Annotated in this window: 48 protein-coding genes (1 of these 48 running past the window's edge); 21 read left to right on the top strand and 27 right to left on the bottom strand. The window is 46.9% G+C overall.

The genetic code is table 11. The annotated features are described in order from the left end of the window. The 8 genes from AC4IE7_RS18875 to AC4IE7_RS18840 all read left to right on the top strand — a co-directional run. Nucleotides 1-901: the 3' portion of an NAD(P)/FAD-dependent oxidoreductase gene (locus AC4IE7_RS18875; protein WP_490778422.1), read on the top strand. It extends 449 nt beyond the left edge of the window; only the last 901 of its 1350 coding nucleotides appear in the window; its start codon lies beyond the left edge, outside the window; it ends in the stop codon at nt 899-901. 3 nt (nt 902-904) lie between these two features. Further along, a complete protein-coding gene (locus AC4IE7_RS18870; protein ID WP_490778421.1) occupies nt 905-1675 on the top strand; it encodes a DUF1365 domain-containing protein in 771 nt (256 codons plus the stop codon). Then, the gene (locus AC4IE7_RS18865; RefSeq protein ID WP_490778420.1) at nt 1672-2886 is read left to right on the top strand and encodes a class I SAM-dependent methyltransferase; all 1215 of its coding nucleotides are present in this window, start codon (nt 1672-1674) and stop codon (nt 2884-2886) included. The genes AC4IE7_RS18870 and AC4IE7_RS18865 overlap by 4 nt, the downstream gene beginning before the upstream one ends. Before the next feature lie 4 nt (nt 2887-2890). Continuing rightward, on the top strand, nt 2891-4255 hold the full coding sequence (locus AC4IE7_RS18860) for an MFS transporter (protein WP_490778419.1): 1365 nt from the start codon (nt 2891-2893) through the stop codon (nt 4253-4255). After that, nucleotides 4242-4721 (top strand): DUF3833 domain-containing protein, encoded by a 480-nt coding sequence (locus AC4IE7_RS18855; RefSeq protein WP_490778418.1) that lies wholly within the window; start codon nt 4242-4244, stop codon nt 4719-4721. Before AC4IE7_RS18860 ends, AC4IE7_RS18855 begins: the two co-directional genes overlap by 14 nt. Next, complete coding sequence (locus AC4IE7_RS18850) at nt 4714-5280, top strand: chalcone isomerase family protein (RefSeq protein WP_490778417.1); 567 nt, start codon at nt 4714-4716, stop codon at nt 5278-5280. Before AC4IE7_RS18855 ends, AC4IE7_RS18850 begins: the two co-directional genes overlap by 8 nt. A gap of 244 nt (nt 5281-5524) precedes the next feature. Next, a complete protein-coding gene (locus AC4IE7_RS18845; RefSeq protein ID WP_490778416.1) occupies nt 5525-5980 on the top strand; it encodes a PAS domain S-box protein in 456 nt (151 codons plus the stop codon). 175 nt (nt 5981-6155) lie between these two features. Next, nucleotides 6156-6911: a competence/damage-inducible protein A gene (locus AC4IE7_RS18840; RefSeq protein WP_490778415.1), complete on the top strand. Its 756-nt coding sequence runs from the start codon at nt 6156-6158 to the stop codon at nt 6909-6911. Between the two features lie 8 nt (nt 6912-6919). Here the strand turns inward: AC4IE7_RS18840 and AC4IE7_RS18835 are convergent, their stop codons facing one another. Beyond that, nucleotides 6920-7375 carry a peroxiredoxin gene (locus AC4IE7_RS18835; protein ID WP_490778414.1) on the bottom strand — a complete coding sequence of 152 codons (456 nt, stop codon included), beginning with the start codon at nt 7373-7375 and terminating at the stop codon, nt 6920-6922. 160 nt (nt 7376-7535) lie between these two features. Between AC4IE7_RS18835 and AC4IE7_RS18830 the strand changes: the two genes are divergently transcribed. Together AC4IE7_RS18830 and AC4IE7_RS18825 are read left to right on the top strand one after the other, a co-directional pair. Further along, nucleotides 7536-8498, top strand: a complete 963-nt coding sequence (locus AC4IE7_RS18830; RefSeq protein WP_490778413.1) for a complex I NDUFA9 subunit family protein — start codon at nt 7536-7538, stop codon at nt 8496-8498. Between the two features lie 56 nt (nt 8499-8554). Then, entirely contained in the window at nt 8555-9883 is a 1329-nt protein-coding gene (locus AC4IE7_RS18825) for an ABC1 kinase family protein (protein WP_490778412.1), read from the top strand. 114 nt (nt 9884-9997) lie between these two features. Here the strand turns inward: AC4IE7_RS18825 and nhaA are convergent, their stop codons facing one another. The 6 genes from nhaA to phaE form a co-directional block, all read right to left on the bottom strand. Beyond that, nucleotides 9998-11212 carry a Na+/H+ antiporter NhaA gene (gene nhaA / locus AC4IE7_RS18820; RefSeq protein WP_490778411.1) on the bottom strand — a complete coding sequence of 405 codons (1215 nt, stop codon included), beginning with the start codon at nt 11210-11212 and terminating at the stop codon, nt 9998-10000. Between the two features lie 393 nt (nt 11213-11605). After that, on the bottom strand, nt 11606-12142 hold the full coding sequence (locus AC4IE7_RS18815; protein ID WP_490778410.1) for a glutathione peroxidase: 537 nt from the start codon (nt 12140-12142) through the stop codon (nt 11606-11608). Continuing rightward, nucleotides 12139-12897: an electron transport complex subunit RsxG gene (rsxG, locus tag AC4IE7_RS18810; protein WP_490778409.1), complete on the bottom strand. Its 759-nt coding sequence runs from the start codon at nt 12895-12897 to the stop codon at nt 12139-12141. The genes AC4IE7_RS18815 and rsxG overlap by 4 nt, the downstream gene beginning before the upstream one ends. Nucleotides 12898-12955: 58 nt before the next feature. Further along, nucleotides 12956-13120, bottom strand: a complete 165-nt coding sequence (locus AC4IE7_RS18805; protein ID WP_490778408.1) for a hypothetical protein — start codon at nt 13118-13120, stop codon at nt 12956-12958. Nucleotides 13121-13469: 349 nt separating this feature from the next. Further along, nucleotides 13470-14540 (bottom strand): class III poly(R)-hydroxyalkanoic acid synthase subunit PhaC, encoded by a 1071-nt coding sequence (locus AC4IE7_RS18800; RefSeq protein ID WP_490778407.1) that lies wholly within the window; start codon nt 14538-14540, stop codon nt 13470-13472. A 56-nt stretch (nt 14541-14596) separates the two neighbouring features. Further along, the gene (gene phaE / locus AC4IE7_RS18795; RefSeq protein ID WP_490778406.1) at nt 14597-15688 is read right to left on the bottom strand and encodes a class III poly(R)-hydroxyalkanoic acid synthase subunit PhaE; all 1092 of its coding nucleotides are present in this window, start codon (nt 15686-15688) and stop codon (nt 14597-14599) included. A gap of 291 nt (nt 15689-15979) precedes the next feature. On the opposite strand from phaE, the gene AC4IE7_RS18790 reads away from it, so the two are divergent. The 4 genes from AC4IE7_RS18790 (at nt 15980) to phbB (ending at nt 19343) form a co-directional block, all read left to right on the top strand. Next, complete coding sequence (locus AC4IE7_RS18790) at nt 15980-17164, top strand: acetyl-CoA C-acetyltransferase (protein ID WP_490778405.1); 1185 nt, start codon at nt 15980-15982, stop codon at nt 17162-17164. A 156-nt stretch (nt 17165-17320) separates the two neighbouring features. After that, nucleotides 17321-17776: a polyhydroxyalkanoate synthesis repressor PhaR gene (phaR, locus tag AC4IE7_RS18785; RefSeq protein ID WP_490778404.1), complete on the top strand. Its 456-nt coding sequence runs from the start codon at nt 17321-17323 to the stop codon at nt 17774-17776. A gap of 211 nt (nt 17777-17987) precedes the next feature. After that, nucleotides 17988-18359: a phasin family protein gene (locus tag AC4IE7_RS18780; RefSeq protein WP_490778403.1), complete on the top strand. Its 372-nt coding sequence runs from the start codon at nt 17988-17990 to the stop codon at nt 18357-18359. A 234-nt stretch (nt 18360-18593) separates the two neighbouring features. Next, nucleotides 18594-19343 (top strand): acetoacetyl-CoA reductase, encoded by a 750-nt coding sequence (gene phbB / locus AC4IE7_RS18775; RefSeq protein ID WP_490778402.1) that lies wholly within the window; start codon nt 18594-18596, stop codon nt 19341-19343. A 689-nt stretch (nt 19344-20032) separates the two neighbouring features. Here phbB and AC4IE7_RS18770 read toward each other — a convergent pair. From AC4IE7_RS18770 to ppdK, 7 genes are all read right to left on the bottom strand, one after another. Beyond that, entirely contained in the window at nt 20033-20734 is a 702-nt protein-coding gene (locus tag AC4IE7_RS18770) for a hypothetical protein (RefSeq protein ID WP_490778401.1), read from the bottom strand. 86 nt (nt 20735-20820) lie between these two features. Further along, nucleotides 20821-22956 carry a dihydrolipoyl dehydrogenase family protein gene (locus AC4IE7_RS18765; protein WP_490778400.1) on the bottom strand — a complete coding sequence of 712 codons (2136 nt, stop codon included), beginning with the start codon at nt 22954-22956 and terminating at the stop codon, nt 20821-20823. Nucleotides 22957-24033: 1077 nt separating this feature from the next. Continuing rightward, nucleotides 24034-25143, bottom strand: coding sequence for a hypothetical protein (locus AC4IE7_RS18760; protein ID WP_490778399.1), 1110 nt, complete (start codon nt 25141-25143; stop codon nt 24034-24036). A 114-nt stretch (nt 25144-25257) separates the two neighbouring features. Then, nucleotides 25258-25728, bottom strand: a complete 471-nt coding sequence (locus tag AC4IE7_RS18755) for a hypothetical protein (RefSeq protein ID WP_490778398.1) — start codon at nt 25726-25728, stop codon at nt 25258-25260. 319 nt (nt 25729-26047) lie between these two features. Beyond that, a complete protein-coding gene (locus AC4IE7_RS18750) occupies nt 26048-29233 on the bottom strand; it encodes an MMPL family transporter (RefSeq protein ID WP_490778397.1) in 3186 nt (1061 codons plus the stop codon). A gap of 799 nt (nt 29234-30032) precedes the next feature. Further along, on the bottom strand, nt 30033-30836 hold the full coding sequence (locus AC4IE7_RS18745) for a hypothetical protein (RefSeq protein WP_490778396.1): 804 nt from the start codon (nt 30834-30836) through the stop codon (nt 30033-30035). A 102-nt stretch (nt 30837-30938) separates the two neighbouring features. Next, complete coding sequence (gene ppdK / locus AC4IE7_RS18740) at nt 30939-33704, bottom strand: pyruvate, phosphate dikinase (protein ID WP_490778395.1); 2766 nt, start codon at nt 33702-33704, stop codon at nt 30939-30941. Between the two features lie 415 nt (nt 33705-34119). Here ppdK and AC4IE7_RS18735 point away from each other — a divergent pair, with 415 nt between their 5' ends. Continuing rightward, complete coding sequence (locus AC4IE7_RS18735) at nt 34120-37005, top strand: valine--tRNA ligase (protein WP_490778394.1); 2886 nt, start codon at nt 34120-34122, stop codon at nt 37003-37005. Between the two features lie 266 nt (nt 37006-37271). Here the strand turns inward: AC4IE7_RS18735 and AC4IE7_RS18730 are convergent, their stop codons facing one another. The 5 genes from AC4IE7_RS18730 to AC4IE7_RS18710 form a co-directional block, all read right to left on the bottom strand. After that, nucleotides 37272-38450, bottom strand: a complete 1179-nt coding sequence (locus AC4IE7_RS18730) for a DesA family fatty acid desaturase (protein WP_490778608.1) — start codon at nt 38448-38450, stop codon at nt 37272-37274. 290 nt (nt 38451-38740) lie between these two features. After that, a complete protein-coding gene (locus tag AC4IE7_RS18725; protein ID WP_490778393.1) occupies nt 38741-39943 on the bottom strand; it encodes a GAK system CofD-like protein in 1203 nt (400 codons plus the stop codon). 53 nt (nt 39944-39996) lie between these two features. Further along, nucleotides 39997-40659: a Crp/Fnr family transcriptional regulator gene (locus AC4IE7_RS18720; RefSeq protein WP_490778392.1), complete on the bottom strand. Its 663-nt coding sequence runs from the start codon at nt 40657-40659 to the stop codon at nt 39997-39999. Between the two features lie 121 nt (nt 40660-40780). Further along, complete coding sequence (locus tag AC4IE7_RS18715; protein ID WP_490778391.1) at nt 40781-42178, bottom strand: cytochrome-c peroxidase; 1398 nt, start codon at nt 42176-42178, stop codon at nt 40781-40783. A 56-nt stretch (nt 42179-42234) separates the two neighbouring features. Beyond that, nucleotides 42235-42540, bottom strand: a complete 306-nt coding sequence (locus AC4IE7_RS18710; RefSeq protein ID WP_490778390.1) for a nickel-binding protein — start codon at nt 42538-42540, stop codon at nt 42235-42237. Nucleotides 42541-43096: 556 nt separating this feature from the next. Here AC4IE7_RS18710 and AC4IE7_RS18705 point away from each other — a divergent pair. Continuing rightward, nucleotides 43097-43456: a DUF4870 family protein gene (locus AC4IE7_RS18705; protein ID WP_490778389.1), complete on the top strand. Its 360-nt coding sequence runs from the start codon at nt 43097-43099 to the stop codon at nt 43454-43456. 231 nt (nt 43457-43687) lie between these two features. Further along, nucleotides 43688-44446, top strand: a complete 759-nt coding sequence (locus AC4IE7_RS18700; protein ID WP_490778388.1) for a hypothetical protein — start codon at nt 43688-43690, stop codon at nt 44444-44446. 227 nt (nt 44447-44673) lie between these two features. Here AC4IE7_RS18700 and AC4IE7_RS18695 read toward each other — a convergent pair whose 3' ends face one another. From AC4IE7_RS18695 to zwf, 4 genes are read right to left on the bottom strand one after another with little or no spacing between them, the layout of a single operon-like run. Further along, on the bottom strand, nt 44674-44874 hold the full coding sequence (locus AC4IE7_RS18695; protein ID WP_490778387.1) for a 2-hydroxymuconate tautomerase family protein: 201 nt from the start codon (nt 44872-44874) through the stop codon (nt 44674-44676). Nucleotides 44875-44881: 7 nt separating this feature from the next. After that, nucleotides 44882-46306, bottom strand: a complete 1425-nt coding sequence (gene gnd, locus AC4IE7_RS18690) for an NADP-dependent phosphogluconate dehydrogenase (protein ID WP_490778386.1) — start codon at nt 46304-46306, stop codon at nt 44882-44884. Nucleotides 46307-46332: 26 nt separating this feature from the next. After that, nucleotides 46333-47004: a 6-phosphogluconolactonase gene (gene pgl, locus AC4IE7_RS18685; RefSeq protein WP_490778385.1), complete on the bottom strand. Its 672-nt coding sequence runs from the start codon at nt 47002-47004 to the stop codon at nt 46333-46335. After that, on the bottom strand, nt 47001-48539 hold the full coding sequence (gene zwf, locus AC4IE7_RS18680; protein ID WP_490778384.1) for a glucose-6-phosphate dehydrogenase: 1539 nt from the start codon (nt 48537-48539) through the stop codon (nt 47001-47003). Before zwf ends, pgl begins: the two co-directional genes overlap by 4 nt. Before the next feature lie 993 nt (nt 48540-49532). Here zwf and AC4IE7_RS18675 point away from each other — a divergent pair. After that, the gene (locus AC4IE7_RS18675) at nt 49533-50372 is read left to right on the top strand and encodes an NYN domain-containing protein (protein WP_490778383.1); all 840 of its coding nucleotides are present in this window, start codon (nt 49533-49535) and stop codon (nt 50370-50372) included. Between the two features lie 91 nt (nt 50373-50463). On the opposite strand, the gene AC4IE7_RS18670 is transcribed toward AC4IE7_RS18675, so the two are convergent. Further along, nucleotides 50464-51054, bottom strand: a complete 591-nt coding sequence (locus tag AC4IE7_RS18670; protein WP_490778382.1) for an NUDIX hydrolase — start codon at nt 51052-51054, stop codon at nt 50464-50466. A 197-nt stretch (nt 51055-51251) separates the two neighbouring features. Here AC4IE7_RS18670 and ppx point away from each other — a divergent pair, with 197 nt between their 5' ends. Then, nucleotides 51252-52763, top strand: coding sequence for an exopolyphosphatase (gene ppx / locus AC4IE7_RS18665; protein ID WP_490778381.1), 1512 nt, complete (start codon nt 51252-51254; stop codon nt 52761-52763). Here ppx and AC4IE7_RS18660 read toward each other — a convergent pair. The 3 genes from AC4IE7_RS18660 to parE all read right to left on the bottom strand — a co-directional run bounded on the left by AC4IE7_RS18660 (nt 52758) and on the right by parE (nt 55922). Then, the gene (locus AC4IE7_RS18660) at nt 52758-53351 is read right to left on the bottom strand and encodes an SCO family protein (protein ID WP_490778380.1); all 594 of its coding nucleotides are present in this window, start codon (nt 53349-53351) and stop codon (nt 52758-52760) included. The two genes, ppx and AC4IE7_RS18660, sit on opposite strands and share 6 nt — an antisense overlap. A gap of 98 nt (nt 53352-53449) precedes the next feature. Further along, entirely contained in the window at nt 53450-54019 is a 570-nt protein-coding gene (locus AC4IE7_RS18655) for a hypothetical protein (RefSeq protein WP_490778379.1), read from the bottom strand. Nucleotides 54020-54035: 16 nt separating this feature from the next. Then, on the bottom strand, nt 54036-55922 hold the full coding sequence (parE, locus tag AC4IE7_RS18650) for a DNA topoisomerase IV subunit B (protein ID WP_490778378.1): 1887 nt from the start codon (nt 55920-55922) through the stop codon (nt 54036-54038). Between the two features lie 402 nt (nt 55923-56324). Here parE and AC4IE7_RS18645 point away from each other — a divergent pair, with 402 nt between their 5' ends. Beyond that, the gene (locus AC4IE7_RS18645; protein ID WP_490778377.1) at nt 56325-56579 is read left to right on the top strand and encodes an exodeoxyribonuclease VII small subunit; all 255 of its coding nucleotides are present in this window, start codon (nt 56325-56327) and stop codon (nt 56577-56579) included. Then, complete coding sequence (gene ispA, locus AC4IE7_RS18640; RefSeq protein ID WP_490778376.1) at nt 56566-57468, top strand: (2E,6E)-farnesyl diphosphate synthase; 903 nt, start codon at nt 56566-56568, stop codon at nt 57466-57468. The genes AC4IE7_RS18645 and ispA overlap by 14 nt, the downstream gene beginning before the upstream one ends. The last annotated feature ends 203 nt before the right edge of the window (nt 57469-57671 follow it).

The following is a 57671-nucleotide window of genomic DNA, read 5'->3' as shown; positions in this document are numbered from 1 at the left end:
AGATTTTCTCGACCAGAACGGTTACAACCAGCAATTTCGTTATGATTATCTTCTACCCATGGCAGCAGCAATATGGTCGTGTCCCACAAGAACCATGCTCTCATTTCCATTTAGCAGCTTCGCACGCTTTTTTAATAACCATGGACTGATAAGTTTAAAAAATCGACCCCAATGGAAAACCGTGGTCAATGGTAGCTGGCAATATGTAAAAAAGATGTCTGCCGCTTTGGGTAGTCGTATAAAAGTAAAGCAGCAGGTTGTCAGCATAAAGCGTCTACCTGATGGGGTTGAGGTTATCACGCAAGATGGCCAAAAAACGAAATACGACAACCTGATCTTAGCCTGCCACGCAGACCAAGCTGTCTCATTGCTGGATAACCCCAAACCACTCGAAGCTAAATTACTCAATAAGTTCCGATACCAGGAAAACATAGCCTACTTACATTCAGATTCAGCTTTGATGCCAAAGTCGCGAAAAGTCTGGTCGTCATGGAACTACCTATCGGATGATAAGCATATAGAAGAGAGAGATGTATCCGTCAGCTACTGGATGAATCGTCTGCAACGGTTGGATAGCAAACGTGACTATTTTGTCTCTCTTAATCCTCTACAGTCTCCTCGCGATGAATGCACAGTTGCAACAATCACATATGACCACCCTGTATTCGACAGTGCTGCACTCTATGCCCAGGAAATGCTGGATCAGATACAGGGCAAGGAGAGAATCTGGTATTGCGGAAGCTATTTCGGATACGGTTTCCATGAAGACGCTTTGCGCTCATCGGTAGAACTGGCATCAAGACTTGGCGTGAGTGAGCCTTGGATGACGGAAAATAGATATATTCCGTATCAGAACAATATTGACAAGTTGGCATCACTTGCAAGAAGTGCAGGAGTTTAACCGATGCCTGTTAATTCGAGCAGAATTTATTTGACAGATGTTATGCATCAACGAAACTTCCCGGTTAAGTATCGTTTTTCATATCCAGTGTTCAGCCTGCTACTCAATCTCGATCAACTTGAGCAGGATATCAAATCATTGCGACTGCTCTCAATCGATCGCTTTAACCTACTCTCTTTCATGCGTAAAGATCATGGTCCCAGAGATGGCTCCAGCCTCAAATCATGGGCCAATGACTTTTTGAGAAAGCAAAATATAGATCTTGAAGGTGGCGATATTCAACTACTTTGCTTTCCAAGAATACTCGGCTATGGATTCAATCCAATCAGCATCTGGTATTGCTTTCACCTTGATAACAGTTTGAGAGCACTGATCTGTGAAGTGAATAACACATTCAATGAACATCATTTCTATCTGATCCATAACCATGGTGAGACATTGTCATGGCCAGTCAAAGCAGTAAAGGAAAAAAGAATACACGTCTCACCACTCATCGGCATGCAGGCTAAGTACCATTTTAGTTTCAAAAAACCTGGCGACCGGATCGGCGTGGTCATCAATGAGTATCAGGACAACAGACTGATGCTTACAGCAAGTCAATCAGGTGTATCTCATGCTCTGGATGATAGGAACCTCTTGGCCGCATTAGTTAGAACTCCTCTGATGACATTCAAAGTCATGGCAGCGATTCATTGGCAGGCATTGAAAATATGGTTGCGTGGCGCGCCATTCTTCCCGAAACCTCGACCTCCAAAGGAGCAGATTTCCTCATGAGCAGTCTACAAACACAATCACTACAACGACTCACCTCTCGTATAGATCTTATTGATGACTTTCTGAGCCGCTTAGATTGTCTGGCTTATGGCAGCTTGGAAATCACGGCTAACGGGAGACGTTTTATCCTCAATGGCAAATCCTCAGGAGCTACCGCGAGGATTGAGATAGTTAATTTTTCAGATTTCATAAAGAAGCTGTATATTAAGGGTGATATAGGTTTCTCAGAAGCCTATATGGCAGGTGACTGGAGAACCCATGACCTTACAGGTTTACTCTATTTGCTTGCAAAAAACAGGCACAGATTCACGCGACTTCGTAGAGCCTCACGCCTGTCAAACATGGTAAATCGCCTACATCACTGGACTCGACGGAATACCAAACAAGGCAGTGCTAAAAACATTGAGGCTCACTACGACCTTGGGAATAGTTTCTACAAATTATGGTTGGACTCCAGCATGACCTACTCCTGCGCCTTATTCCAAAGTGAGGATGAGTCTCTAGCAAACGCCCAGAACAACAAATATCAAAGAATCCTTGATTTACTCGATCCTCAACCAGGATCAAAATTGTTGGAAATAGGTTGCGGCTGGGGTGGGTTGGCAATAACTGCCGCCAGACAGGGGTTTAAAGTAGATGGAATTACACTTTCACCATCCCAACTTTCATGGGCAAATGAGAAGGTCATAGATGAGGGGCTCAGCAGTGAAATAAATTTAAGTTTAACTGACTATCGAGATATCAGTGGCGAGTATGATCATATCGTTTCCATAGAGATGTTTGAGGCTGTTGGAGAAGCCTATTGGGGAGACTATATGGCACAGATTTCCAATCACCTTAAACCAGGTGGCAGTGCAGCACTGCAGGTAATAACCCTTGATAAAAAAGTTTTCAACGATTACAGGGAGAAACCTGACTTTATACAAAGGTACATTTTCCCTGGAGGAATGCTTCCTCCAATTTCGACTCTAATCGAAACAGCTGAAAAATTCGGTCTAAAGCTTGAGAGAAATGATAAATTTGGTCTCGATTATGCGGAAACCCTAAAGCAGTGGCAAATTAATTTCAATCAGGCTAGTGATAAAGTTATAGCTCAGGGATTCGACCAACGCTTTATCCGTATGTGGCGTTATTATCTCAGCTATTGTGAAGCCGGCTTTCGCGATGGCCGCCTGGATCTACATCAGATTCTGTTACGTAAAAGCAGATGAAAAAATGAGTCAGTGGTGGAAACAACTGATGTGGTATGGCCTACCTGGTCTACCGTTGGCATTTTTGGGATTGCCACTGGTTATTTTTTTGCCTCCAATTTACGCTGATGAATTTGGCTTGGGAATGGCAAGTGTTGGTTTCCTGCTCATGTTCTCACGTTTGTGGGATCTCTGCTCTGATCCTGTCGCAGGTTACCTGGGTGACCGATTCAATATTAAAAACGGACGTAGAAGATTGATGATCTATAGTGGCGCCCCGCTATTGATCATATCCTGCTATATGCTCTTCATTCCATCTGGCATACCTGACGCAGCTTATCTGCTGATTTGGTCAGCACTGTTATATACAGGCTGGACATGGGTAGTTATTCCATATTCAGCCTGGGGCGCTGAACTCTCTACGGACTACACCAGGCGATCGCAAATCACATCAGTTAGAGAGATTTATGTGCTGATTGGCACGTTAACTGTAGTAACCATTCCTCTACTGATTGCAGACCATCAAAACAGTCAGTTATTAGAAATAGTCGGCATTATATTTATAGTAACTTTCCTGCTTTCCATGCCTGGATTGCTGCTAGTTCCGAATCAGGTAAAAGAGGGCAAACAAACAGGATTAAAGGAAGGGATGAAGCTTCTCAAGAAGAATGCTCCTTTAAAAAAGCTTTTACTTGCCTATTTGTTAAACGGTATCGCAAATGCCATACCTGCCAGTCTTTTTTTGCTCTATGTTGAGTTTGCTTTGGGACTCAGTGACAAAACATGGCTATTTCTCACCGTATACTTCGCATCAGGGCTATTGGGTCTACTGATCTGGTTACCCCTGTCCCACCGTATACAGAAACACTCCGCGTGGGCTGTGGCATTGGTATTCTCAGCATCTGTTTTTGTCTGGGTACCTCTGCTACCTAGCGGTGAAATATATCCTTTTCTTATTATCTGCCTGTTGACAGGTCTCAGCCTTGGAATTGACATCTCACTACCAGCTGCCATCCAGGCAGATGTAATCGATATCGACAGAGCTGATGGCGGTGGTGAACGGGCAGGAATTTTCTTCGGTCTGTGGGGTATGGCTACGAAACTGTCACTGGCACTAGCCATTGGACTTGTCTACCCCCTGGTTCAATCAAATGGGTTCAACCCTACCCTGCCAACCGAGCAGGGCATACAGGCGCTTATCCTCGCCTATGGCTTACTTCCAATTCCATTCAAGCTGGCAGCAGCCTGGATGATATGGCATTTCCCACTGAATAGCCGGCAACTCAAAATTTTACAAAGGAGTACTAATAGTGAAATTTCTTACCAACAAATGGCTACTCAGCCTGGTTCTACTGATGACACTAGGGTGCTCCAACATGAAACCCATTGACTATCTGGAAACTCAACCGGAGTTCGATCTATTTGAGTATTTCGATGGAGAGCAACAAGCCTGGGGCGTCTTTGTTGATAGATTCGGAACATTACGCAAAAGATTCACGGTTAAGATTGTTGGCAACGTCACTGACAACCTCTTAAAGCTAGAAGAATCGTTCGTTTATGATGATGGGTCTACTCAACAGCGGGTGTGGCTGATAAACCGGGTGGATAAACACAACTATACAGGTACAGCTTTGGATATTGTCGGTGAAGCAAAGGGGCAAGCATACGGTAGCAGCCTGCAATGGCAATATAAGATGGACCTTTCGATCAATAACAAGGATTGGCGAGTTCATTTTAACGACTGGATGTTTCTCATAGATGAAGAGACACTGGTTAATAGAGCTGAAGTCACCAAGTTTGGTATCAAAATCGGAGAAGTCCTACTATTTTTTAGAAAGAGTGTAAATCATGACTAAGCATACTTATTTCAGATCACGCATATTGACTGTTATTTTACTGGCACTGCTTTACAGTTCTCAGGTATCTGCAAACCAGGGGATGAAGATCAAAGATATTCACTTCGATCAATACCTTTTGACGGATAGTGGTGAACTGGAACTTAAAGGTGCAGGAATGTTGACATGGGGTATCTTGATCGACCTATACGCAGCTGCTCTTTATACCTCTCAAGACAGTGCCAAACAGGAGAGACGACTGGTAATACACTACCTGGTACCTGTCAAGGTATCGCAAATTCGCAAAACTGCTGAAAAATTCATATTGGAGCAGCAAGGAGAAAACAGGCTGGAGATGATACGTCCCTCTTTGGATCGGTTACATGCTGCAATGCATGATGTTCAACCCGGTGATCGCTATGCCTTGACTTCCACAGACCAGGGAGAGATAAAACTTGAGCTCAATCATCAGGAAGTAATATCCCTCTCAGACAGAATTCTTGCTGAGTCATACATGGATATATGGTTAGGACAGAATCCTATTGATGATAAATTGAGATTGAGTCTGATTGGGCAATAGCAGGTTCTTTCGAGATATCCTCGCTATATGCCAGCATATTTTGCCTCTAAGATCATCCACCCCCGCCAGGTAAAGAGCTTCCTCAACAGAATTCTGGCAGCAAAAGTACTTTTTCTACACCTTTATTGAACCACCCACTTCAATCAATTGTCTGGTTATCGTAGAATTAAACCAGAGCGACAACCATGCCGATCCTGACATGCGCTTAACATCCATATGGCATTTGTTTGTTAAGGTATAAGAAATGAAGCAATTACCGATCAGTTTACAGCTGCTCAAGCAGGCTTTGGATACTGCCAATGACGGATTAGTGATCGCTGAACGGGAAGGTGATGACACTATCCTACTATATGTAAATAGTGCTTTTGAACGGCTTACCGGCTATACAGAGGAAGATATCCTCTATCAGGACTGTCGATTCCTTCAAGGGGAAGACCGAGACCAGGAGGCTCGCCAGGTCATTCGCCAAGCGATTGAATCTAATCAACCCTGCCGAACCAGGCTTCGTAACTACCGCAAGGATGGCTCCCTCTTTTGGAACGAATTGAGCATTACCCCAATTATCAGCGCTGAAGATGGTCTAACTTACTATATCGGCATTCAAAAAGATGTCACTAAAGAAGTTGAAATCGAACAAGAATTAGAACAGGCAAAACAGCGCATTAAACAGCTGGAAAAGAAACTTACAAGCAAGGATTGACCACTATTCAAACCTCTTTTCATCCTCCTTATGAAACTGGGCGCTTGTAGAACAGTGGTAATTTCAGATGTTTAAAGCGCTATATATTATTACTGATTTACAAACTTCATTCTCATAATGCTTTTCCGGATAAGAGCCAGCACGCTCACTTAAGTTTATTGCCAACCATCAGCCCATGAATTTCACACAATCAGCCACCTCTAGATTCGGCCTCATCATAATTGGTGATGAACTGCTATTTGGTAGCAGAAATGACCAACACCTAGCCCATTTCCGTAGCCTACTCAGAGCGCATGGTAAGCAACTCATCAGATCCTGGATACTACCTGATGAGGAACTGAGCCTTACCCGTCATCTCTCATTCTCTATGGCAGCACAACACCCGGTATTCGTCTGCGGCGGCATTGGCGCAACACCTGATGATTTAACTCGAAGCTGTGCAGCTCAGGCATCAGGAGTCACGCTGGAACGCCATTCCGAGGCTAAACATCTTATCGAAGATCAATTTGGGGAAGCAGCCTATCCGACTCGCATAAAAATGGCCGATCTCCCTATGGGGTGTGATCTGATTCCAAATCCACACAACCAGATACCTGGTTTCAGCATCAATCGACACTACTTTTTACCAGGTTTCCCAGAAATGGCCTGGCCGATGGCTGAGTGGGTGCTGAAACACTACTATTCAGGTGCCAAGTGTAAGTTCCAGGAAAAATCGCTACTTGTGCTTAACACACCAGAAAGCTCACTCGTGCCGCTTATGGATGATATGAATCTCCACTTGAGTGATCTCAAACTTTTCAGTCTTCCAAAATTTGGCAGTCAAGGGACTATCGAACTGGGCTTACGCGGTAGCGGTGATATCGATAGCGCGTTTAAATTACTACAGAAATCACTTGCAGAGTATGAGATACCTTTTCAAATGATTGAATAGTTTACTTGTTACTTCTGCATAACTCTTTGCAGCTCTTCCACAATATGCAAACTGTGGTTTTTTGCATCCACTTTTCTGTATATAGCGGCAATCTTACCTGCCGGATCAATGATAAAAGTCTGCCTTTTAGCGAAAATGAAGGGCCATAACCTAAACAATGAACCATAGGATTGAGCGACTCCGCCCTCTACATCAGATAGAATTGGAAATCCAAGCTCGAATTTCTCAGCAAATCTCTGATGGCTTCTCTGATCATCTGTGCTCACCCCAAGAACCACTACTTCCAACCCCTCAAAAACCGAGCGCTGATCTCGAAAAGCACAAGCTTCAGTTCTACAGCCTGGTGTATCATCTTTGGGGTAAAAATAGAGTACTACCCAACGACCACGGTAATCCTTCAAGCTATGCGCTTTACCGGTCTGATCATGGAGGATGAATTCTGCCGCCATATCACCAAGTTTCATAACAGATATTACCTATTACAAGTCATGCTCTATTGCCTTGATAGAAACCACAAGATCAGCATGCTCATTATGTACAATATTATCCAACTAAGATGTGACTTTTTGTACAACTCAGAGTCACAATGTTATACCTATTCGTTCACCTTTGCAGGAGCAAAACATGAAAGTAGCAATTTTAGGTGGCACTGGATTTGTTGGCCAATATCTAGTGGATGCACTGGTGCGACAGGGAGATACGCCAAGAGTACTGATCAGACATATTCCGAAGCAGATGCCTATGGCTGGAGATCAAGTGGAATGGTTTGCAGGTAACATAGAAGATAACAATAGTATAAGAATGCTATTGAAAGATGTTGATGCAGTGATTTATAACATCGGTATTCTAAGGGCCTTTCCTGAACAAGGTATCACCTTTGAAAAGTTGCAATACAGAGGAGTAGTGAAAACTGCAGCTCTGGCCCGGGAGATGGGTATAAAGCGCTTCATTCTTATGAGTGCTAACGGGATAGACCACAAACTGACACCATACCAAAAGACTAAAGTTGCTGCGGAGGAGAATCTGAAACATAGCCAGCTTGACTGGACCATATTCAGACCATCAGTCATCTTTGGTAACCCACGTGGGCGTCAGGAGTTTGCATCGATGTTGAAAAAGGAGATCATCGATCCACCTCTACCCGCGCCACTCTTCTATGAAGGATTAATTCCTCACGAACCAGGCGGATTTAAACTCTCACCTGTTCATGTTGAAGATGTTGCCCAGGCTTTTGCAAAGTCACTGACAAAACAAGAAACCATTGGCAAAACCTATACTCTGGGTGGCCCTGAAGATTTAAGCTGGCGAACCATCCTCAGATTAATTGCCCAGGCAAATAGTAAAGAAAAACTGATGCTACCCGTACCGACTTTCGCCCCCAGCATGGTAGCCATGTTACTCGATAGATACTCCTGGTTCCCCATCAGCAGAGATCAGATTCGAATGTTGACCAAAGGCAATATATGTAGAGGTGACGAAATATATAAGCTTTGCAGTATTGATCCAAAATCATTCTGTCCAGAGACTATTCAGTATCTTAACAGTGAATATAAAGCTACTGAAGATGACACTGCACCTGCCTGCTAGTGGGTCTTGCGGGTAATTCGGTATTAAACAACTGGAAAAAATCGGAATCGATCATCATGCAAGAAAACGTACTCCCAAAACTGCCACAAAGTCAGATCCCGGAGAGTCGGGGAAAGAGGATATTGAAACTTGGCCAGTTGGCAGGTGGAATGGCTGGAGGTGCTTTTACTGAAGGCGTGAAACGATTGTTCACTGGGGAATCCCTGAACCCTTCCACTCTACTTCTTACACCGGCTAATGCCAACCGTTTATCCAAACAACTTGCTGAGTTGCGTGGAGCGGCAATGAAGCTTGGTCAGATGATCTCTATGGAAGCGGGTGACCTGTTACCTGAAGAATTCAGTCAACTCCTGACACGGTTACGCGAAGACGCTGATCAGATGCCATTAGGTCAAGTAGCCCAGGTACTTGAGCAGAACTGGGGAAAAGATTGGGATCGTCAGTTCAAACGGTTTAACTTTACCCCAATTGCTGCAGCCTCGATCGGGCAAGTGCATGAAGCGATAACGAAACAGGGGCGACACCTGGCAATTAAAATCCAGTACCCTGGCATTCGTAAAAGCATAGATAGCGATGTAGATAATGTCGCATCCCTACTAAAGTTGCTTCGAATGATTCCAGAAGAACTGAATGTCAATGGCTTACTTGTCGAAACAAAACAACAACTACACCAGGAAGCAGACTATTTTCAGGAAGCAGTAAACCAAAAGTCATATGCAGTGCAATTGGGATCTGTAACTGGATTCAAACTACCTACTCCGGTTGATGATATGACAACAAGAGAAGTACTGTGTATGGATTTCATACCAGGAGTACCCTTGGATCAGCTTACTCAACACTCATCGGAGATTAAAAATGCAGTTGCCCATCGACTAACATGGCTTTCACTTCAAGAAACCTTTCGCTGGGGCATGGTTCAAACCGACCCGAATTTTGCGAACTATCGATATGACGATAAAACTGAACAATTAGGACTGCTTGATTTTGGCGCTGTTCGATATTATGAAAAAACTCGCATTATGGCCTTCCACAACTTACTGAGCAGTTTATTGGAAGATGATATAAAACAAGTGGAACAGGCTGCAATCGAAGTGGGTTATCTAGATCCTCAAGCACCGGAACTCTACCGTTCTGCGATCTGCAATCTATTGAAGCATGTCGCCGAACCTATGAGACAGAATGGAAGCTACGATTTTGCAAACTCGGATTTGATGACGCGAATGAGCGAACAGGTGATTTATCTTCGTCTAAATCAACACTATTGGCACCTGCCACCACATGATGTTCTGATGCTACATCGTAAACTGGCAGGACTCTACCTGGCATGTGTACGATTGAAGGCCAAGGTTGATGTGCGTGCCCTGATTCTTGATATTTTATCCTAGGGCCAGTTCTATTAACCCGGCGACTAAGTATGTCGTCTTCAGGGTTAATAGTCACGGAAACAGTACATTTTCGCGACAAGAGGCCGGTTTGTGACTTGCTCAGAGATTCCCTGGTTATTTATTCCCTGCAGTTGATGGGTTGAACCACTTAAGCAACACTAATCCAACCACGGCAGAAAGCCCTGACCCCAGTAAAATACCAATCCGGTCACCCATAATCACCGCACCCTCCCCACTCTGCTCAAATGCCAGTGAAGCAATGAACAGACTCATAGTGAATCCAATCCCACACAACACCGAAGTCGCAAAAAATCCAGACCAACTTGCTCTAGTGGGTAGCTGAGCAAAGCCCAACAAAACTGCCACTCCACAAAACAGAAGAATGCCTAAGGGTTTACCCAGAAACAGCCCAGCAGCTATTCCTAAAGGTATGGGTTCAAGTAAATCACTAACACTTAAGCCTGAAAGTGAAACCCCTGCATTGGCAAAGGCAAATACCGGCAAGATAAGAAACGCTACCCATTGATGCAGGCCATGTTCAACCTCCCTTAAGGGGGAGCGACTTTCATCCTTAGGATCTTTAATTGGAATCATTAAACCCAGTACCACACCAGCTAGTGTGGCATGAACACCCGACTTCAATACGGCTATCCAGAGTATAACCCCAACAACCAAATAGGCGGATAAGCGCGTTACATTCTTAATATTCAATAGAAAAAGAGTCGAAATCGCGGTAATAGCCACAATCAAACTGGAGAGGGAGAGGTCAGCAGTATAAAAAATAGCAATAATAATGATCGCTCCCAAATCATCAAAAATTGCCAGGGCCATTAAAAACACACGCAATGAGACAGGCACCCGATTTCCAGCCAATGACAGAATGCCCAGTGCAAAGGCGATATCAGTCGCGGCAGGGATAGCCCAGCCACTCAGTGCGATGGGGTCTCCCACATTAAAGGCAAAATAGATGGCGGCAGGAACCAGCATCCCACCAATTGCCCCCAAACCAGGTAGAACAATCTGATCAATACGTGACAACTCCCCCTCTAGAAACTCCCTTTTCACCTCCAAGCCAATTAGCATAAAAAATACAGCCATTAAGCCATCATTGATCCATAAAAGCAGTGGCTTGGCCAGGTGCAGAGCACCGACTCGAATCTCAACAGGGGTATTCAGCAGAGAATCATAGATCCAGTTCAGGGGTGAGTTCTCCAACAACATGGCAAACACAGCTGCAAAAATCAGGATAATGCCACTTGCAGAGTCCCTTCGCATAAAGTCCTGAATCCATTCAGAAAACTCTTTTGCATATACTTGATTATTATTCATGATTATTCAGTACCCCAGCCATCTCTATAGATGAGTAACTTCAGTTTTTTTATTTATACACCCAATCAAAACAGGTCAAACTAAACAGGTGTAGTGTTCTGTTGCTGATCACTATTGTCCAACAAAATGGGTTTGGCTTACAGAGTAATTTTACTTAGCTGGCATGCTTTGAAGGATACTTTATTATAGCTTGTCAGTTCCTTCATGAGCCGATGATAAATTATTGCTTAAGAAGAAACTTCTGGGAGAGCAGAAAAATAGACAAAGTGGCCTCTAAAACCATGCATGTAAACAGTTAAGATAGAGTAAACCAATAGAATATTATTCGTCGCAATGTCAGAATGACAAAGCAGAAGACGATCTCTGATTAACTAACAAGTTACCTTATATTCTTTAAAGCAGCTCTTTTATCGCACTAACCAACTGCTGACTTTCAGGTTTAATCTGACTGGGAAAACTCCCAATTAATTCACCTTCGCGGTTCAGTAGATATTTATGAAAATTCCAAGCTGGATACTCTCCCGCCTGGCGCGCAAGTTCTTGATATAGAGGATCAGCATTTCCTTTGCGAACAACTATCTTTTCGAACATCGGAAACTCTATGCTGTAGGTATTTCGGCAGAAAGACTGAATCTCTTTTTCGCTCCCAGGTTCCTGGGAACCAAAATCATTACTGGGAAAACCCAATACAACCAGTCCTCTCTCTTTGTAAGTATGGTAAAGCTGTTCCAAACCATCATACTGGGGAGTAAACCCACATTTACTTGCTGTATTTACAATCAGTACAACCTTTCCAGAATAGGCATCACAAAGGTTAATTTGAGAATCATCAGCAAGTTTACGTTTGTCAAAATTGAGCGTATCAGGGCATTTTTCAGCACTGACCTGGTGGGTTACCAGCAACATCATGATTAATATTATTCTCATCATATCATCAGATTTCCGCTTGAGTGCATCGAATCTTTATCTAGAGATTCCCACCGAGAGCGATTTCCAGTCCAGCTAATTATATCACTGATATGTTTGTTATTTAGTGTTTTCCCTGATTTATCAGGTAATTCATTTAACAGGCTGGGTATTTCTTGCTGTATGTAGGTCAGTGCTTTTTTAAGGGATTTAATCACAGCCCTTGAGGTCACTGTTGCTCCAGTGATCTGATCAAACTCTCCACCATCACGTTTAACACCCCAATCATCTTGTTTTGGCGAAGTTAGAGAATGACCATGAAACTGCTTCAACCAATCAGATCGACTCGACTCAATCTTGTCACCCAGGCCAGGTGTCTCATGGTGCGCCACTACCTCAACACCAGAAAGGGTTCCATCAGCCAATATGCCCATTAGCAGGGTTATCTTACCGTTATACCCATGTTGGGCTTCCACACTCAGCAATGTAGCGATAAGATGACCTTTCAATGTTGCAGTATAAACTGTGACAGGCTCTCCACCATTGATCCATTCAGCTGATTCTAGTTTTATCGGATGATCAAATGGGTGATTATCATATCGCTCCGACTCAAGCACCTGATTAAACGCCTGACGGGTGGCTTCCCGTTGATTTTCAAATATCTGTTCGGCTGTAACCTGATGGACCAAACTCACCATCGTTACCCCAATTGCAGTGAAAATTCCAACAGTCAGACCTGTCGAAATCAGTTTGTAGAAGTGACTTGGTAGTCTGTTCATTACATTTGCACTACATACTGATAATTGATTTCAAAACCCATCAGGCGAATATTGACAATCAGCCTTCATCAATACCTTCATCAATCGGATTATGGATTATTTCATGGAGTCGGCTGCCGGGCACAACTGAACTCAGTATTTCAGCCCCACTCTCTTCTATGATATGCATCTGTTGATCATAGAATCGTTCTGTCTCTTGAATCTGCCTCTCGTATCCACTCATGTTACACCTCGGAATTTGCATAATATTTAAAGTATATTCTTGTACACAACATGTACAAATATTACTTTAGTAGTTATCTGACCAATGTCCAGTAGTGAATGCCTTGTAAAAAACAGGGTACTTTCAGGCAGACTGGATATCTCTTAACAAATCACCACTCTTTCTTCAATCTTCACTTAAAAGTTGTACAGCATTCAGGATAAACACAAATATTGGTAACTTAACCACTGGATTATTAACGAAAGGGAGGCATATAGAGAGCAGACCAAATCTGGTGCCAAAAAAAAGGGGTGCTTGGCAGCACCCCGAAAAACCGGTAGAGACTACCGGCGGAGGATCATAAGTAAAACTATTTTATCCGTTCATCCAGCCACTGGCCGATTGCAGGAGGGACTTGCTTCTGAGCTTTTCCACTGACGTAAATACCGATGTGGCCACCAGGAAAAGAGAGTTCGGTATAGTCTTTGCTGCTGGTTCTGTCACGCAGTGCACGGGATGCATCGGGTGGAACCAGATGATCTTGCTCAGCATAGATATTGAGTACCGGACAGGTGATATTTTTCAGGTCAATCTGACGATCACCAATAGTTACGCCCCCCTCCAGGAAACCGTTTTTCTGGTAGAAGTCTTTAGTGAATTGACGGAAAGTCTCACCAGCTTGATCAGGACTGTCAAAGATCCACTTTTCCATGCGCAGGAAGTTTTTCAGTTTGTCCTCATCTTCCAGCACATCCACCATGCTCAGATATTTCTGGCCGGTAAGACTGAAAGGCTTGAGCGAGAGAAATGTCCAGTTGAGTAACTCTCCCGGTACATTACCCAAAGTGTCGATGAGTAGGTCGACATCCATATGTTGTACCCATGCAGAGAGCATGTTGTCCGGTGTCTTGAAGTCTACCGGGGTTACCATGGTAACCAGATTTTTTACCTTGTCCGGATGCATAGAAGAGTAGCAGAGGCTGAATGCACCTCCCTGGCAAATCCCCAGAAGGTTGATTTTATCCAATTTATGGCGCTTGCGAATGACATCGACGCAGCGATCCAGATAACCATTGATGTAGTCATCCATTGTGAGCGCACGATCTGCCTCATCGGGATAACCCCAATCCACCAGATAGACATCCTGGCCTGCTGCCAGCAGATTTCTTACGGTAGATCGATTTTCCTGAAGGTCGGTCATATAGGGGCGATTCACCAGCGCATAGACGATTAGTGTAGGCACCGAACTCTGAACCACATCGGCAGGCGACTCGTATCTATAGAGGCGTAATTTATCCTCGGAATAGACCTCGACTTTGGGAGTAACCCCAGCATCAATCTTCTCCGCATTCAGCAAATTTTCGACACCTTTGCCAAGTTTACGGCTGTAGTCGAGCATCTCTTCGGCCATCTGGTCTGGCCGGATATTAAATGGTTGCACGTCTCTTCTCCTCAATTCCTATCATGTGATCTTCACAGTGATAAAGTTCGGGTGCTTCAGCTTTTAGGCTGAGCCTTTTTGGTTGTGGCTTTCTTTTTCACGCTGGCTTTTTTCTTGGCAGCAGGCGCAGGTTTCACCGCTGCTTCCGCAGAAGCCTGTTTAGGCTTACTGGTTGCCATCGAGCGTAATTCAATCATCTGCTCTTTGAGCAATTCGATCTCAGCCTTCATCGACTTGGATTCACGACGGGACTCCTGCAAACGATCCTGAAGGGTGCGAAGTTCTCGACGGGTTGGCATATTCAATCCACCCAGAGTTTCATCAACCACATGTCCCATGCGCTGCTTCAGTTTCATAAGACTGTTGACCAGAGAGCCATGAATCTTCGCGTATTCCGGGGTCATGACCTGCTCGCCATAAACCTCTTCACTACTGCTGACCCATAGATCGTATAGTCCGCGGGCACTATCGATCTGTTTGCCGCTTTCTGCCACTTCCTGGATCTTATCCTTCATGCGATTGGCGGAGAGCAATCCCAGGTTGGAAAAGAACTGCATGTACTCACCCAGATTGCGTTGATACTGCATCATAGAATTGGTGAGTTTTTTATACTGCCCCTCTTCTTCGCGCATATAGCCAAGTCCGGGTGCGCTCAGAAAGCGTTCCAGGCCATCCTGACTCGGCATATTTCTCAACAAATCCCCCGGCATCAAAGAGAGAGAGGAGACCATCCGCTGCCAGTTATCCATCGGCATTTCCCAAAATGCCATCATTTTGTGCATGGCGTCGTCGCCAGCACTCTCTGTGCCGTTAAAGACACCCTCCAGACTGTTCGAGAACATCTTTTGCAGGTCACTGACAGTACGATTCGCAGCATCCATCCAGTTAGTACTGTTCTGGGCATTGCCGTAGTAACCCTCAGCCAGGCGGAAGTAGCTTTTAGTCTGCTCCATCATCTTGCCCATAAAGTTACCGGTCATATCGCTGGTAGAGGGGGATACCGCCTGCCACCAGTGATCCATGGCACTTTCAATGGGAGATTTAGGTGCTTCCATACCCATCGCCTTACGGCTCATATCAGTCCAGTTCTCCCAATACTGCTGCTGGACTTTCATCCAATCATCATTCCAAAACGCTGATTCACTCATGGTATTGTCTCGTCGTTATGTCACTTTGGTCTTTGTGTCTCATTTGGGTTGAACTGCTATTTGTCACATAAGCTTGTCTGATTAAAGACAAAGGACTATAAAAACCCAGCAGTGAACACTCATACCCACTAAGCTAGCAATAAAATTTGTGCGCTGCAACATTTTTTGTTAAAACATGTTCTACGGTTGGCCTAATCATGGTGCAGTGCGATTATCCAAAGCCGCCAAGCGTCTGTCTTTGAGTGAGACTGACAGAGATCAATAAACTAAAAATTATGAGGATTACCCAACGTGAGCGAAAACATAGTCATCGTAGGAGCAGCCCGTAGCGCCATCGGTACATTCAGTGGCAGCCTGGCCAAGATCCCAGGACATGAACTTGGTGCTACCGTCATTAAAGGCTTGCTGGAACGGAGTGGCGTTAAGCCTGATCAGGTCGATGAAGTAATTCTTGGACAGGTGCTAACCGCAGGAACAGGCCAGAATCCTGCGCGCCAGGCAAGTATCGCAGCCGGCCTTCCGGTAGAGACCCCTGCCCTCACCATCAACAAAGTTTGCGGTAGCGGCCTGAAGGCTGTCCACTTGGCAATGCAGGCAGTTGCCTGTGGAGATGCCGAGATTGTTGTGGCTGGTGGTCAGGAAAATATGAGCATGTCGCCACATGTCCTGCCCAACTCTCGTAACGGAAGCAAAATGGGTGACTGGAAACTGGTCGACACCATGATCAAGGATGGCCTGTGGGATGCCTTCAATAACTACCACATGGGTACTACTGCTCAAAACATTGCCGACAAGTTCGGTTTCAGCCGGGAAGCTCAAGATGAGTTTGCCGCTGCATCCCAACAGAAAGCAGAGAGCGCCCTCAACGACCAGGTTTTCAATGACGAAATCGTCCCTGTCGAGATTCCTCAACGCAAAGGTGAGCCACTGGTTTTCGATCGTGACGAATTCCCTCGTGCCGGAACCACTGCTGAATCCCTCGGCAAATTGCGCCCTGCTTTCTCCAAAGAGGGCACTGTAACTGCCGGTAACGCTTCAGGACTGAATGATGGTGCTGCAGCGGTACTGGTTATGTCTGAGAGTAAAGCCCAGGAATTAGGTCTCACCCCCTTGGCCCGGATTGTTGCATTCTCCTCAGCAGGTGTTGATCCTGCAATTATGGGTACAGGACCTATCCCTGCCTCGACAAAATGTCTCGAGAAAGCTGGCTGGACTACCAATGATCTGGACAGGATTGAAGCCAATGAAGCCTTCGCAGCCCAAGCCATGTGCGTCAATCAAGAGATGGGCTGGGATAAGGCGAAGGTAAATGTTCACGGTGGCGCTATCGCTCTGGGTCACCCAATCGGCGCCTCCGGATGTCGAGTACTGGTCACCCTGCTGCATGAAATGAAGCGGAGTAACAGCCAAAAAGGACTGGCAACCCTCTGTATCGGTGGCGGTCAGGGTGTCGCACTGGCAGTCGAAAAAGTCTAACTGACGACTCCCCCGGAGCGCTTATCAGCCTCCTGGGGGAGGCGCTTACTCACACACAAGTCATTATTTCCTCACTCAATCCAAAGAATCATTCTGTTCAATGCTTAGAATGTTGTAAACTGGTCGGATCGAATTATCAGCCATAGCAGCAGAAATATGACAGATCGCATTATTAAAAAATATCCCAATCGTCGTTTATACGATACAGAGCAGAGTAAATACATCACTCTGACCCAACTCCGTCAGCTGATTGTCGGCGGTGAGTTGATCAAAGTTATCGACTCCACCACTGAAGATGACATCACCCGTTCCATACTGCTACAGATCATTCTGGAGAGTGAATCTGGTGGCAAACCACTCTTCACCGCCGATATGCTCTCTCAAATCATCCGCTTCTATGGCGGCACGCTGCAGGGTATTTTCGGTAACTACCTCGAGCAGAGTCTGGGGCTGTTCACAGCACAGCAGGAACAGATCAAGAAGAATATGGGTGAAGATCCATTTAGCGCAATGACCAACCTGGCTCAAAACAACATGAAAATGTGGTCGGATATGCAGAAAGATTTTTTTGCTGCAGCTGGTTTTTCAGCTTCAAAAAAGGAAGATAAGTAGCCTATGAGCTAATTCAGCTCAATTCACATTGAAATATAACCCATTGTTTTTATTATTAATAATAATATAACTGATTAGCCAACCAGATCCACCTCAGTTACAGACAAAAAAATCTTTGTGCGGCGCACAATTTTTCTTGACAAGCTCCCGAATCTGCCATATGCTGCACTGCAACAATGCTGCAACGCACAACCAACTAGGAGCGCACAACATGGCAAACGCAAAAGAGAGCATCGAGATGATCAACGAGTTCAACACTACCGGTTACGATAGTATTCGTCAGTTGACCGACATCAGCCTGAAAACCTGGAACCAGGTTATGGAAGCACAGATGAACACCTTCAACAGCCTGATGACAACCAGCATGGACCAGCTGAAGCTTGTTTCTGAAGCAAAAGATTACCACGAAGTCGTTCGCGGCCAGATGGACATGACCCGTAAACTGGGTGAAGAGATGATGAACAAGACCCGTGAAGCAGTAGAGATGAGCCAGAAAACCGGTGAAGAAGTACGTAGCTGGTACGAGAGCAACCTGGCTACCGCCAACGAGCAGATCAGCAAAGCAGCAGAAAAGGCTGCCTAATCCAGCCCTGGATTTCGTGCTGTTAAAACCGGCGCCTGGTGCGCCGGTTTTATTTCTTTAAAGTCCGTAGATTGTAGACGGATGAATCATTCCACCAATCCAGTCTTTATCGAAAGACTGTTCATTCACCACATTGAACACATAGGCATCTATGCTGGGTGAAAAGGTGGCATTTTAAATTTCAATTTTTCGAACTGTTGAATTCCTGTTATTCCAAATTGAGGAAATAGAATAATGAGCTGTAAAGACAAAATCGCTGTTATCACTGGTGGTCTTGGTGGTATCGGTACCGCAATCTGCCTGCGTCTAGCCCAGGAAGGTGCCAAAGTTGTAGCTACTTGCCATCCTGCAGAAACCGATCAAGTTGATGCCTGGAAACAGAGCCAACAGGATCAAGGTGCTCAGATTGATGTCGTTGCAGGTGATGTTTCCACTCCTGAAGGTGGCGAAGCTCTGATGAGTGAGATTGTCGAAAAATTTGGTCAGGTTGATATTCTCGTAAACTGCGCCGGTATTACCCGGGACACCACCATGAAGAAGATGACTTCCGACCAGTGGGATGCAGTCATCGACACCAATCTCAACAGCGTATTCTACGTCACCCGCCCAATTTGGAACGGCATGGTGGATCAGGGTTTTGGACGTGTTATCAATATCTCTTCTGTCAACGGTCAGCGTGGACAGTTTGGACAGACCAACTATTCAGCAGCTAAGGCAGGCATGCACGGTTTCACCATGGCTCTGGCCTATGAAGGTGCAGCAAAAGGCGTGACTGTGAATACTGTATCTCCTGGTTATATTGAAACCGCAATGACTGCAGCAATGCGAGATGACGTCCGCGAAGCTATTGTTGGCGGCATTCCAATGCGCAGGATGGGTCAACCAGAAGAGATTGCACAAGCAGTGGCATTTCTCGCTGATGACGCAAGTACCTATGTCACAGGTGCAAACCTACCTGTCAATGGTGGTCTTTTTATTCACTAGTTTATCACTTCTCCCTCGAGTGATTCTTTAACCCGGCATCCACTGCCGGGTTTTTTTTGCCCATACAGAAGATGTTTCATGGTTTGTATGACTGGTTCAGGGAGAGGAGAGCAGGCTGGCTATATAACTCAGGACTGATTCACTGGGTGGTCAGTCGAGAAATATTTTCGAAGACAATTACAGGATTGCTTGGCAATCACCGCTGCTAGTTGTTGAAAATCAGATATTTAGAGCTTTTACTAACCAGAACATAGAATCAACGCTTGATGTCGTAAGGATCGTCACCAAATGGATCAGGCCATGCAGGATCTTCAGGCCAGGCTTGTAAGCTTTTATTGAGTAACATCTTAATTCTCCAACAGTTATCTCTACTTCTATATACGCAATATCGGTGCCACAAGAAAAAACTCGATGATTTACATCAATATATGTAACGAGTAGAAGTAGATTCCTGGTGTATTGTAAAGCTTTTCGACGCTCTAACTGTCAGATTTATAGTGTTTTTCGGTAATATTCAACAAATGTTCGCTAGCTATTTGATAACACTAGCCCCCACTTATAGAGCAATGTGTTAAGAAATTCGACACTTCATTGCGCTACCCCACGTATCCATTTTTTATTCTCAAACCGACAGTTATGGTAGATAGTTGATGTAGATATCCACCTTAGGAGTGCTCGCCCTTAAAAAACTATTCACAACCCTTAAAAAAGCTGTCATCTGATACTAAGACATCACGACATTGTGCTGTTGCATAGGTGAACCCACCAGGAACACTGAATTTGTCTTGCTTCTCCATTGAGACCAACTGCTTTGCAGCACTACATGACTCTCGCTCAGCGCACTGTTGCCCTTTACCACAAACCTTGGTTTGTAGTTTTTCACAGGGCGTCTTCTCCCCTGAGTTGTTCTGCGTACAGGGCTTGAAAAAATCCTCATTACCCAACCCTTCCAGACAGTGGGTGGAAGTTTCAAGTACCATACCAGCCCAACTTTCGTTCAGTTCTTCACGCTCCATTGCCAATAATTGACGGGCAGGATCACAGGATGGGTAGGAGCTGCACTCATTGTGCTCTCCACAAACTTTTCTCACCAGTTGCATACAGGCCGCATTGAGCCTGTCACGCTCCTGCTCGTGTTGAGCTTCGATTATTGCAACATCTTTGATTACCACCCCGTTCCTCACAATAATAACCGCACCATTGTCCAAACTATGGACACCATCCCATAGGGGAGAACTCACCCCCTCAGCAGTACGTGTTACCTTATTGGTGTTAGGGTCGATGTTTATATGACTCCCATCTTGCAATGCTCCCTGCCAAGCATAACTATCAGCGAGACTAACGGTTGAGAGCATTAACAGAAGTGTCGTGATCATGCGACGCAACAGCATGGTTTTTCACCCCATCAAAAAATCGATCAACGAATTAAAATCAGAAGAATATCACAGATCACCGGTTGTCGGAGAATGCCCTCTATTTACCCACGCCGCCAACTGTGAAAACGCTCAACCCAGGAGAGTAGTTTTTCCGGAGTGTGTGCCCTTTTCCATGCGCCAGCTGCATATTTATTGGCTTCGAACAGTGTTGGATAGATATGAATGGTTCCAAGTATTTTGTTCAGACCGAAACCATGCTTCATCGCAGAAGTAAATTCACCGATCAATTCACCTGCATTCTCACCCACAATTGTGGCACCCAGCACTCTATCCTTCCCCGGTGGGGTCAATACTTTGACCATACCGGAGGTCTCCCCTTCGGCTATCGCCCGATCCAGCTCTGAAAGGTCAAATTTAGTTACCTCATATTCGATGCCCTGCTGATCAGCTTCCAGCTCATTGAGTCCTACACGGGCTACCTCCGGATCGGTGAAGGTTGCAAAGGGAATCACCGAGTAGTCCACCTTGAATCGTCGAAACAGACCAAACAGGCTATTTACCGCGGCATACCAGGCCTGGTGTGCCGCAGTGTGAGTAAACTGATAGGGACCCGCCACATCACCACAGGCATAGATCGATGGTATGGAGGTTTGCAGGTACTCATCTGTCTGCAAAGTGCCATTGGGGTTAAGCGCCAGATTCAACGCCTCCAGGCCGAACCCGTTGGTATTTGGTTTACGCCCTACAGCAACCAGGACCTGATCAAAGGTTACATTAACCGACTCCCCCTGATAGTCACAGATAAGCACGTTCTCTCCCTGCTCCTGAATGAATTCAACCGCCTTGTGTCCGACCAGAAGCTGAATGCCCTCCTCCTGGAAGCGCTGTGCAACGAGATCTGCCACATCCTCATCCTCTCTGATCATCAATCTTGGCATCATCTCTACAATGGTGACCTGACTACCGAAGCGAGCGAATGCCTGGGAGAGTTCACAGCCAATGGGACCACCACCGAGCACCAGTAACCGCTCGGGTCGCTCTCGCAGCTGCCAAAGATTATCTGACGTCAAATAGTCGATTGCATCGATACCTTTGATTGGTGGTACAAAGGGTCTGGCGCCAGTAGCGACAATAATATTTGGCGTACGAAATTCAATGCCATTCACTTCAACACTGTAGGGTGAGGTAATTCGAGCGTCCCCCTCAACTACATCCACCCCAAGCTTGGTATAACGCTCTACTGAATCGTGGGGTTCAACCTGCTTTACCACCCGATCTACCCGTTGCATAACCTCACTGAATTCGTACTTCACATCAATAGAGTCGAATCCCCACTCTTTCGCACGTCTGGACTGATTGAGGATTCGGGAGCAACGAATCAACGCCTTCGAGGGAACACACCCTGTATTCAGGCAATCCCCGCCCATCTTGTGTTTCTCGATCAATGTTACTTTGGATTTAACCGCTGCTGCGATATAAGCAGAGACCAGACCTGCTGAACCACCACCTATAACCACTAAATTACGATCGAATACTTTAGGACGCTCCCATCCTTTGAGTGCCTGTCTCTGCTTGATGATCGCCATGATTTTTTTCGCCAGCAATGGAAACAAGCCCAGTAGCACAAACGAGCCAATCAAGCCTGGAGAGAGAATCCCAGAGGCGCTTTCAATAGTTGCCAATTGCGTGCCAGCGTTAACATAGACAATCGTTCCTGCCAACATACCGAGCTGACTGACCCAGTAAAAAGTCCAGCTGCGTAAAGGCGTTAACCCCATCAGCAAATTGATTATAAAAAATGGAAAGATGGGCACCAGACGCAAGGTAAACAGATAGAAAGCGCCATCTTTCTCAATACCCTCGTTAATTGCCTTCAGTCGCTCTCCATATCTTGCCTGGACACTGTCCCTCAGCAAAAACCGGGCAATCAAAAATGCCAATGTGGCTCCAATCGTAGACGCAAATGAGACCAACACCAAACCCCAGAGAAACCCAAACACTGCGCCCACTGCTAAAGTCATGATTGCCGCCCCAGGCAGTGACAATGCAGTGACTGCAACATAGACCACAAAGAAGCTGATACTTGCCAGCAGAGGCTGAGCCTCTCTCCAGGAGACAATGGCATCCCGCTGCGACTTTAAATACTCAAGGGTCAAATATCGATCGAGATCGAATACAAAAAAGAGGATCACTGCAACAGCAATAACCAGAAAGAGTGCAAGCTTGCGTGAGTTCATACGACCAATTCCTAATCAGCATTGATTTTTGTTATAGAACTACGCTTCAGCCTAGCAGATGGATTCACATTTAGTATCTGACAGGAATGGCACTTACCAACCTGGCCATAACTATTCCGAAACACAACGGACTGTCATGATGCCAAATTGGTTAGGGGCTACAAGAATGGCTTCAGGTCACACAGAGGGCACAAGCATTTAATAGAGGTGTCCTTAACTCAGTATTGAGCCTCCTACCAATGTATAGCCCAAGGGCTCTTCTTGCGGGGAGCGGTCCATGCGTTGATCTGAGCCATTCTTGTAACCCTGAGTGTCGGGTTATTATGGCTAGTAAGATGAACTTCGGAGGAGGCCTCGCTCTTATGGGCGGCAGGGCCACACCCTACCTCATCACAACACTAATGGCCTAGCGATTTAACCTGGATTCAATAATTCAGCAGGGTGAAGAGTGCTTGTGATAGTGCAAGGATTCTGGCAGCGTGAGGCATGCATCCCTTCGTAGCGAGCAGAAGCAAGGAATATTAGATGATTATTTAGTGAGAAAATATTACAGGAGCCACCCCACGACAGGGTAAAAACTTTTTTCTTCTTCTCTTATACTCTCTTCTTTTAAAATCTGCTTACTACCTACCATCCCAGAATTTTTCGTATGGCATGTGCTAGAGAAAGGAGAATTATAATATACCAAATTTCTTTGCCTGAACTTTTTGGCAGATCATCCGGTATATCCGAAACAGTTATTGTATCCCTGTGACGATACCCTTGAATCCAAAGAACTATTGTTGGAACCCCAGCGAACCCAATTAGATACAATAACGAAGTGAGGCTGTAAAATATGATCGGGTCACCCTGAAATGTATTGTTTAAGATAGCGAAAGTACTAACTATTGCCAGACTGAAAACAAGGATCGCCCCGAGGATAAAAAAAACTATAAACCGAATCGGATGGGGATGTCTTGCTGCATTGTAGTAGTGCCTGAGATACCCCAGGTAGTGGTATTGACGGAAACGCTCAAAGTAACCTTTTAGGGCCTGACTCATGAGGAGCGCCCCAATTCAACATCGATCAGATCATGTTCAAGGTTGTACTTTTCCATTGTTACTACCAAACCAATCACTGTAATAATCGCTTGCCGTATCTTGAATATCATTTACTACTTGTGAGCCTAATTCGACCGCAGAATCGATTGTATCCAGGCCTATCTCCACACCGGATTGTACGACAGGCGCGACAGAATTATCGATAAAATCATCAAACTGTTGATCAGTCCCTGTAGATTTGTAGGCTGATTCTGCAACCATACCAGCAGAGGTCGCTGCTACTATTGCCCCAGGTCCGGTCAACGATGTACCCAGACCGACAAAGGCACCAGTTGTCACTCCAACAATAGCATTATCAACAGTTTTAACCGCCCCAACAATACCTGCTGTTATCTGTTCTGCGGTTGTTGCATTCTCATCCAGCTTGGATATTTCTGAAACAGAGCCTATGACTGGCCCGGCCACCATACCGACCACCCCGGCTTTTTTAGCTACAGATTCTGCCAAGTCGATACTCTTGGAGACTTTACTGAGATCATTGGCTAATTTGTTACCGATTACAGATTTGTCACTTAGAACCTGGTTTCTGGCCGCAATGGTTTTATCGACATCATATTCAACCGCATCCGGGTGAATTGCCCCTTTCAAGCCACCCGGTTTATTCGCATCCCGCAGCGTTTCGGCTTTAGCCATTTGCGCCGGGTCTTTACTTGCTTCCAATCGCTCGATTGCATGTTCCACAGGCCCCTGTATTGTTTTTTGCTGCACATGAGTTGCTACTGCAGTCACGGCAGCTGTGCTTACTGTCATTACATTGCCTGCAATGTCCGAGGCTCTACTAGTTTTGCCTTGATCGCTAGCTGCCTGTTTGTCTTTGGGTGATTTCGCACTGTTATCAGCCAATGCATCTGTCGTGGTCGATGAATTGAGCGCTGAGCCCAACGGTGTTGTTGAATCTTTCAAGCCATCTTCTGTAGTTGGACTATTAGCAAGTTGTTCACCTGTTGTGAGAGAGTCCGATAGAGAGCTGCTGCCAGACAAGCCGTCACCAAGCGAGGAACCGGACTCGGATCCGCCTACATCTGATCCACCACCCATTGAGCCTGTTGAGCCACCGCCACCAACACCACCAGCTGAATCAGTCATTACCATTAACTCCCTTTAGACACAGTCACAAGACAACACCAGAACAATCAGTCAGTCATAGTTATCTTTGCTAACCATGCGCTCACCTTTTCGAGCGTTCAATATAGCAATTACTTAACACCATTCGATACTAGTGATAACCCTAGTGGGCTGCTCTGTATATTCAGCAACCCTCAGCCGCACCAATACCACTGCATCGATGAATGTGTAGTTGTCCATCGTCAATCCCTGGCTGAAACTTGATCTGTCCCAGGGTATGCCATTGTCGTAGTAGTCGTAGCTGACCAGGTCATACTTAACCAGACCGCTTGAGATTGAGACATCTGCCGGAGCGTAGGCAGCCAGTTTATCGGAAAGATTATCAACATGGATGTAGATCGATTGCAGATTTTCTGCATGATCAACAACGAAGCGGTAGTCATCATTATTGAAATTCCCCATGTGCTGAATACTACTCACTGTGCCATCAGCTGGAGAGTAGACATCAATCTCAATGGATTCATTCTCACCAAAATCCGGCGCCACATAGTATTGATGATCGATTGGCGTAACGTGATTACCATTGCCGCTTTTGCTGGAGCACAAAACAGGTCATGGCCTGATGATGCAGTTCAGTGGTTTTTATCCTCCGATTAAGATGGGTTGCCCTTCCCTCCCCAGCAGGCGTTACTTCAGTGCGGCATTTGCTGTTAGGGGCGACAAAATCGTTTGGAACGATTCCGAACAGCCGAAGGCTGGCACGTAGGGTGAGGGCAGTAAGCCCGTAATAATACGCAGTGGAATCGGGGCAGGTTAACTCGAGGCTTGGGTACCAGCGTCACCAGCTTGGACATGAAGTCCAGCTGCTCAAAGATGACATGCATCGTGCCATCGTTGTAGGCTATTTTGATATCCCTTATTGTCATCAGGCGCTTATTTCTCTACTCTCCGCTTGCGTCAATTGCCAAATAGCTTGATTGGATTTTGCGCGGTTTATCAGTGATTCCGCTGTATCACCATTCCTTAGGTGTGCACAGCGCGCTTGTATGGTCACGCCTTTTGTTACACCGTAATCCATCCTGTTTAGGCTGGACTTCAGGCGACAGGCAATCTCATCCAGTGTGTTGTGATCTGTTCTAGGTAATATAATGATAAATTCTCCCGTCCCCCAGCGGGAGAGAAGATCAACTTTTCGTAAGACTTGATTTACTGTTTGAGTGATCTCACGAAATAGCCATCGAAGCACTTGTCGTTCATGGTTTTCTATTATGAAATCCTCCCCTTCAATTCTGAGAATTATCAAGCAGAGTTGTTCCTCATATCGATGTGCTTTATCTGCGGTAAAGTCCAACAACTTTTGAATAAATGTGGCGCTATAAAGGCCAGTCACTTCATCTTGATAGGATAGATCATAAGGCATATGCAGCAGTCGACCTGCGATGGTTGTAGAGAGATTTTCATGGAAGCGGGATGCGATGCGGGGAAAGAGCCGAGCGATCCGGTGAATGCTATGCCATCTGAATGACAGGGCCTGCACCTTTCCAACAGCTACAACATCAGCCTGACGTTGACGGTTGGAAACCAGGGATGTTACGCCAAATACGCCACCGGGTTGATAAGTGGTGACATGAAAGGTGGAGCCATCACGACGTGTATGCCAAACCTCAGCCTCTCCCTTCAGTAATACCAGCATGGTATCGTAGTTCATCCCCTGCTGTAGAATCGCTTCATCTGGCTGATACTCTCTGATCCGACTAAGGGCGACCAGTTTTCTTACCTGCCAGGGTCGCATTCCTTTGAACAGCGGGCACTTATCAAGTACATCTCGCCTCAAGTGAAGCGAGAGTACACTCCATACTGATATAAGTCGTGTATTGCGGAGCATTAAAGGGATCAATATAAAAGTTCCAACCAGTGCAAGACACATGACTATGGCACTCAACAGTCCAAACATTGACACCGGTGGGAAGTTCGAAAAGGTCAGCGTGAGAAAACCTGCAGCAAGCGCCAGTGCCGTGGCCATGATCGGCGTTGACTCCTGTTGGATGACCTGGAGTAGTGCATCTGACTCAGAGCGAAAATCGATCGCCAAGCGTTGGTATCGCACCATGAAATGCATGGTGTGATCAACACAGATACCCAGGGCGATGGCGCCAACCATGGTTGTGCCGGTATCTAGTGCAATGCCAGTCATGCCCATGATGCCGAACAGCACCACAATAGGAAATGCATTGGCGACTACAGCGATGATGCCTGCCTTCAGATTCATGAACAGCAAGGCTACCAGCAAAAAGATTACCAACAGCATCAGGATCAGTGATTTCGCCTGACCCTCAGCCATGTGATCCACTGCCTGGCTGTTGAGATAACTGCCACCGGTGATGGTGATTTTCAGCGTCGGATCCATCCACTCACCCGCATAGGTTTTTATCTCATCAACCACTGCATTCAGTTGGTGGGAAGAGCCGATTGCGTGACGTACCAGTATGCGTGCCTGGCTGTAGTCTGCCGAGACAAAACTTGCAGCGTTCTCATGATCCAACAGGGACATATACTCTTTGACGACTTCGTTACGTGCTGGGAGGTAGATGGTGCCTGGCCACTCATTGTCGATACCGCTGTGAACCACTGCAATGAAATCGGCAAAGGAGAAGCTTTTGTCAAATTGCCCCGTCTCTTCCAGATAATCCTGTAATCTACGCAGTTCCTCAAGATAGGGTACCTGCAGAAAGGTGCCCTGGGTGCCACTCAAAACGATAGAAAGGGCCTGCATTCCCGATAGATTCTGATGTAACAGTTCGGTCTGTTCCGGTAGCTCTGATTGTTCGGTAAAGTAGTCCATTACGTTATTGTTGATCGTGATCTGGGTTGCCCAGATCAGACAGACCGACATCAAAAGCAGAATTGAGCTGATGATGACTTTCGGATAGCGTGATAGTTGTTGAAAAAGGTGGGAGGAAAATTGCGCATAGGGGCGCTGAGTGGCTGATAGGGTGTTTAGTCCGGAATCACTGGCCAACTGCAGACTGGCGGGAACCAGGGTGATGGTAATCAGAAAGTTGATTGCCAGTCCGAGGGCGCTGATCAAGCCAAACTGCTGTAATAGGTCAATGCGATTAAGGGAAATTGAAAGAAAACCCAGTGCTGTTGTTGCAAAAGTCAGAAGGATGGCCATGCCCATATATTTTGCCATCAGACTGAGTGCCAATTGATTGCTTTTGCCCTTTCGCAGCGCTGCCTGATACTCTGACAGCAAATGAATATCCTCAGTTGAGCCCACAATAATCAGCAGCACCGGTACAATCGAGGTCATAACATTCACCGGTATGCCAAGGGCTGCCATCAAGCCGAGGATCCAAATTATACTCATGCCTGCAGTGAGTAGAGGTATCAGGGGGGCTTTCCAGTTACCTAGGGTGATAGCCAGGGTGGTAATCAATACCACCAGGGCAAGCGGTAGAATCAGTAGCTGGTCAGAACGGATCTGTTCGGAGATGGCGGAGCGGATCGATGGATCTCCCAAGTGAAAAGCTTTGCGAAAACGTTTTTGCAGTGGCTCGATCGCCTGATCCAAGGCCAGCGCAACCTGTTCATCGAAACCGCGATGGTAGTTCTCCATATCGAAAAACAGGTTGATCGCCATGACACTACCACTGGCAGAGAGGAGGTTTCTTTCGATTAACGGATTGAGCAGTGCGGCCTCTATCAGCAGCGCTGCGTCTTGCCGGGTCTCTGGAATGGAACTTAGGTAAGGATCAGTATGAATATAGCCATCAACTGTACGCAGATAGCGTACGGAGAAGAGGCTGACTGTTCGTGTCACCTGAGGAATTTTCTCAATGCGCTTCAATACCTGGCTTATTGCGCTAAGATTTTCAGCTTCAAACAGATTCGGGTCTTCAAGGTAGATGATGGTGACATTCTCGCTGCCGAAGGTCTCCATGGTGCGTTGGTAGTCGACCAGTGCAGGAGGATTGTCGATCATCATGCCTTCAGCAGCGATCTCTACATTGAGATTCGGTAGACGGGTGAGGGCGAGAATCGTAATGCAGCAGAGTGCCGCGATTACCCAGGCAGGATGTCGTGCAGCTGATAAGATGATTTTGCTCATGAGGAGTGTTCCCGAATCCGCCGGCAGGTCTATATCCACAGACCAGCTGAGTGGATTGAATTACCTCAATCAAAATGCGCTTTTTGTTACACCCCACTGCTTTTGAGTATGTCAATCAAGCATAGCTAATTATAGTCCGTTGAGAAGAGCGCTTTGTTGTACGAATTCCATATACAATTTATGGATATATTGTTCAATTAGATAAGGGAGAGATCATCCTTGGCAATTATCGAATCTGCGCTCTTCCTCTGCCTTTCTGACCCTCCAGCTTGCTTTAGGCAACAAGCCATCAGGCAACCTATCCTTTTGTGGCTTGCTGTGTAGAGAGGCGTGAAGGTACTTGTAGATCTCCGGCGACATGGAGTCTATCTTGGTGGCGCAGGATATACACTTCTCCACCATGGGTAGACAAATGGATTCACAATTGGCATCTGATTGGAATGACACTAACTAAGGAGGGCTCACTCTTATGGTGCGGCAGGGCCGCACCCTACTTCACCACATCGCTATTTATCTAAGAAGCTCATTGTAACTGAACAAAGTTACACTTTTTTTGGCGCCAGGATCAGAGTAATGCGAGACATGCATTCCTTCGTAACAAGCGGGAAAAAAAGTAATGCTTAACTAGCGATAAAATTTAGTATTGTAGTCAATCGGTTTTTCGTCAAACAATTCGAAGAACACAGTTTTTTCTTGAAAGCCTACGGTTCTTGTGTAGAGATAGTATTTTATTCCATTCTTCTCTGCACTATCAGCAAAGCGTATTTGGTCTGCTGCAAAATCAAATCCACAGTCATTATCAGTACAAGCAGTGATAACTATTAACAATAAAGAAAATAAAAAGAGCTTCAAGGCACCATCTCCAAACCTCTGTCCATTTTGCATGATAGTTAAACGGCTCAGCTATCCTTAAACCAGAATCCATGTATTCTGACAACCCATCTGGTAGCTTTAGAATCAAACTTTCATTTAAAAACAGATCGGAAATCTTACTCCCCTTAGAATAGGGTTCAAAGTCGTATACATTATCAACACGCCAGGTTGTTTGAAAGTCACCATTACTATATTGAATCGTATCAGCCTGCAAATAAAAGCGATTGTCCGCTTTCTGTAACCTTTGATTGTCTTGTTCTGCATACATCAATCCATCACTCTTGACATGCCCCTCAGTCATTTGATTTCTGCTTCCATTGACCATCATTAGAGACTTGAAGTGTGGGCTATGTTTAAAAGTCGAGTCGTTGGTTTTTAACGTATGAAAGTTCTGATTATTTTCTGCAAAATCTTTAATATGGGATTTCATAGCATCCATAGTGTCATTTACGACCACTGACTCTTTATAAGGCTCAGAATCCATCTCAAGTGGTTCCCCACCACCACTGACATAATGATCTGCGAGCGCTGCCGCCTCCGGCATACCTTTTGCCAATCCTCCCCATCCAAATGCTTCATAGAGCTCTTTTAGAAACTCTTTTTCATCGTCATTAAACTGAATTTTGGCTTGAGCTTTTTCATTCAAATAATCAACAGCATCCTGCATTGCGCTCAGATTACTTTTGCTACCGAACGCAGAGGGAAGTCGGGGATAACCATAATAAGTCATGGGCCAACATCTCGCCGCCAAAATGCACCGTTACTAAGTTGTAGATCCTAGCTGGTCTGTTTTGTTCGACAATCTGTCTGGCCCAGTAACTTATCTAGATACTTATTTGTTGATCAGACTGGCATGAGCTGCCGCCAATCTGGCGACCGGCACTCGTGGCGCAGAGCAGGAGACATAGTTCAACCCCGCTCTATGGCAGAACTCGATGGAGCTTGGATGCCCGCCATGTTCGCCGCAGATACCTACACTGAGGTCTGTCTTTTTCTGACGTCCCCACTCCACTGCCAGCTTCATCAGTTTCCCAACACCTTTCTCATCGAGCACTTCAAAGGGGTTGTCTTTGAGTATGTCGTTCTGGTTGTACATCGGCAGAAACTTATTCTCAGCATCCTCACGAGAAAAAGAGAAGGTCGCCTGGGTCAGATCGTTTGTGCCAAATGAGAAAAACTCCGCTTCATCCGCCAGTGAGTCCGCCCGCATACAGGCCCGAACAACCTCAATCATAGTGCCAAAAAGGAAATTGAGTTTTTGTCCCGATTTCTCCTCCACATCTCTACGAATCTCATCCACCATCTGTTTAACCCGTTTCAGCTCTTCAACGGTACATACCTGGGGCACCATAATTTGCGGATGCACTTCGAGATCTTTGGCGGCACATTCCGCCGTTGCCTCAAGGATTGCCCGGATCTGCATACCGTAAATCTCTGGAAAGGTGATCCCTAACCGAACTCCACGATGACCCAACATGGGATTAGTTTCAGTCAGGGCCCGAACCTTGCGTAGCATGGTCTCCTTCTTTTCAATCGCCTTCTCGACCAGACTCTCATCTACAAGGTGACGTAGAGAGTCAGCCTCTTGTTTGGCATGCTCAGGATCCTGTAACAGCATCATGCTGCCGGCAAGGACATTCATGCCGCGAACTGAGTTGCGCAGATGATGTAACTCTTCCAGGTCAAGCAGCAACTGCTGCTCTGATGGCAGGAACTCATGGATAGGAGGATCGAGCAGACGAATAGTCACTGGCCTGGGAGACATAACTTCCAGGATCGACTTGAAATCCCCACGCTGCATTGGCAGTAGTTTATCCAAAGCTGCCTGACGCTGTTCAGGGGTTTCTGCCACGATCATTTCTATCACCACAGGCAAGCGGTCAACTGCATTGAACATGCGCTCGGTACGGCAAAGCCCAATGCCCATGGCACCATATTTTAGTGCGCGTTTGGCATCCGTCTCGGTATCCGCATTGGTCATCACCCTCAGATAGGCAACCTCATCGGCCCAACGTAGTAGTCGGTTCAGTTCCTCGGTGAAATCGGGCTCGACCATTGGGATCTTGCCCAGATAGACATTACCACTGCTGCCATCGATAGTGATCATGTCCCCTTCGCGGATCACAGTACCCTCGGCGATAGCCTCTCGTCTTTGTACATCAACAGTTATCCCCTCTGCACCTGCCACACAGGGTTTACCCATACCACGAGCCACAACGGCAGCATGGGAAGTCTTACCTCCGCGGCTGGTGAGGATACCCTCCGAGGCGAAAAATCCATGGATATCTTCCGGCTTGGTCTCCTCCCTCAGCAAAATAACTTCCCGCCCCTGATCCTTGCCCATGATTTCAGCCCGATCTGCGTCAAATACTGCAATACCACTTGCCGCACCTGGCGAGGCGGGTAGCCCCTGGGCAATGGCCTCAGCCTTTATATCATTGTTCAGACGAGGATAGAGCATCTGCTCAAGATAGACAGGATCGATACGCAACAAAGCCTGTTCACGACTGATCAACTCCTCTTCAACCATCTCTACAGAGGTGCGTACCATTGCGGTCGCATTCATCTTGCCATGGCGGGTCTGCAGACAGTAGAGTGTGCCGCGTTCGATGGTAAACTCGAAATCCTGAACTTCTTTGTAATGCTCCTCCAGCTTTTGACGCAACTCTTCCAGCTGCTTCGCCATCTCTGGCATCTCTTCATCCAGACGGGCGATTGGTTTAGGTGTTCGGATACCGGCGACCACATCCTCGCCTTGCGCATTAACCAGATATTCACCAAACAGTTTATTCTCACCAGTACCCGGATTTCGGGTAAAGGCCACACCGGTAGCAGAATCATTGCCTCGATTACCGAATACCATGGTACAGACATTGACCGCAGTGCCATTTGCCATTTCCGGGGTAATATTGAATTGACGGCGGTAATCGACCGCTCGCTTGCCCATCCAAGAGCCAAAAACGGCCTTGATTGAGATCTCCAGCTGCTCATAGGGATCTTCTGGAAAGGGGCGTCCGGTCTCTTGTTCAAAGACCTTGAGAAAACGTTCACTGATCTCTTTCAAATCATCAGCAGACAAGCCCACATCCTCATTGACACGGGCATTTTGCTTAACATCATCAAACTCTTTATCAAAGGCCTCATCGGATACACCCAAGGCAACTTTGCCAAATAGCTGAATGAATCGACGATAGGCGTCATAGCCAAATCGTGGGTCACCCGTCTGTTCAATTACCCCTTCAAGGGTTTTGCTATTCAGACCCAGGTTAAGAATCGTATCCATCATCCCCGGCATCGACATAGCGGAACCTGAGCGTACGGAGACCAACAGCGGATTGGCAGGGTCACCGAACCCTTTACCAGTGGACTTCTCGACCTGACGCATATTTGACTGCACATCGTCCATCAATGTACCGGGAAGCGTTTTTTCCTCGTTCGCCAGAAAGTCTAGACAGGCTTGCGTGCTGATTACGAAACCAGGAGGAACATTTAACCCGAACTGGGTCATCTCGCAGAGGTTTGCTCCTTTACCACCGAGCAGTTTTTTGTTTTTACCGTCGCCCTCATGAAATGCAAAGACATGTCTTGTTTGACTCATGGTGTCGTTCTCCCCTGGGTATTTTATCGAGTCCGGATTAGTATTTTTTGTAAGTCCGGTGTTTATTTAGTTTCAGGCGATTGATCAATCGCGAGCTAAAGCTTTTCTCTGCCTATGAGACTAACTGGGTGGCGTAGTTTTCATTTTTTGATCACCTCACTGTTTGAGATCAAGCAGGTTATGTACTCCACTTTACATCAAGGTCATGTTCGCTACAGCAGGTCTGAATTGAGAATCTGGAAATCAGCGGGGTGACAAACATACCCTTGCTCCTCATAAGGAGGCTTGGCGAGAAAACCACCCTCGTTTCTGGGTCTCCCATTGACCAAAACCATTATTGTAGTCTGAACACTACCTATTATGGCGTCAGGTAAATATAATACTCCCTTTTTGCTGCTTAGCCATTAAGAGATCCATGGAAAAAACTTACAACCCTCACGCCATTGAGCAACGCTGGTATCAGACTTGGGAAGCGCGCGGTTACTTCTCTCCGAAAAAGAGAGACGGTGATAGCTACTGCATCATGATCCCCCCACCCAATGTCACCGGCAGTCTGCATATGGGCCATGGATTCAACAACACCATCATGGATACCCTGATCCGCTACCACCGCATGAAGGGCGACCAGACCCTGTGGCAACCTGGTACTGACCATGCAGGTATCGCTACTCAGATGGTTGTGGAGCGCCAGCTTGAGGCGGAACAGAAAAAACGTCACGACCTGGGGCGGGAAAAATTCATTGAGCGCATCTGGGAGTGGAAAAAAGAGTCTGGCGGCAATATAACCCGCCAACTGCGCCGCCTCGGCTCCTCCCTGGATTGGGAGCATGAGCGCTTCACCATGGATGATGGGCTCTCGGATGCAGTCAAGGAGGTCTTCGTCAGACTCTATGAAGAGGGCCTGATCTATCGTGGAAAGCGCCTGGTCAACTGGGATCCAAAACTGCATACAGCAGTTTCTGATCTCGAGGTACTCTCCGAGGAAGAGAACGGCCACATGTGGCATATGCGTTACCCGCTCACCAATGGACAGGGTCATCTGATCGTCGCCACCACCCGCCCAGAGACCCTGCTCGGGGACTGCGCAGTGGCAGTCAACCCAAACGACGAACGATATAAACATATGATCGGTGAACTCCTGGAACTGCCACTGACCGGTCGCCGTATTCCAATTATTGCCGATGAAGAGCATGTCGATCCAGAGTTCGGTACCGGCTGCGTCAAGATCACTCCAGCCCATGACTTCAACGATTATGCGGTCTGGCAGCGCCACCGGGATGAGGTCAGTATCAGTAAACAGGCTCATGGTGGCCTGATCAATATCTTCACCATCGATGCTGCAATTCGGCAAAATGAGGAGGAAGAAGGCGCACTGATTCCTGAGAAATATATCGGTCTTGACCGATATGAGGCTCGTAAAGTAATGGTTGCTGATCTCGAGGCTCAGGGTCTTCTTGAAAAGATCGATGATCACAAATTAATGGTTCCCAGGGGAGATCGCTCTGGTGCTGTTATCGAGCCTTTTCTTACCGATCAGTGGTACGTCAAGATTGCTCCTCTGGCCAAGCCGGCCATTGAGGCCGTTGAGAGTGGCAAGATCCGTTTTGTACCCGACAACTGGAAGAACACCTACTACGAGTGGATGCGTAACATCCAGGATTGGTGCATCAGCCGTCAAATATGGTGGGGACACCGCATACCAGCCTGGTATGACGATGAAGGCAATGTCTATGTAGGCCGCTCAGAAACAGAAGTCAGAAGCCAGCACAATCTTGCAGATGACTATCCACTGCGACAGGATGAGGATGTGCTCGATACCTGGTTCAGTTCCGCGCTGTGGCCTTTCTCCACGCTGGGTTGGCCGGAAGAGACTGAACGCCTGAAGGATTTCTATCCTACCAATGTTCTGGTAACCGGCTTCGATATCATATTCTTCTGGGTGGCCCGGATGATTATGATGGGCTTGAAGTTTATGGATGATGTGCCATTCAAAGAGGTCTATGTACATGGCCTGGTGCGGGATGGCGAGGGCAACAAAATGTCCAAGTCCAAGGGCAATGTGCTCGACCCCATCGATGTAATTGATGGCATCGACCTGGAATCACTGGTCAGCAAGCGGACCAGCGGCATGATGCAGCCTCATCTGGCTGAAAAGATCGAAAAAATGACGCGTAAGAGTATTCCGGACGGTATTCCTGCCTACGGCACCGATGCCATGCGTTTCACCTTTGCTGCATTGGCCGCCACAGGACGTGATATCAAACTCGATATGGGCCGAATCGAAGGCTATCGCAACTTCTGCAACAAACTATGGAATGCCGCCCGCTATGTGATGATGAACGTGGAGGGTCAGGACTGCGGAATCAGTGAGATAAAAGCAGGCCATTCAATGCTTCCCACCTCGCTAGAGCGCTCTCTGGCGGATCGCTGGATTCTCTCCCGTCTGCAAAAGACCAAACAGGCAGTCGCTGATGCCATCGATGGCTATCGTTTCGACCATGCCGCTCAGGCGATCTATGAGTTCACCTGGAACGAGTACTGTGACTGGTACCTGGAACTTTGTAAGCCGGTACTCAACAATGATCAGGCATCTGAAGAGGCCAAACGGGGAACCCGTCGTACTCTGGTCAGGGTTTTGGAAAACCTGCTTCGTCTCACCCACCCGATTATGCCCTTCATTACTGAAGAGATCTGGCAGCGAATTGCGCCAATTGCTGGTGTGATTCCAGCTTCCAAGGGGAGTGACAATCCCGCCGATTCGTCAGAAACGATTATGAATCAGCCCTTCCCTACTTCCCGCAACTCATTGATTGATGAAGAGGCGGAAACTGAGATGGCTTGGGTAATGCAATTCATCCTCGGAATTCGTAAAATCAAAGGTGAAATGAATATCTCACCCGGTAAGCCGGTACCGGTATTGCTAGCCAATGCCAACGACAATGACCAGATCCTGGCTGAACGACATCGCCCATTTCTCGATTTTCTGGCGAAAACCCAATCTATTGAGGTCCTTGGCCCCGAAGATACAGAACCCGAATCCGCCACTGCGCTGGTGGGTGAGATGAAAGTTTTGATACCTCTCGCAGGCCTGATCGATAAAGGGGCGGAGATTAAGCGTCTGGAAAAAGAGATCACTCGTCTGCAAAACGATGCTGACCGGACAGAGAAGAAGCTGTCGAATCCCAATTTTGTTGATAAGGCACCCGAGGCAGTGGTTCAGAAAGAGCGGGATAAACTGGCAGATAGTCTTAAGGCGCTGGAGAGTTTGAAAGCTCAGCTTGAAAAGATTCAACAGCTCTGATGGTATTTTGCAGGACAAACACCCCCTTATAGGGGGGTGTTGAGCCTGGATTCTGCAGTTGACCGCTAAAAAATCTGACCCAGGGCCTGTTAACACTAACGCTACATGAATGTGTGGAAAATCTCAGCGCACCCTGCACTGGCAGCCTAAAACAGCCACAGACAAACAACGAATTGTAGGGTGCCGGCCCTGCCGCACCAAATCACTATGCTATTGGTAGCATACAGATCTGATTAGAATGGAGCGGTCAACTGATTTTTTTAGGTTCAACGCAGTGGCGTCATGCTATATCGCCTGAGAAAAGCAGCAAAATCCTGTAGTGCATCAACCCCACTGGCCTCCGCCTGAGCGCACCATTGTGTGAGCGCTTCCAAACGTTTCTCATGACTGGAGGTATGTTGCTCCCAGATCTTTTGAAGACGAAGTTTAAACTGGTAGACATTGTCCAGGGCACTATTGTTATCAAGAATATCTCGCAGTTGCTTGCGATCTTTATCACTCAATAACAGAGCATCCCGCCTGACCAGGCGTAAAGCACTGCGATAGAGTCGACGCAGAGGTTTATCAGCCTGGCGAATCTCGGCTCGAAAAACAGGCTTCAAGACCCGTCTACGATAATCACTGAAGAGTTGCAGACGGTTCACTGTCAGCGCCTTGATCGCCTCCATATCGAGCTGCGGCCGCTCTTCCACAAAAGCACGTTTTGGTGCCACTTTGAGGACCTTTGCCAGACGCAGATAAGAAAAGAGCTTGATATAGAACCAGCCCAAATCAAATTCGAACCATCGATTGGATAGTTTAGCCGAACTGCCGAAAGCATGGTGGTTATTATGCAGCTCCTCCCCGCCGATCAATATTCCCCAGGGTAGAATATTTGTCGATGTATTTGGGATTTCAAAATTTCTATAACCCCAGAAATGACCAATGCCATTAATCACTCCAGCAGCCCAGAATGGAATCCAGATCATCTGTATAGCCCAGACAGTTATCCCTGCAGGCCCCAACAAGATAAACTCAACGATAAGCAGCAGTGCTATACCTGAAAAGTTGTAACGCTGATAGATATTCCGCTCCAGCCAATCGTCTGGCGTTCCCTTACCATAACGTTCCAGAGTATCCTGGTTTGAAGCTTCTGTTTTATAGAGTTCTGCTCCCCGCCACAGCACTGTGCTCAACCCTCTGGTCATAGGACTGTGTGGGTCATCCTCAGTTTCACATTTAGCGTGATGTTTACGATGTATCGCTACCCATTCCCGGGTAACCATACCGGTTGTCAGCCACAGCCAGAAACGGAAAAAATGGCTTATGACCGGATGCAGGGTCAGAGCTTTATGGGCCTGATGACGATGCAGAAATACAGTAACCGCTACTATTGTAATATGTGTAAGAGAGAGTGTAAGGATAATAAATTCTATTAGAGATAAATCAAACAACCCATTGAAAATCATTAAAATGCACCTACAGGTGTATGTTGATCCCACCGATAACAGCAGGTAAAAAAAGTGCCACGTTGCGGCCCACTAGACCGATAAATCATCTCCTCCCGTACTGAGAGCACAGGCTATCCCTAGTGTACCAAGGCAAGGCGAGACGCCAAGCCATCACCCGCACCACGTGCCTGGCGGCCAATGGCTTGGTGTCACGCTGTAATCGCGCATTAGTATGGAGCACTACCCTAGTATATAGCTTAAAAATTGATACCTGTTTTTATTTCTTGCCACAAGAAAGAGAGTTTTCAGGTTAAAGAAAGCAATACTGAGACCAACAGGTTAGCGTCGTAATAGGGTTCACTCTTAGGAGTGATCAAGGGTACATCGATTAACTGAATCCCCCATTGGCTCCAGAGTCTGTGCTCTATATCTGCTTTTACAGTGCCACGTCTACTATCCAGCAATACGAAATTCAATAACTGCTCAGGAGCCCCCCCATCAGGTCGGTGAGCATTAAGAAAGTGCATCAGTTGCAGTAAACTATCATTGAGTGTCATACCAATCTGTTCAGGGTCTTTACCCTGATTTGGAATAAACACTTTAGGGCAATCGTTGGCTGCGATTGCACCACCGACCCCCTGTGGTAGCAGATTCGCAACAAGACTGGAGTAAAAACTACCCGGAGGATAGCAAATCAGTTCAGCTTGCTGAATAAGCCTTTGATTCTTCTTGCGTAATTTCACGCTAACCCGCTGATACTCATGCAACGTCTTTGAAAAAGAGAGGTCTGTCACTGGTGAAGTCAGTGGCGCCACCTCCTTTCCGGTCAGCAGATGCTGGCCGACCACCCGTCTCCCATCCTCCAACTCCGCAGCCAGGTGGTAATTGACATTGGCGACAGCACGTACCGTTCCCTGTACTCCAACCAGCTTTTCAAACAGAAAGATCACCGGATCGAGATGTTCATGATTGTTGAGATAGCCACCGGTCAGAATCAGGTTACCGATACTCGCGCCATTCAGATCGAAATCCACCGGCATTGCGTCATAAAAAAAACCGAGCAGATTGCGAATAATACGCTTCATCGGATTAGGAATCGGTTCGATCATCTTATGCCGGCCGCGTATGATCATTTCAAGTTGCTTGATTAGCTCAGACTGTTTAAGGCCAGAGTCGAAACGGTAAGTGAAAAGATTGTAGATCTCTGGATGACCCGTTACGCTCTCATCAGCCAATGCAATCAGGCGACTACGCAAATCACCGATTGAAGGCATATTGAAGGCCTGACGCAGTTTTGCTGAACTTCCTCCTGAATCGAATGGCGTAACCAGATGAATGGAGTTATGGGTGAAGTTTTTTAAAACCCGACTGACCCCATTCAGTGCTGTCCCACCACTGAAAAAGAGTATCCGGGGGCCCAATTCAGGCAACCGCTGATATCGGCTGATTTTAATAGGATCAGGAATAGTTACTGAACGAGTGATTCGAATTTTATTCTGCTTGGTCAAAGTGCCACTCGCTATTAAAGAAAGTATGTAGTGACCTGGTATGGTGTTTCATCCTAGTGTACCTCGTCATAGATGCCTGCTGGTTCGATCAGTTGAGCAAGTATCTCTGCATTTTTGACAACCACCGCACCACGCCTGGTCTCCACAGCACCCTCTGCCACAAACCCCTGAATCAACCTGGCAATCACTTCACGGGTTGTACCCAGATGTCCACCCAACTCTTGTTGCGTCATACGCAATATACCCTCTTCAGAGGCGTTACTCAGAATGAAGTTGGCCAAACGCTGATCCAGGTTGCAGGCGTGTACCTGCTCCAACTCCTCCATCAAGCGAAACACCAGGGAGGAGAGTGCCTTAACAGTAAGGTCCTGAACAGTCTGTTCAACCTCAAACAATTTACGATAGATGGATCCTGGAATGATATCCACCTCGGTGTTGTCGTCAGTTTCAACCCAGGCAGGATAGCGGAGATCATTGAACAGGCAGTTAAGCGCCAATACACAGGTCTCCCCAGGGCGTAGGAAATAGAGTGTGGCTTCACTTCCCTGTGGGGTATAGGTGAACACCCGTAGACGGCCCCGTGTGACCAGATAGGCGCCTGATACTGCCTGGCCTTTATGGATGACTGATGTGGGACTACGAAAGCGCTTTGTTACAACACCGGTATCAAACAACTTCTTACCGGCTGGGGTAAGATCAAGAAAGGTTTCCGCCACAACTACTCCTGTGTTCCTGATGACAACCGGCTACCAATCTGTAGCAACAGAGTGGCAGCGGCAAATGGTAACAGCATCCCCTGACTCCTCCAGGAGAATTCACCAATTTGCGCGATCGTCGTCAATCAAGCGTGGCGATCGTCATATCTTCCATTTCCCGAGCCAGCTTTATACGTTCGAGTATAGTATCGCTACTCAGGGACTCAAGAAAGGCAACAATATCACTGATATCCTCTTCACTCAGTACCGGATTATTAAGTTCCGTCATGATTTTATGATCATCTGACCAGACAAGATATCGCCCCGTATGGCCCAGTTGAACACTGGACATGATACGTACCACCTCCTTCAGCTCACTTACAGAACCATTGTGAAGCCAGGGACCGGTCAATGCGACATTACGTAGAGAAGGTACCCGCCAGCTTCCCCGCCCGCTTTCAGGATTTGAGGCACCCGTGTCTTCTGTCAGCCTATAGCGCTGCTCGAATGGGGTCGGATAGATCGGAAAGATACGTAGCGGAGCACGAGGATCGAACAGGCTGGCACCACTGAAATTGGGACCAAAATGGCAGTTGATACACCCTAACGACTGAAATAGCGCCATACCACTCAACTGCTCAGGAGAGAGAGCATCCAGTTCACCAGCAACAAAACGGTCGTATGGGCTATCTGGTGTGATCAGGGTTCGTTCATAACTGGCGATCGCCTGGGCAATTCGTTCTATATCCATAGCCGCATCTTGACCGAATGCTTTGGCAAACAGGCCTGCGTAGATTGGGTCACTCTTTACTCGCTCTTCTACAGACGCCCAGGAGGGCATACCCATCTCAACCGGATTGATTAATGGTCCTTTTGCTTGCTCTTCCAACGAGCTGGCGCGTCCATCCCAGAACAGAACGGACTGAAAGGCTGCATTCCAGACTGTTGGAGAGTTACGGCCACCCAGCTGATTATCAATCCCAGTTGAGGTCGGTTGACCATCATCACCACTGCCACTGATAACATCGTGACATGAACTGCAGGACAAGGTACGGTCTCTCGACAGGTTCTTGTCGAAAAACAGCCGTTTACCCAAAACAATTTTTTCCTCTGACATCGGGTTGCTCTCAGGCGCCGGTGCTTTACTGGGAAGAGCCTCCCAAACATAGGGCGATGGTGATTTCACACTCTGTTTTTCTGAGAAATCACTTGCCGGTAAGGATTGCCACAAAAAGCGTTTCGAAGCCGGAATACCCAATAGTGGATCATATACAGAAACGGTTGGCTCTATATCGGGTTGTTTGATAAAGGGATCTATCACAGCACCAGGAAAATTAGTGACAGTAAGAATAATCATCAATTTAAAAGCCAGAGCCAGAATGCCTGTTCCAAGACCTGTTGCCAGCAACCACTGCCCACCTTTCGCCAGCCGGCCCTTTGGCCCGAGATCATAGCGCACCATGGTGATCAGTACCCCGAGTCCGACTACCACAGCAATTACAACCACACTTAGAATATTGACGTTTGCGAGATTCATCATTGAAACACCTTCACTAAACACTGCCGCTCCACAACCGGATTAATACTAGAATCTGCTCAGGCATCCCGTCGTTGAAAAAAGGTATCTCCCGGAGTCACTGTGGTGACCTCTGTTATGCTGTCAAAAGGCAGGCCAACCTTTTCATGTGCTCTCTGAACCGCTGCCGCATCTGCTGCCATGGTAAAGCAGAATGCGCGCGCCTCTTCATAACTCAGATGAATTCTGAGTGGAACCACATTCTCCTCCATACAGGCCTTTTCATATGCGGTGTAAAAAACTTCGAATTGCTCTTTAGTCAGCCCTGTTGGGAAGGTTTCACTATCTTGGCTATGGGTATCAACAAAAAATCTCATAGGTTTCATATTTATCACCTCTACTGTTTTCAGGCCTTCTGAAATTTCAGACATGTTCTATCGAGATGAGAGACAATGAACTTATCGGAGAGGTTAAAACTGTACCGGTAAAAAGGATCATGCCTGCATGTGGTATCTGCGATGACAATCTGATCAGAACTCCATCGTGAATAGTCAGGGGTTATAAATTACACAGCCGGAGATCCCCCTTCAGTAGCAAATGCTACACAACGGAAGATCCAGTTAAACTGGTGTACAATGGGATTTAGAAGAGTACTGTTCAGACATTGATCAGCCAGGTTGGGAACCTAACCGCAGTTAAGGGCACCTCTATTAACTGCTTGTGCCCTCTGGCTTTACGACCCGTTCAGAATCAAGACGTGCTTTTGAAGCCATGCTTATTGCCTGTCGAAAAAGCACAACGCAGAGTCTGGACGGGTCGTAAAGCCCCGTAGGGCGCGACCTGAAGCATGGATTTGTGGCAGATCATTACCAAACAGCAGATTTTAGCGGTCAACTGCGGAATCCGGATTCAAAAGCCCCTTGATAACAACAACATTCAATCATGAAAACACTCAATCCAGATCAAGACCAGAATAGGAACCTTCAGCGGGAAGTGACCCTAACTGTGGGGGTTTACGCACTACAGGCAGTTTCGTTTCTATTTGTCATCACCCTTCTGATCGGGGTCATTATCAACTATGTCAAAAAAGATGATGTGGAAGGCACTTGGCTGGAATCACATTTCCGCTGGCAGATCCGTACCTTCTGGTACGTCCTCTTGTGGTCGGTAATTGGCTTTATAACCACTTTCATTCTCATAGGCTATGTCATCCTTTTTATTAATGCAGTCTGGTTGATCTACCGAATCGCCAAGGGTTGGCTGAGTCTGAATGATGAAAAAGGTCTTTACAGCAACAGTTGAGTGCATTATCACCCCCCCATCGAAAAAAATAACGCCTCATGAAATTGATGGTACCCTTGATGCTAATGCTCTATATTCAATCCCTACATTTGTAAAATAAAATGCTATGATTTTTTCATGCACTATATCTTTCTAATAGAGTGAATTACCCTGATTTCCAGAGGCGCACACAGGCGCACCCCACCATGAAAGTTATGTTTTCCATCGGCTACAAGAAAGACATTCCCAGCTATGATACGCATTAATGAAGCTTTGATTCGTGGTGCCATATGGGCATTCATCGGCCTGTTATATGGAATGTTGTTTGTATTCTTTTCTGCTTTTGCCGAATATTGGCAACTGCCGGTTAATCCCTACCTATTTGCCGGCGTACTCTCTGGAACTCTTGGCGCCTTGATCTACAGCAGTATGCGACTTGCAGTACTGATGACTGTAATCATCTCCCCGATCTGCATCTTCTACTTCATTCTTGTAGAGAAGCCAGCAAACCTAAACACAATTCTTCTGCTATCAGCCTTTGTCGGTGCGATTGTCGGTGCGCTTTATGGCGTTTTCTCAATGGGTTCCAGGGTTAATCGTGCCGATGCAAAAACCTTAGCTGGATTCAGCTCAGGGTGGTTGATCTCGCTGAGTTTTTTACTCGTTTCCAGTTTTGTTGAGAATCTCCCTATTTCCCTGATCGTGGGGTTAATGTGCCCGCTGACCGGTATTCTGTATGTCTTATTAGTGCCGAGTTTCATTAAACTCTACGACAATTTGCTGCCCCCTATTGGCGATGGGTTGATGGTCGGTGTTGGGGTGTCCAGTTTTGTAACGCTCAGTTTTTTCGTAATGATCAGCACCGTTGACAATGAAATTGCGGGGCCATTTTTAACCGCCCTCGAAACCATACAAGAAACCCTACCTGGCGCAGTATTCGGTGGCATTATCGGGGGGGGATTAGCTGGAATCCTGTCAGGCCTGCTATTGACGAAGTGGCAGGATCTCTGATTCTCTGTAGCCTGGATGAAGCGCAGCGGAATCCGGGATGACACAGATCTCATCGGATAGCGCTGACTTATGTCCTGGGTAGTAAGTGTATTGAGGTCTGCCTCGTGGGCCGCTCGGTAATTTCGGTAACCCTGAGCAAACGTCTCCCGGATTCCGCTGCGCTTCATCCAGGCTACGCCTTCTATCTTAAAAATTCCGACTCTGTCAGAGGTTATATGATCAGAGCACTACTGCTTCTTACGTAACTCGGTAACCTGCTCTCCAGCGATACCCCAATTATCTGTATCCACTTCATCAATAATCACAAAAGTCGTTGCGGGGTTCTTTCCCAAGACATCCTTAAGCAGCTGAGTCGCTCCATCGATGAGCTGCTGTTTCTGCTCTTTAGTGACGCCTTCTTTTGTAATTTTGATATTCACATAGGGCATATCTGCACTACTCTTCTAACCATTCACTGTGTACAAAGCCTAAATCAGGATTATCAATTCGTTCATAGGTGTGCGCGCCAAATGCATCACGCTGTGCCTGTATGAGATTTTGCGGTAATCGCTCAGAACGGTAGCTATCGAAGTAATTGAGACTGGCACTCATCACCGGCAGTGGAATACCCACTGTGTTTCCATAGTTCACAACCCTCCGCCACGCACCTTGCAGCCCATGTAGTTGATTACTCATTTCAGGATCTGTCATCAGATTGGCTGGCTCGATCTCGCCTGAAAATGCCTGCCTGATTGGATCGAGCAGACGAGCGCGAATGATACATCCCCCCTTCCAAATACGAGCAGTCTCAGCCAGATCCACAGACCATTCATAACGGTCGGATGCACTACGTATGAGTGCCATGCCTTGTGCATAAGCAGTAATTCTGGAAGCGTAAATTGCACCGTGCAAATCAGCCATCATTGCCTTATGGTCGATTCCCACATTCATTGATGGACCATGTAATAACTTTGATGCGGCAACCCTTTGCGCTTTCATTGAAGAGAGCACCCGTGCATCAACTGCCGCGGAAATGGCTGGTACGGCAACCCCCTGTTCCAGAGCTGCCTGAACAGTCCATCGACCTGTCCCCTTCTGGCCGGCTTTATCCATTACCAGACTGACCAATGGATTACCGCTCTGCTGATCCTTCGTCTTCATGACTTGAGCAGAGAGCTCAACCAGAAACGACTCCATAGGTCCCTGGTTCCACTGCTCAAAAACTTCAGCAATATCATCTTCATTCAAACCAAGACCACGGTGCATCAGATCATAAACTTCTGCTAACAGTTGCATATCGGCATATTCAATACCGTTGTGCACCATTTTCACGAAGTGTCCTGCACCATCTGCTCCCACATGGGTGACACAAGCCCCAGCTTCAGTCTGTGCGGTGATTGCCTCAAATACTGATTGAACCTCCGCATAGGAATCGACTGACCCGCCTGGCATCATCGAGGGTCCGTGACGCGCCCCCTCCTCCCCACCGGAGATACCGACCCCAACATAGTGAAAACCCTTCTCCCTGAGATAGGCCTCACGACGGCGGGTATCTTCAAACCAGGAGTTACCCCCATCCATAATGATATCCCCTGGCTCTAACAGGGGCAGTAGTTGTTCGATTACCTGATCAACCGGATCCCCTGCCTTTATCATCAATAGAATTCGTCTCGGTCGCTCCAGCATGTCGACAAATTTACTCAAATCGGGATCACCACCAAAGTTTTGTCCTTGATGTTCTTGCAGGAAGGCCTCGAGTGTTGTGCTTCGCCTGTTCCAGACGGCGACAGGGAAGCCTTTCTCTTCCATATTGAGCGCCAGATTCCGCCCCATCACACCCAATCCGATGAGGCCAATATGAAACTGTTTTATTCCAGACATTGAGAATTCCTATAGGTCGAATTTTTTTACAGCAGTGAGCGTCCAGCTAACCGATCCAGCAACCAATCACCATCCCTGGCCAGAGCGGCAGGGACGTTACCCTCTTGCAGCGCCCAACGTACAGCATCAGCCTTATCCTCCCCCTGGGCCATCAGTAGCAGGTAACGTGCTTGATGAATAACCGATGGAGTCACTGTAAGACGCTGCATCGGAGGCTTATTGCCAATCACAGGCATCACTCTGCGTCGCTCTTCATCGAGTGCAGCCGAACCGGGAAAGAGTGAAGCAGTATGACCATCAGCACCCATGCCGAGCAGAAGAATATCGATCCTTTCAGGGAGGATTGATTCATAATCCTTCGCCGCTTTATCCGGATCCTCTTCTCCACACATCCGGTAGATAGTAACGCCTTGGGGACGCTCTTCTGGAAACAGTGCACCGAGTACACTGAAGGCGTTATTTTCTGGCGTATCAACAGGTACGCAACGCTCATCTCCAAAATAGAGGGATATCCTGGACCAGGGTATATCGGATCGGTGCGACAGTGCTCGATAGACAGGAAGTGGTGTTGACCCTCCTGCCAGCATAAGATGACAGTGATCAGACGACTCAAGCACATGCTTTATCTTCTCGACAATCCACTTTTCCGCATGATCAACAAATTCACTGCTATCGACAGTTAAACGCTCTTCGCTCACGCTTTAATCTCCCGCCATTGACGGCTGTAGCGATCCATCAGATCGTCTGCTTCGACCGGGCCATCACCGCCCTCAGCATAAAATACCGGTTGTTTTTTCGTTTCAGCTTCCCAACTCTGCAGGATGGGAGTGACAAACCGCCAGGCATATTCAACCTCGTCTCGACGAGCAAAAAGGGTTGCATCACCTTTTACCGCATCGAGTAGCAGACGCTCATAAGCATCTTTGATGGGGTGGGCGTAAGTCTCGGAATAGTTAAAATCCATCTCAACAGAATTGACTTCAAGACTATCTCCCGGTTTCTTGCTGCTGATTTTCAATGCCATCCCGGCATCCGGCTGAATTCTGATCGTAAGTACATTGGGTTCCAGATCCTGGCAAACATCATCACGACCAAACAGGCAAAGCGGTACCGGTCGGAAAACCACCGAAATTTCAGTCATTCTGTGACTGAGTTGTTTACCCACCCTGAGAAAGAACGGTACCCCTTGCCAACGCCAGTTATCAACGTAACATTTGATTGCGGCATAGGTCGGTGTACGAGATTTCGGATCAACATTATCTTCATCGCGATAGCCACGATATTGACCAAACACAACATGTTTGAATACCTCTTGCCGATCAAGCGTGCGTAACCCCCGCAAAACCTCCACACGCTTATCCCTGATATCATCAGCGACAAAGGAGACCGGTGGTTCCATAGCACACAGGGAAAGTACCTGAAGCAGGTGGCTTTGAACCATGTCACGCAATACCCCGGTATTGTCGTAAAAACGACCTCGCCCTTCGACACCAATCGACTCAGCGGCTGTGATCTGAATATGGTCTATGTATTTTCGGTTCCATAGTGGCTCAAAGATGGTATTTCCCAGACGGGCAACAAGGATATTCTGTACTGTCTCTTTTCCAAGATAGTGATCGATTCTGTAGACCTGATCCTCCTGTAATACTTCACCAACGACTCGATTCAACTCAAGCGCTGATTCCAGATCGCGGCCATAGGGCTTTTCCATGATCACACGTGTCCAGGGGGTCTTGTCGCCGAAGTTTCCCAGAAGCCCTGCCTCGTTAAGTCGATGGAGTATGATGGTCGCTGCCGAAGGGGGGGTGGCGAAATAGTATAACCGGTTGCCTTCACTGCCAATCCTCTGTTCCAGGGCCTCCAGCGAATTACGCAGACTGGCATATGCTTCAGGATCTTCAAAATCCCCTTCGACATAGGAGATTCGTTGACTGAATTCGCGCCATAATTTTTCATCGACCGGCTGGGTGCGGGAGTATCTCTTCAGGGAGTCAAACAGCAGTGCCCGATAATCATCATCGCTTTTTGCTGAGCGGCTGTATCCAATGACGGCAAACCTTTCATCCAGAGCCTTTTCACGTACCAGATTGTAGAGAGCAGGAATCAATTTACGCCGAGTCAGATCTCCAGCTGCACCAAATATCACCAGCACGCATGGCTCTAATCGGTCAGCCTGTAGAAAAAGCTCACTCGTCGCAGTCAGGCCTTTATGGGAGGGAAAATCTGATAGCATCGCAACTCTTCCTGCACGTGTTATTTTTATTCTGGTGAATTTTGACCAAAACCGAGCCAGACAAACACCGCTTCCTGTACCATATTAGGTCATCTACACGACTTCAAGAGCAACCTGAATAAAAGAGCAATTAACCATTCACAACACAACCATACCAACAGCAAATATCTTTAGTAAGAACATTATCGTACAACCCTAAGTTTCTGTTTTTTATATAACTGAGCACTTTACAGTAGGGTCAATGGGTATTGTCTGCAATCCAACTGATACCTAGCCAAACGATTTCATCTGATGTCTGATGCATAAAAATACCTTACACTTCATATGCCATTTACCTTAATCTCTCCCACCTACCAACTATAATTGTCGACAACCCCCCTATTGAATTACTTTCTCAAGAGATGAAAACAGTTACTCCCTTTAACAGCAAAGTTGATCAAAAGTACTACACTTTGTATGTGATAATGTCGTGTTGATGAGTAGTAAATTAGCGAAGGGTATTCACAGATTAAGTCTGAATCGATAAGATAGTATCAATATTTACATAGATCGATATTTCTACTTTACCTCTGGCTTTAACCACGTCATTGGTATTCAATTTAATTAACAGATCGATGTATAATTATCAAAGTTGAAATAAATTCATCTACTTGGGGAACAGTGACCCCGCATGAACAGAGCTGCAACTACTATCTACGCGGCGAGTTCTTGTTGAGCAGACAAAAAATGGTGCGTTCAGGGCTTCTGGAATGTGCTTGACCAATAATAACTCTTGCCAATAGCGATAACTTTAGCAAGAGTCACAGCATAATCAGGGTTTTTTAACACCTCCCTGTTTTGATTGAATTAATAATGGCAGTCAGATATTCGATGACCTACAGACCAGGGCACCAAGCCTGTTGTAGGCGCATCTATTTAAACAATTTCCTATATTTTTTTCGCAATTTAAAATTCCGTTTTCAGTTCATAATTATTCTTAATGGGTAAAGCACATTGCAGCAAGTAATTAAAGTTGGCGTTTTTGTTGATGCAGAAAATGTACGTTACAACGGTGGCTACCAGCTCCGTTACGACATACTGCGAATGTTTGCTGGACGATATGGAGGTTCTCTGGTCAGACTCAATACCTATATCGCTTTTGACCAGGAGCGTGCAAAAGAAGACCCGGAGTATCGAAGGCGGGCCTTGACCTACCAGCAGATGGTGAGGGAATTCGGCTGGAAAATAGTCGTTAAAAATGTGCGTAGATATACGGATGATGAGGGCAATGTAACCACTAAGGCCAATGCCGATCTCGATATGGCTGTTGATGCCATGCTACAAGCAGAAAAACTCGACCTGTTACTCATGGTGACTGGCGATGGCGATTTTTTACAAGTCGTGACTGCATTGCAGGATCGGGGATGCCGGGTTGAATTGCTTGGATTCCGCAATGTTTCTCAAGATTTAAGAAGACTAGTGGATGACTACTACTCTGGTTTCCTGATCCCGGATCTGTTGCCGATCTCCTACGAACCTCGAAACGAATGGGGTGCCCCTGGCTCTTGTGTCCGTGGTGTCTGTTCCAAGTGGTTTCCTGAGAAAGGCTATGGATTTCTTCGCTTTATCAAGCGTATCGATCCCAATCTGTGGATTATCGATCCGCGTCACCCCGACTCTCCTTATGAAAGTGTCTTCTGCCATGCCAATGAGTTGGCCGATGAAGTCACCGACGAGATCATGCTGAATCGCGACTCAATACTCGAGTTTTACATTGAAAAGAGTGATAAGGATGATGGGCTGGTTGCTAACAATGTGCGCCTGGTACCCAGTTTTGGCGGAAGTGGCTTATGAAGGATAACTCAGAATCCTGACAAGGGTTCTGAGTTGTTACAAACCACAGCTACTAACCAGGCCATAGATATTAATACACTCAGGTTAGTAACTATTCCGGGGCTGCAGCAGGATCCATAATCATCTGGTAGCCTTTGCGGTCGTTTTGACTGCGAATAATTGTGCCTCCACGCAGGGGAAATGATCCGGTTAGTCTATCTTTGAAAAAGATTTGTAAGGACTCTCTGATCACCGGAAAGGCCATCTCATGCCATGGAATCTCCGACTCTTCAAACAGTGCAACTTCAAGACTCTCCGAACCTGCGGCAAAATCAAGATCAAGTAAACGGCTTCGAAAGATTAAGTAGATCTGATTGATATGGGGCAAGTTATATAGACCATATAGTCCTTCCACATCTACACGAGCTGTCGCCTCTTCCAAGGTCTCTCTGGCTGCACCCTCTTGACTGGTCTCGCCATTCTCCATAAAACCTGCAGGTAAGGTCCAGAACCCATACCTTGGTTCTATTGCTCGGCGGCAAAGCAGTATTTTCTCCTCCCAAACCGGAATGCAGCCAACAACGATTTTGGGATTATGGTAGTGAATGGTGTCACAGGCATCGCAGACATGTCTGGGGCGGTTATCCCCTTCTGGTATCTTGACCTCGACCTTCGCCCCACATTGACTGCAAAAAATCATCATCCACTCCACTGAGACTGATATGTTCCCATTGTCGCCTATTGGTTTACTAAAACAACACTCTTATCTCCTAATATTTCGCCGATAAAACCATATAATTTCAATATTTTCAGGCCAGAGAGCACTCACCTACATAGAAGTTATTGATAACAGCCCTTTCTTGATATGATGACTGTTTTTAAAAAGAGTAGTTAAATAATATGTCGCAACAGCTTCCAGAGGCTGACCTAGAGGAAGCCATAGCCGCCATAGATCTGGGGTCAAACAGTTTTCATCTTATTGTTGCCCGGGTAAATGATGGACACCTGCAGATCATCGACAAGATGAAAGAGATGGTGAGGCTTGGTGAAGGTCTCACACCTGACAAACGTTTGGATCCAATGGTTGCAGAGCGGGCAATCAACTGCCTCAGTCGCTACTCTCAGAGGTTACGGCCTCTGCCAGCAGAAAATATCCGCGTCGTGGGTACCAATACTATGCGCCAGATTCATCCGGCGGATAATTTTCATAGCCTGGCTGAAAAGGCCCTGCTACACCCCATAGAGATTATCGCGGGACGGGAAGAGGCCCGCCTGGTCTATCTTGGCGTCGCACATGGCCTGGCTGCCGGCGATGAAAAACGTTTGGTGGTAGATATCGGTGGTGGCAGTACTGAACTTATCATTGGGCAAGGCTATCAACCCTTAGAACGGGAAAGTCTTCACATGGGTTGCGTGAGCATGAGTCGCCGTTTCTTTCAAAACGGAAAGATCACTTCACAATCGATGAGGGAGGCAATGCTAGCTTGTGCGATCGAGATTCGACCGGTAAGAAACGAGTTTCGCGATGGAGAATGGGCGAGAGCAATCGGCAGTTCCGGTAGTATCAAGTCAATCCGTAATGTAGTCATTGAAGAAGGGTGGAGTGAGTCTGGAATCACCCGCAATTCACTTGAGCGACTCACTCGCCATCTGATCGATGCCGGCTCTGTCGAGCAACTTGCCTTAAAGGGTCTATCTGAAGAGCGAAAACCGGTCTTCGCCGGGGGGGTAGCAGTTCTTTCTGCTGTCTTCGAACATATCGGTATCGACCATATGGATGTCTCTTCAGAGGCACTTAGAGAAGGCCTGATCTATGACATGATTGGCCGAAGTCAAGATGAAGACGCCAGGGAATTGACCCTGAAAACCCTGTCAAAGCGCTACGATATTGACCAACTTCAGGCCAATCGCATAAAGGAGACAGCGCAGTCTCTGTTAGAGCAGGCAAAAAGAAGCTGGCATTTAGAAGCACCGAAATACAGCGCCATGTTGAATTGGGCAGCCAGAGTGCATGAAATAGGACTCACGGTTTCTCACAGTCAATTCCAAAAACATGGCGCCTATGTGATTGAAAATTCTGATCTGTCAGGTTTTTCCCGCCAGGAACAGAGGGTTCTGGCAGCGATGGTTCGGGGTCATCGTAGAAAATTTCCCACCTCAATTTTTGAGCAACTACCCAGTGATGTGATCACTTGTACCAAGCAGCTCTGTATCTTGCTGCGTCTTTCGGTACTGAGTCACAGAGCCAGATCCCCTGTCGCCAAACCAATCCCTCGATTGGAGGTCGAAGAGAATCGTATCTCTCTGGTCTATCCGGAAGATTGGATCAACCACCATCCTCTGACCAGGACAGAACTTGAGCAAGAGGCAGGTTATCTTGAATCGGCTGGATATCTACTCAGGTTTTCATAGCAATGGACGAACCACCGCCAGCAACTCCTCGGCAGTGGCCCCATGGGGAATGGTATTTATCAACTCCCCATCTGTGCCAACCAGGTAGGTATCTGCTGAGTGATCGACAACATAGTTGGCCTCTCCCTCTTCCTGGTGAAGCTTATAAGCCGCACCATATCGCTCCGCCACTTCCCTGATAACCGGCTCACTGGCTGTGACTCCAAGCAACTTGGGATGAAAATACTCGACATACTCCTTCAATCTATCCACACTATCCCGAGCAGGGTCCACACTAACAAAAATAGGCTGTACTTTTGCCCTTTCAGCCTCACTCATTTCATCCAGAATGGTACTGATCAATGCCAGGTTCGTCGGACATATATCCGGACACCAGGTATATCCGAAATAGAGCAGCACAACCTGGCCTCGAAAATCTTTAAGACTCACGACACCCTGATAGGATCGAAAACTAAAATCTCCACCTTTGGGAACAGCCTGTAATTCAGCACCACCCCGCTTGCTATCTTCTGGATGCCAAACCAAGAGTAACCAGGCCAAACCACTACTAAGTAGAAGTATCATTATGATCAAAAGAAGTCTTTGCATCAGATTCTGGTTCACTGAAGAGATTTACTGCTAATAGAAGAAATGGTTTTTCAGGTAGAGGACGTTAGAACAGCCTGCTAATCTATGACAACAGAGAGTCACGACATCTCTTTTTGCGAGGTAATGATATTCAGGCACTGATCAATCAGTTGATTATACTCTCCCAGTATGAGAAATAGCTGGTTGTACTGCTCAATCATGGGTAGCAGACGATCATCCTGATTTTCCTGGAGTCGTTCAATCATACCTAAAACGTAGTTTTCACCTTCGTGCATGATCTTCGCCTTACGCCGTAGGTCGTCGACCAGAAAGTGTGCTCTCAATTCACTAAACCGATCACCTCTGTGCATCATAATAAGCCGTTCCAGATCCCTTTCAGACTGACTGATACTTCGTTCAATGTTGTGTATCTGTCTTACATCAAACTCCACCTGGGAACGCACCGTTCTGAGTTGCATCCTTAATTTGGGAGCAAGCTTCTTCATCTCCCCAAGATTGTCTTGCAACAGAGCCACATCGGACGCCACCATTGGAGGGAACTCAACCGCTTTCGCAGTTGCAGAGGCGAGTAACATGGAGATGGTAGTAAAAAAAACCATTACCACTACAAGCTGCAAATCAAATCCGATCTTCTGCTGCATATTAAAGGTGCCAACGCTTTTGAACATAGAATATCTCATATGTTTATATTTCTACTAAATCGCCCTTCTCCTCCAACCACTTTTTTCGGTCTGATGAGCGCTTCTTTGCCAGCATCATATCCATAACCATATTGGTGCTGTCTCCAGCCTCTACCGTAAGCTGAATCAGCTTTCTGGTATCGGGATGTATGGTCGTCTCACGCAGCTGCATCGGGTTCATTTCACCCAATCCTTTGAAACGCTGCACATTGACTTTGCCTTTCAGCTTCTCCGCTTCAATCCGATCCAGAATACCCTCCTTTTCTGAATCATCAAGTGCGTAGAAAACCCGTTTACCAACATCGATGCGGTAGAGTGGTGGCATTGCCATATAGACATGCCCTTGCTCGACTAGTTGCTTGAAATGTCGCAAAAACAGAGCACATAGCAAGGTTGCGATATGTAATCCATCAGAATCAGCATCCGCCAGTACACAGACTTTATCGAATCTCAGTCCCGACAGATCACTACTGCCTGGTTCCACCCCGATAGCCACTGAGATGTCATGCACTTCCTGAGAAGCCAACACATCACAGGAATCCACTTCCCAGGTATTCAATATCTTGCCGCGTAACGGCATGATCGCCTGAAACTCCCGATCCCGGGCCTGCTTGGCCGACCCTCCGGCAGAATCGCCCTCCACAAGAAACAGTTCGCTGCGAGTTGGATCAACCGAGCTGCAATCTGCCAGTTTTCCAGGTAGCGCAGGACCTTGGGTCACTTTCTTACGTGCCACCTTACGACCAGCACGCATTCGAGTTTGGGCTGAAGTGATCGACAATTCTGCGATGCGTTCACCTGCATCAGTATGTTGATTCAACCACAGGCTGAATGAATCCTTGACCACGCCGGATACAAATGCAGCACACTCCCTTGAGGATAGTCGCTCTTTGGTTTGACCGGAAAACTGAGGATCTTGAAGTTTGACTGAGAGCACATATGAAACTCTGTTCCAGACATCTTCCGGAGTTAATTTGACGCCACGGGGTAAAAGGTTGCGAAATTCACAAAACTCTCTCACAGCATCGGTCAATCCAGTTCGCAAACCGTTTACGTGGGTACCACCTTGAGCAGTTGGGATCAGATTGACATAACTCTCTGTCACCAGATCTCCGGTTTCCGGCAACCAGACTACTGCCCAGGCGGCAGCCTCCCTGTTACCCGCCATCTCACCAACAAAGGCATCATTCGGTATCCGCTCAGCGCCTTCAAGGGCATCCAACAGATAATCCCGCAAGCCATCTTCATAGAACCAGGTTTCCCTATCTCCGCTCTTTTCATCAAAAAAGCTAACTTTCAGGCCTGGACAAAGCACAGCCTTGGCTCTCAGTACGTGACGTAACTGGCGGATTGAGAAGCGAGCACTATCGAAGTATTGACCGTCAGGCCAAAACCTTACCCTGGTCCCAGTGTTGTTACGCCCCACCTTTCCAACCGCTTCCAGATCAGAAATCTTATGCCCACCGGCAAAGGCAATATTGAACTCTTGCGAGTCGCGTTTCACCCAAACCTCAAGATGCTTGGATAGTGCATTCACCACAGAGACACCAACCCCGTGCAAACCACCGGAGAATTGATAGCTCTTATTGGAAAACTTCCCACCAGCATGAAGCTTGGTCAGAATGACCTCTACACCAGGCACACCTTGTTGCGGATGGATATCCACCGGCATGCCTCGGCCATCATCCACTACCTCCAGTGAACCATCTTCGAAGAGGGTTACGTCGATGGATTTTGCGAAGCCGGCAACTGCCTCGTCCACACTATTGTCGATTACCTCCTGGGCCAAGTGATTTGGACGGGAGGTATCTGTGTACATCCCCGGCCGCTTGCGCACAGGCTCAAGGCCACTGAGGACTTCGATATCAGACGCGTCGTAACTGCCACTCATATTGGGTTTAGGATCCTATTACAATCTGTTCACACCGCGGGAAGTTTACACATCTGGGCTTTGGCTTGCGAGTCCGCAGCCCTGCCACTTACATAAAGGGCACCTCTAATAACCGCTTGTGCCATTAAATTAAGCAACATCTGAACCTCTCACTGAGCTTTTATTCCAGCAATCCGTATGAAACACCGGGGAATCTCTGAATTAGCAGATTGTTGATTCAAGGTGAGGATTCCGTGTAATAACCAGCGATTGCGAAGATCGAGAAAGCTGAAAAGCACATTTTGGCAGCAAGATGTTGGTCCACGACTTGGTCAAAGGCGCCTCAAATAAGATTGACCCCCCTATCTGGGCTGGGTTAGTTTTACAGACTGTATGACTAAAAACCGATCTGAATCACCATAGTTGGCTAAAGATATCGTGCCTAGAAAAGCGAAAACACCTGCCTTCGAAGAGGCATTAAAAGAGCTGGAGAGTCTGGTTGAAACCCTGGAACAGGGAGATCAGTCACTCGAGGATTCCCTGAAATCGTTTGAGCGGGGAGTTTCATTAACTCGACTCTGCCAGGAAGCGCTGAAAGAGGCAGAGCAGAAAGTCCAGATTCTCAGTGGAGAGCAACAGACATCGGAGCTTGAATCTTTCCCAAATGACAGTGAATAACCCCCTCGAAAACTACATGAGTCAATGCAAGCAGCGCGTTGAAGATGCGTTGCAACAGCGACTGCCAAAAGAGACGACCCTGCCTACCCGCCTGCACGAAGCCATGCGCTATAGCTGCCTTGATGGAGGCAAGCGTATTCGACCATTTCTGGTATATGCCTCAGGTCAGGCTCTTGGCCAACCTATTGAGTCCCTTGACGGACCGGCTTGTGCAATAGAATTGATGCATGTCTACTCCCTGGTTCATGACGACTTACCCGCCATGGATGATGACGATTTAAGACGCAACCGCCCCACCTGTCATCGCGCCTATGATGAAGCCACTGCCATCCTTGTCGGTGATGCCTTACAAACACTCGCTTTTCAGGTTTTATGCTGTGATGCGCATATACCAGCCGATGCTGCGACCCGCATGGCAATGGTAGAGACTTTAGCTCGAGCCAGTGGCTCCCGGGGTATGGCAGGGGGACAGGCAATCGATCTACAATCTATTGGGCGGGATCTCAATCTTGCTGAACTCGAAAATCTGCATATCCACAAAACCGGTGCATTGATCAGAGCGGCTGTTCGCCTGGGTGCACAACTCAGCCCCACAGCCAGTAAGGCGCAAATCACCCATTTGGATCGCTATGCAAAGTGCATCGGACTGGCCTTCCAGATACAGGATGACATTCTTGATGTCGAGGGTGATACCAAGACATTAGGCAAAACGAAAGGCAAAGACAGTCTACAAGATAAACCGACCTACCCCTCGGTTATGGGGTTGAAAGAGGCCAAGGAGAAGGCTGAAGAGCTAATTCAGGAAGCACAGCGTAATCTCGAGTCGTTCTCTGAAGAGGCAGATCCCTTACGCTGGATCGCAACCTATATAATCTCCAGAAGCCATTGATTGTTAACAGAAATATGAGATATTCGTGTAACTCTGAATGCCACTATAGCAATCTTCCAGCTAGTGATACCCTTAATTGGACTTCCTCCAGGGTAGGACTAACCGCTGAGCATGATGCTTATTTCTGCACATACATAATGCAGTTTAAAAGCACCTCTAGCTACTGACCCGAATGGCACTTAGCTTAAGCCGTTTTGGTGGGG

It is taken from the genome of Candidatus Thiodiazotropha sp. AKAK3 (assembly GCF_058244645.1).
The sequence above is the reverse complement of the archived record's forward strand: the minus strand, read 5'-3'. Positions and strand labels throughout refer to the sequence as shown.

Coding starts and splice junctions, on each gene's coding strand:
- AC4IE7_RS18870 (WP_490778421.1), top strand. CDS start 905: ATGCCTGTTAATTCGAGCAGAATTTATTTGACAGATGTTATGCATCAA.
- AC4IE7_RS18865 (WP_490778420.1), top strand. CDS start 1,672: ATGAGCAGTCTACAAACACAATCACTACAACGACTCACCTCTCGTATA.
- AC4IE7_RS18860 (WP_490778419.1), top strand. CDS start 2,891: ATGAGTCAGTGGTGGAAACAACTGATGTGGTATGGCCTACCTGGTCTA.
- AC4IE7_RS18855 (WP_490778418.1), top strand. CDS start 4,242: ATGAAACCCATTGACTATCTGGAAACTCAACCGGAGTTCGATCTATTT.
- AC4IE7_RS18850 (WP_490778417.1), top strand. CDS start 4,714: ATGACTAAGCATACTTATTTCAGATCACGCATATTGACTGTTATTTTA.
- AC4IE7_RS18845 (WP_490778416.1), top strand. CDS start 5,525: ATGAAGCAATTACCGATCAGTTTACAGCTGCTCAAGCAGGCTTTGGAT.
- AC4IE7_RS18840 (WP_490778415.1), top strand. CDS start 6,156: ATGAATTTCACACAATCAGCCACCTCTAGATTCGGCCTCATCATAATT.
- AC4IE7_RS18835 (WP_490778414.1), bottom strand. CDS start 7,375: ATGAAACTTGGTGATATGGCGGCAGAATTCATCCTCCATGATCAGACC.
- AC4IE7_RS18830 (WP_490778413.1), top strand. CDS start 7,536: ATGAAAGTAGCAATTTTAGGTGGCACTGGATTTGTTGGCCAATATCTA.
- AC4IE7_RS18825 (WP_490778412.1), top strand. CDS start 8,555: ATGCAAGAAAACGTACTCCCAAAACTGCCACAAAGTCAGATCCCGGAG.
- nhaA (WP_490778411.1), bottom strand. CDS start 11,212: ATGAATAATAATCAAGTATATGCAAAAGAGTTTTCTGAATGGATTCAG.
- AC4IE7_RS18815 (WP_490778410.1), bottom strand. CDS start 12,142: ATGATGAGAATAATATTAATCATGATGTTGCTGGTAACCCACCAGGTC.
- rsxG (WP_490778409.1), bottom strand. CDS start 12,897: ATGAACAGACTACCAAGTCACTTCTACAAACTGATTTCGACAGGTCTG.
- AC4IE7_RS18805 (WP_490778408.1), bottom strand. CDS start 13,120: ATGAGTGGATACGAGAGGCAGATTCAAGAGACAGAACGATTCTATGAT.
- phaE (WP_490778406.1), bottom strand. CDS start 15,688: ATGAGTGAATCAGCGTTTTGGAATGATGATTGGATGAAAGTCCAGCAG.
- phaR (WP_490778404.1), top strand. CDS start 17,321: ATGACAGATCGCATTATTAAAAAATATCCCAATCGTCGTTTATACGAT.
- AC4IE7_RS18780 (WP_490778403.1), top strand. CDS start 17,988: ATGGCAAACGCAAAAGAGAGCATCGAGATGATCAACGAGTTCAACACT.
- phbB (WP_490778402.1), top strand. CDS start 18,594: ATGAGCTGTAAAGACAAAATCGCTGTTATCACTGGTGGTCTTGGTGGT.
- AC4IE7_RS18770 (WP_490778401.1), bottom strand. CDS start 20,734: ATGCTGTTGCGTCGCATGATCACGACACTTCTGTTAATGCTCTCAACC.
- AC4IE7_RS18765 (WP_490778400.1), bottom strand. CDS start 22,956: ATGAACTCACGCAAGCTTGCACTCTTTCTGGTTATTGCTGTTGCAGTG.
- AC4IE7_RS18760 (WP_490778399.1), bottom strand. CDS start 25,143: ATGACTGATTCAGCTGGTGGTGTTGGTGGCGGTGGCTCAACAGGCTCA.
- AC4IE7_RS18750 (WP_490778397.1), bottom strand. CDS start 29,233: ATGAGCAAAATCATCTTATCAGCTGCACGACATCCTGCCTGGGTAATC.
- AC4IE7_RS18745 (WP_490778396.1), bottom strand. CDS start 30,836: ATGACTTATTATGGTTATCCCCGACTTCCCTCTGCGTTCGGTAGCAAA.
- ppdK (WP_490778395.1), bottom strand. CDS start 33,704: ATGAGTCAAACAAGACATGTCTTTGCATTTCATGAGGGCGACGGTAAA.
- AC4IE7_RS18735 (WP_490778394.1), top strand. CDS start 34,120: ATGGAAAAAACTTACAACCCTCACGCCATTGAGCAACGCTGGTATCAG.
- AC4IE7_RS18715 (WP_490778391.1), bottom strand. CDS start 42,178: ATGATGAATCTCGCAAACGTCAATATTCTAAGTGTGGTTGTAATTGCT.
- AC4IE7_RS18710 (WP_490778390.1), bottom strand. CDS start 42,540: ATGAAACCTATGAGATTTTTTGTTGATACCCATAGCCAAGATAGTGAA.
- AC4IE7_RS18705 (WP_490778389.1), top strand. CDS start 43,097: ATGAAAACACTCAATCCAGATCAAGACCAGAATAGGAACCTTCAGCGG.
- AC4IE7_RS18700 (WP_490778388.1), top strand. CDS start 43,688: ATGATACGCATTAATGAAGCTTTGATTCGTGGTGCCATATGGGCATTC.
- AC4IE7_RS18695 (WP_490778387.1), bottom strand. CDS start 44,874: ATGCCCTATGTGAATATCAAAATTACAAAAGAAGGCGTCACTAAAGAG.
- gnd (WP_490778386.1), bottom strand. CDS start 46,306: ATGTCTGGAATAAAACAGTTTCATATTGGCCTCATCGGATTGGGTGTG.
- zwf (WP_490778384.1), bottom strand. CDS start 48,539: ATGCTATCAGATTTTCCCTCCCATAAAGGCCTGACTGCGACGAGTGAG.
- AC4IE7_RS18670 (WP_490778382.1), bottom strand. CDS start 51,054: ATGATGATTTTTTGCAGTCAATGTGGGGCGAAGGTCGAGGTCAAGATA.
- ppx (WP_490778381.1), top strand. CDS start 51,252: ATGTCGCAACAGCTTCCAGAGGCTGACCTAGAGGAAGCCATAGCCGCC.
- AC4IE7_RS18660 (WP_490778380.1), bottom strand. CDS start 53,351: ATGCAAAGACTTCTTTTGATCATAATGATACTTCTACTTAGTAGTGGT.
- AC4IE7_RS18655 (WP_490778379.1), bottom strand. CDS start 54,019: ATGTTCAAAAGCGTTGGCACCTTTAATATGCAGCAGAAGATCGGATTT.
- parE (WP_490778378.1), bottom strand. CDS start 55,922: ATGAGTGGCAGTTACGACGCGTCTGATATCGAAGTCCTCAGTGGCCTT.
- ispA (WP_490778376.1), top strand. CDS start 56,566: ATGACAGTGAATAACCCCCTCGAAAACTACATGAGTCAATGCAAGCAG.